This window comes from Paenisporosarcina sp. NPDC076907 (genome assembly GCF_050269735.1).
Lineage (GTDB): Bacteria > Bacillota > Bacilli > Bacillales_A > Planococcaceae > Paenisporosarcina.
Genome location: NZ_JBNNIX010000001.1, coordinates 1,370,478 through 1,428,148, shown reverse-complemented (window position 1 = coordinate 1,428,148; position 57,671 = coordinate 1,370,478). Strand labels below are relative to the sequence as shown.

The 57,671-nt window shown below is 40.2% G+C and carries 50 protein-coding genes (2 of these 50 cut by a window edge); 1 reads left to right on the top strand and 49 read right to left on the bottom strand.

What is annotated here, in order from left to right; translation table 11 throughout:
- From mutL to yfmF, 19 genes are all read right to left on the bottom strand, one after another.
- Positions 1-577: the start of a DNA mismatch repair endonuclease MutL gene (gene mutL / locus ACQKEV_RS06915; protein WP_427444695.1), read on the bottom strand. The gene continues 1,217 nt to the left of window position 1, outside the view; 577 of the gene's 1,794 nt are visible here — the first part of the coding sequence; it begins with the start codon at positions 575-577; its stop codon lies beyond the left edge, outside the window.
- 24 nt (positions 578-601) lie between these two features.
- Positions 602-3,178 (bottom strand): DNA mismatch repair protein MutS, encoded by a 2,577-nt coding sequence (gene mutS / locus ACQKEV_RS06910; RefSeq protein WP_427444692.1) that lies wholly within the window; start codon positions 3,176-3,178, stop codon positions 602-604.
- Positions 3,179-3,383: 205 nt separating this feature from the next.
- Complete coding sequence (gene cotE / locus ACQKEV_RS06905; RefSeq protein WP_427444690.1) at positions 3,384-3,926, bottom strand: outer spore coat protein CotE; 543 nt, start codon at positions 3,924-3,926, stop codon at positions 3,384-3,386.
- Between the two features lie 160 nt (positions 3,927-4,086).
- Complete coding sequence (locus tag ACQKEV_RS06900) at positions 4,087-4,521, bottom strand: RicAFT regulatory complex protein RicA family protein (protein ID WP_269924806.1); 435 nt, start codon at positions 4,519-4,521, stop codon at positions 4,087-4,089.
- Complete coding sequence (miaB, locus tag ACQKEV_RS06895; RefSeq protein ID WP_427444688.1) at positions 4,518-6,056, bottom strand: tRNA (N6-isopentenyl adenosine(37)-C2)-methylthiotransferase MiaB; 1,539 nt, start codon at positions 6,054-6,056, stop codon at positions 4,518-4,520. The genes ACQKEV_RS06900 and miaB overlap by 4 nt, the downstream gene beginning before the upstream one ends.
- 139 nt (positions 6,057-6,195) lie before the next feature.
- The gene (locus ACQKEV_RS06890; RefSeq protein ID WP_427444685.1) at positions 6,196-7,062 is read right to left on the bottom strand and encodes a 2-oxoacid:ferredoxin oxidoreductase subunit beta; all 867 of its coding nucleotides are present in this window, start codon (positions 7,060-7,062) and stop codon (positions 6,196-6,198) included.
- Positions 7,049-8,803, bottom strand: a complete 1,755-nt coding sequence (locus ACQKEV_RS06885) for a 2-oxoacid:acceptor oxidoreductase subunit alpha (protein WP_427444683.1) — start codon at positions 8,801-8,803, stop codon at positions 7,049-7,051. Before ACQKEV_RS06885 ends, ACQKEV_RS06890 begins: the two co-directional genes overlap by 14 nt.
- 232 nt (positions 8,804-9,035) lie before the next feature.
- Positions 9,036-9,308, bottom strand: coding sequence for a stage V sporulation protein S (locus ACQKEV_RS06880; protein ID WP_016427565.1), 273 nt, complete (start codon positions 9,306-9,308; stop codon positions 9,036-9,038).
- 87 nt (positions 9,309-9,395) lie between these two features.
- Entirely contained in the window at positions 9,396-10,193 is a 798-nt protein-coding gene (locus ACQKEV_RS06875; protein ID WP_427444680.1) for a TIGR00282 family metallophosphoesterase, read from the bottom strand.
- Positions 10,194-10,368: 175 nt separating this feature from the next.
- Positions 10,369-11,928 carry a ribonuclease Y gene (rny, locus tag ACQKEV_RS06870; RefSeq protein WP_424471009.1) on the bottom strand — a complete coding sequence of 520 codons (1,560 nt, stop codon included), beginning with the start codon at positions 11,926-11,928 and terminating at the stop codon, positions 10,369-10,371.
- Positions 11,929-12,126: 198 nt separating this feature from the next.
- Positions 12,127-13,185 carry a recombinase RecA gene (gene recA, locus ACQKEV_RS06865; RefSeq protein WP_427444677.1) on the bottom strand — a complete coding sequence of 353 codons (1,059 nt, stop codon included), beginning with the start codon at positions 13,183-13,185 and terminating at the stop codon, positions 12,127-12,129.
- A gap of 219 nt (positions 13,186-13,404) precedes the next feature.
- A complete protein-coding gene (locus tag ACQKEV_RS06860; RefSeq protein ID WP_427444675.1) occupies positions 13,405-14,655 on the bottom strand; it encodes a competence/damage-inducible protein A in 1,251 nt (416 codons plus the stop codon).
- A gap of 14 nt (positions 14,656-14,669) precedes the next feature.
- On the bottom strand, positions 14,670-15,248 hold the full coding sequence (gene pgsA, locus ACQKEV_RS06855; protein WP_427444673.1) for a CDP-diacylglycerol--glycerol-3-phosphate 3-phosphatidyltransferase: 579 nt from the start codon (positions 15,246-15,248) through the stop codon (positions 14,670-14,672).
- A 48-nt stretch (positions 15,249-15,296) separates the two neighbouring features.
- The gene (locus ACQKEV_RS06850; RefSeq protein ID WP_427444671.1) at positions 15,297-16,187 is read right to left on the bottom strand and encodes a helix-turn-helix domain-containing protein; all 891 of its coding nucleotides are present in this window, start codon (positions 16,185-16,187) and stop codon (positions 15,297-15,299) included.
- Between the two features lie 16 nt (positions 16,188-16,203).
- Positions 16,204-17,001: a DUF3388 domain-containing protein gene (locus tag ACQKEV_RS06845; RefSeq protein WP_427444669.1), complete on the bottom strand. Its 798-nt coding sequence runs from the start codon at positions 16,999-17,001 to the stop codon at positions 16,204-16,206.
- Positions 17,002-17,191: 190 nt separating this feature from the next.
- Positions 17,192-17,449: a DUF3243 domain-containing protein gene (locus ACQKEV_RS06840; protein WP_269924795.1), complete on the bottom strand. Its 258-nt coding sequence runs from the start codon at positions 17,447-17,449 to the stop codon at positions 17,192-17,194.
- Between the two features lie 43 nt (positions 17,450-17,492).
- Positions 17,493-18,221 carry an elongation factor P 5-aminopentanone reductase gene (gene ymfI / locus ACQKEV_RS06835; RefSeq protein WP_427444667.1) on the bottom strand — a complete coding sequence of 243 codons (729 nt, stop codon included), beginning with the start codon at positions 18,219-18,221 and terminating at the stop codon, positions 17,493-17,495.
- Positions 18,218-19,522: an EF-P 5-aminopentanol modification-associated protein YfmH gene (gene yfmH / locus ACQKEV_RS06830; RefSeq protein WP_427444664.1), complete on the bottom strand. Its 1,305-nt coding sequence runs from the start codon at positions 19,520-19,522 to the stop codon at positions 18,218-18,220. The genes ymfI and yfmH overlap by 4 nt, the downstream gene beginning before the upstream one ends.
- A complete protein-coding gene (gene yfmF, locus ACQKEV_RS06825; protein WP_427444662.1) occupies positions 19,503-20,795 on the bottom strand; it encodes an EF-P 5-aminopentanol modification-associated protein YfmF in 1,293 nt (430 codons plus the stop codon). Before yfmF ends, yfmH begins: the two co-directional genes overlap by 20 nt.
- Positions 20,796-21,057: 262 nt before the next feature.
- Here yfmF and ACQKEV_RS06820 point away from each other — a divergent pair, with 262 nt between their 5' ends.
- Entirely contained in the window at positions 21,058-21,507 is a 450-nt protein-coding gene (locus ACQKEV_RS06820) for a PH domain-containing protein (protein ID WP_427444659.1), read from the top strand.
- A 75-nt stretch (positions 21,508-21,582) separates the two neighbouring features.
- On the opposite strand, the gene ACQKEV_RS06815 is transcribed toward ACQKEV_RS06820, so the two are convergent.
- The 30 genes from ACQKEV_RS06815 to ACQKEV_RS06670 all read right to left on the bottom strand — a co-directional run.
- Positions 21,583-22,542, bottom strand: coding sequence for an ABC transporter permease (locus ACQKEV_RS06815; RefSeq protein ID WP_427444657.1), 960 nt, complete (start codon positions 22,540-22,542; stop codon positions 21,583-21,585).
- A gap of 1 nt (position 22,543) precedes the next feature.
- Complete coding sequence (locus ACQKEV_RS06810; protein WP_427444655.1) at positions 22,544-23,590, bottom strand: ABC transporter permease; 1,047 nt, start codon at positions 23,588-23,590, stop codon at positions 22,544-22,546.
- Positions 23,583-25,139: an ABC transporter ATP-binding protein gene (locus ACQKEV_RS06805; protein WP_427444856.1), complete on the bottom strand. Its 1,557-nt coding sequence runs from the start codon at positions 25,137-25,139 to the stop codon at positions 23,583-23,585. The genes ACQKEV_RS06810 and ACQKEV_RS06805 overlap by 8 nt, the downstream gene beginning before the upstream one ends.
- 151 nt (positions 25,140-25,290) lie before the next feature.
- The gene (locus tag ACQKEV_RS06800) at positions 25,291-26,358 is read right to left on the bottom strand and encodes a BMP family lipoprotein (protein ID WP_427444652.1); all 1,068 of its coding nucleotides are present in this window, start codon (positions 26,356-26,358) and stop codon (positions 25,291-25,293) included.
- Between the two features lie 49 nt (positions 26,359-26,407).
- Positions 26,408-27,136, bottom strand: coding sequence for a GntR family transcriptional regulator (locus ACQKEV_RS06795; RefSeq protein ID WP_269924787.1), 729 nt, complete (start codon positions 27,134-27,136; stop codon positions 26,408-26,410).
- Between the two features lie 165 nt (positions 27,137-27,301).
- Positions 27,302-29,551 carry a DNA translocase FtsK gene (locus tag ACQKEV_RS06790; protein ID WP_427444853.1) on the bottom strand — a complete coding sequence of 750 codons (2,250 nt, stop codon included), beginning with the start codon at positions 29,549-29,551 and terminating at the stop codon, positions 27,302-27,304.
- Between the two features lie 224 nt (positions 29,552-29,775).
- Complete coding sequence (locus ACQKEV_RS06785; RefSeq protein WP_427444650.1) at positions 29,776-31,443, bottom strand: ribonuclease J; 1,668 nt, start codon at positions 31,441-31,443, stop codon at positions 29,776-29,778.
- 111 nt (positions 31,444-31,554) lie between these two features.
- A complete protein-coding gene (gene dapA / locus ACQKEV_RS06780) occupies positions 31,555-32,448 on the bottom strand; it encodes a 4-hydroxy-tetrahydrodipicolinate synthase (protein WP_427444648.1) in 894 nt (297 codons plus the stop codon).
- Positions 32,449-32,462: 14 nt separating this feature from the next.
- A complete protein-coding gene (locus ACQKEV_RS06775) occupies positions 32,463-33,503 on the bottom strand; it encodes an aspartate-semialdehyde dehydrogenase (protein ID WP_427444646.1) in 1,041 nt (346 codons plus the stop codon).
- 78 nt (positions 33,504-33,581) lie between these two features.
- Positions 33,582-34,175, bottom strand: coding sequence for a dipicolinate synthase subunit B (locus ACQKEV_RS06770; protein ID WP_427444644.1), 594 nt, complete (start codon positions 34,173-34,175; stop codon positions 33,582-33,584).
- An 11-nt stretch (positions 34,176-34,186) separates the two neighbouring features.
- Complete coding sequence (locus ACQKEV_RS06765) at positions 34,187-34,945, bottom strand: hypothetical protein (RefSeq protein ID WP_427444642.1); 759 nt, start codon at positions 34,943-34,945, stop codon at positions 34,187-34,189.
- Positions 34,946-34,983: 38 nt separating this feature from the next.
- The gene (locus ACQKEV_RS06760; RefSeq protein ID WP_427444639.1) at positions 34,984-35,253 is read right to left on the bottom strand and encodes a YlmC/YmxH family sporulation protein; all 270 of its coding nucleotides are present in this window, start codon (positions 35,251-35,253) and stop codon (positions 34,984-34,986) included.
- Between the two features lie 758 nt (positions 35,254-36,011).
- Positions 36,012-37,247: a M16 family metallopeptidase gene (locus tag ACQKEV_RS06755; protein WP_427444637.1), complete on the bottom strand. Its 1,236-nt coding sequence runs from the start codon at positions 37,245-37,247 to the stop codon at positions 36,012-36,014.
- Positions 37,248-37,320: 73 nt separating this feature from the next.
- Positions 37,321-39,438, bottom strand: coding sequence for a polyribonucleotide nucleotidyltransferase (gene pnp / locus ACQKEV_RS06750; RefSeq protein WP_427444634.1), 2,118 nt, complete (start codon positions 39,436-39,438; stop codon positions 37,321-37,323).
- A gap of 186 nt (positions 39,439-39,624) precedes the next feature.
- Positions 39,625-39,894, bottom strand: coding sequence for a 30S ribosomal protein S15 (gene rpsO / locus ACQKEV_RS06745; RefSeq protein WP_016427593.1), 270 nt, complete (start codon positions 39,892-39,894; stop codon positions 39,625-39,627).
- Positions 39,895-40,034: 140 nt separating this feature from the next.
- On the bottom strand, positions 40,035-40,979 hold the full coding sequence (ribF, locus tag ACQKEV_RS06740) for a riboflavin biosynthesis protein RibF (protein ID WP_427444632.1): 945 nt from the start codon (positions 40,977-40,979) through the stop codon (positions 40,035-40,037).
- Positions 40,976-41,905 (bottom strand): tRNA pseudouridine(55) synthase TruB, encoded by a 930-nt coding sequence (gene truB / locus ACQKEV_RS06735; protein WP_427444629.1) that lies wholly within the window; start codon positions 41,903-41,905, stop codon positions 40,976-40,978. The genes ribF and truB overlap by 4 nt, the downstream gene beginning before the upstream one ends.
- 67 nt (positions 41,906-41,972) lie before the next feature.
- On the bottom strand, positions 41,973-42,329 hold the full coding sequence (rbfA, locus tag ACQKEV_RS06730) for a 30S ribosome-binding factor RbfA (RefSeq protein WP_427444627.1): 357 nt from the start codon (positions 42,327-42,329) through the stop codon (positions 41,973-41,975).
- 22 nt (positions 42,330-42,351) lie between these two features.
- Positions 42,352-42,630, bottom strand: a complete 279-nt coding sequence (locus tag ACQKEV_RS06725; RefSeq protein WP_423992059.1) for a DUF503 domain-containing protein — start codon at positions 42,628-42,630, stop codon at positions 42,352-42,354.
- Positions 42,627-45,143, bottom strand: a complete 2,517-nt coding sequence (gene infB, locus ACQKEV_RS06720; protein ID WP_427444623.1) for a translation initiation factor IF-2 — start codon at positions 45,141-45,143, stop codon at positions 42,627-42,629. Before infB ends, ACQKEV_RS06725 begins: the two co-directional genes overlap by 4 nt.
- A 4-nt stretch (positions 45,144-45,147) precedes the next feature.
- Entirely contained in the window at positions 45,148-45,468 is a 321-nt protein-coding gene (locus ACQKEV_RS06715; RefSeq protein WP_269924773.1) for a YlxQ family RNA-binding protein, read from the bottom strand.
- Complete coding sequence (gene rnpM, locus ACQKEV_RS06710) at positions 45,465-45,743, bottom strand: RNase P modulator RnpM (protein WP_269924772.1); 279 nt, start codon at positions 45,741-45,743, stop codon at positions 45,465-45,467. The genes ACQKEV_RS06715 and rnpM overlap by 4 nt, the downstream gene beginning before the upstream one ends.
- A 19-nt stretch (positions 45,744-45,762) precedes the next feature.
- Complete coding sequence (nusA, locus tag ACQKEV_RS06705; protein WP_427444620.1) at positions 45,763-46,908, bottom strand: transcription termination factor NusA; 1,146 nt, start codon at positions 46,906-46,908, stop codon at positions 45,763-45,765.
- A 23-nt stretch (positions 46,909-46,931) separates the two neighbouring features.
- Positions 46,932-47,414 (bottom strand): ribosome maturation factor RimP, encoded by a 483-nt coding sequence (gene rimP, locus ACQKEV_RS06700; RefSeq protein WP_269924770.1) that lies wholly within the window; start codon positions 47,412-47,414, stop codon positions 46,932-46,934.
- A gap of 134 nt (positions 47,415-47,548) precedes the next feature.
- Entirely contained in the window at positions 47,549-51,877 is a 4,329-nt protein-coding gene (locus ACQKEV_RS06695) for a PolC-type DNA polymerase III (protein WP_427444618.1), read from the bottom strand.
- A gap of 66 nt (positions 51,878-51,943) precedes the next feature.
- Complete coding sequence (locus ACQKEV_RS06690) at positions 51,944-53,656, bottom strand: proline--tRNA ligase (RefSeq protein WP_427444615.1); 1,713 nt, start codon at positions 53,654-53,656, stop codon at positions 51,944-51,946.
- A 37-nt stretch (positions 53,657-53,693) separates the two neighbouring features.
- A complete protein-coding gene (gene rseP, locus ACQKEV_RS06685; protein WP_427444613.1) occupies positions 53,694-54,953 on the bottom strand; it encodes an RIP metalloprotease RseP in 1,260 nt (419 codons plus the stop codon).
- A 44-nt stretch (positions 54,954-54,997) separates the two neighbouring features.
- The gene (gene dxr / locus ACQKEV_RS06680) at positions 54,998-56,146 is read right to left on the bottom strand and encodes a 1-deoxy-D-xylulose-5-phosphate reductoisomerase (protein ID WP_427444610.1); all 1,149 of its coding nucleotides are present in this window, start codon (positions 56,144-56,146) and stop codon (positions 54,998-55,000) included.
- Between the two features lie 15 nt (positions 56,147-56,161).
- Positions 56,162-56,956: a phosphatidate cytidylyltransferase gene (locus tag ACQKEV_RS06675; RefSeq protein ID WP_427444607.1), complete on the bottom strand. Its 795-nt coding sequence runs from the start codon at positions 56,954-56,956 to the stop codon at positions 56,162-56,164.
- Positions 56,953-57,671, bottom strand: partial view of an isoprenyl transferase gene (locus ACQKEV_RS06670; protein ID WP_427444604.1) — the 3' portion only. It continues 76 nt past the right edge of the window; the window shows 719 of its 795 coding nt (coding positions 77-795); its start codon lies off the right edge, out of view; the stop codon is at positions 56,953-56,955. The genes ACQKEV_RS06675 and ACQKEV_RS06670 overlap by 4 nt, the downstream gene beginning before the upstream one ends.

The following is a 57,671-nucleotide window of genomic DNA, read 5'->3' as shown; positions in this document are numbered from 1 at the left end:
GTTCCCCGTGAGTTAGTTTAAAAGCAATCGATGGGTAACAAAGTGCAAGACGGTTAAGTAAATCGATGATATGTCCAAGTTCTGTCTGAATCGTTTTCATGTATTTCAAACGAGCCGGTGTATTAAAAAACAACTGAGATACTTTAATATCCGTGCCCTTTCGAAGTGCGCCAGCTTGCTGTTTTTTTAGATGGCCACCTTCTATTTCAACGGTTGTCCCAGTGGATACACCATCAGAAGTCCATAAAGAAACCTTGGATACTGATGAAATACTTGCCAGTGCTTCGCCACGGAAACCGAGTGTCCGAATCCGAAACAAATCATGTTCATTTGAGATTTTACTGGTCGCATGTCTCGAGAATGAAAGGAGTGCATCTTCTTCGTCCATTCCGCTTCCATTATCGGTAATTTGAATGGTTTGCAAGCCCGCCTCTTCCAAATACACATCTATGGAAGTACTTCCGGCATCAATAGCATTTTCAACAAGCTCTTTTACGACGGAAGCAGGCCGTTCCACCACTTCTCCAGCTGCTATCTTATTCGATAAGGGTTCATCCATTAACCGTATTTGTCCCATGGAATCGGCTCCTTTCTAACTCAATTATTTGCCGACTTTTTGTTGCAATTCATATAAGAACTGAAGTGCCTTCATCGGTGTTGTACCGGAAATGTCCAATTCACGAATTGTTGTTAGGACATCCTCTTGCTGAGGTTCTCTAGCTGTTTTCTCCACCTGTTGTTTCGTTTCCTGGAAGAACGTCAATTGTTCATTCACAGAGGACTGTGGTTCTTTATCCTCTAAACCATTCCCTGTTTCAAGCTCCTGCAGAATGTCTCTTGCACGAGCAAGAATCGGTTCTGGCAATTGAGCGAGCTCTGCTACATGAATTCCATAACTCTTATCCGCTGGTCCATTCTTCACTTTGTGCAAAAAGACTACTTTTCCACTTTGTTCAACGGCTGACACATGGACATTCCGCAATTTATCCAATTGAGTTTCTAGATGGGTCAGCTCATGATAATGCGTTGAAAACAATGTGTTTGCTCGAATCTCATTGTGAATGTATTCCATCATTGCTTGAGCTAATGCCATGCCATCGTATGTAGACGTGCCACGACCAATTTCATCGAACAACAAAAGACTGCGTTCAGTAGCACGTGTGATGGCATATGTTGATTCAAGCATTTCGACCATGAATGTACTTTGGCCGGCTGCCAAATCATCCGCTGCTCCAATACGCGTGAATATTTGATCTGTAACGGGCAACTGTGCCTGTTCTGCCGGTACGTAACAACCCATTTGTCCCATAATGACCGTGATGGCAACTTGGCGCATATAAGTACTTTTACCGGACATATTCGGTCCAGTGATTAGTAACATATTCTCTTCAGAAGTCAGAGCACAATCGTTTGGCACATAATGCTGCTTGTTCATCATTTTTTCAACTACGGGATGCCGTCCGTTAACAATTGTTAATTCCAAGCCATCATGAAACGTTGGCTTGGTTAACCGATATTGATCGGAAACTTCGGCAAAACTTGAGAAGACATCCAACTCACTTACTTTTGCTGCCAGTTTTTGCACTTGCGGAATGTATTGTTTCACTTGTTCCCGAATATCGACGAATAGAGAATACTCTAATGCTAAACTTTCTTCTTCGGCTGTTAAGATCAACGATTCTTTTTCTTTCAGTTCATCCGTAATATAGCGTTCCGCATTTGCTAACGTTTGCTTTCTTTCGTACCTTGTCAAATCAGCCAAGTGAATATTGGATTTTGTAATTTCAATAAAGTATCCAAAGATTCGGTTGTAGCCGATTTTCAGTCCTTTGATGCCTGTCCGTTCACGTTCTTTTAACTCTAGAGCGGCAATCCAATCTTTTCCGTTCTTCTTCGCATAGCGGAGCTCATCCAGTCGCTCGTGAAACCCATCGCGGATGATATCTCCTTCTTTTACTGAAAGTGGCGGATGGTCAGCTATTGCTGTTTTTAACAAACTCAATAGCTCCCCACACTCGTCCAATTGATTGGCAGCTTTTATCAACGCAGGTTTGCCACTTTCAATCAATTGGTTTTTAATCATTGGAATCTGAAGGAGAGATTGTCTCAATTGACTTAAGTCACGACCACTTGCTGTACCAAAAGAAATTCGTCCGATTAAACGCTCCAGATCATATACTTCTTTTAAGCTTTCTCTTAAATCAGCACGAGTGAAGTATGCCTCCAGCATTTCTGTCACAATTTCAAGGCGTTCTTCGATTTTCATACGATTCGCCAAAGGCTGGTGCAACCACTGCTTTAATTTCCGTCCACCCATAGCTGTCATTGTTTCATCAAGCAACCAATACAATGAACCTTTTTGATCGCCACCACGAATGGATTGAACCAATTCCAAATTGCGTTTTGAATGAAAATCAATCGTCAAAAGTTCTTCTCGTTCCTGGAATTGGAATGCTTGAATATGTTCAAGCGAACGTTTTTGTGTTCGATGCAGATAGTTTACTAGACGTCTGCATACTGCACGTACTTCAGCTGGATTTTGTTCTGTAAATGATTCATCCACCTGTGTTTCCAGTTGAGTTTCCTCAATGGACAATAAAATGGAATGGACTTCGGCCAGGTCTGAAAGAAGCACAAATAATTGCTCGGGTACAACAAGTTCTCTTATGGATAACGTTTGCAATTCTTGTATTAAATTCTTTTCGGTGCCTGTCAAAATTGCACTTGTGCCCTCGCCTGTCGATAAATCCAAATACGCATACGCGTAGCGATTTTCATCCAGTTCTTCGGCAGAAGCGATAAAATGATTGCTTTTGCCATCCATATTTTTACCTTCAATAATTGTACCCGGAGTAATCAAACGAACCACTTCACGTTTAACAACTCCTTTTGATTGTTTCGGATCTTCAGTTTGTTCACAAATAGCGACTCGATGACCTTTTTGAATCAGAGTTTCTATGTAATTTTGGGCAGCGTGATGTGGCACACCACACATGGGAATTCGTTCTTTACTTCCCCCATCACGGCTCGTCAATGTGATTTCAAGAATTTGGGATGCATTGATAGCATCATCAAAAAACAATTCATAAAAATCGCCTAGTCGAAAAAATAAAAAGGCATCTGTATATTCGGATTTAACCTGTAAATATTGCTGGATCATAGGAGTATAGGTATTCATGTCAAAACCTCTTTCAAATACTAGCGATTCTATCATTATAACTTAACTTTGACAGGGGTTAAACAACCATGATCTTACAATGGCATGAGCATATACATAAGTATTGAACGAATCATCGACACTATGATTGAAGTGTAAGCATTTATAGCTCCCACCAAGCTCTTGGGTTTATATAACAAAAAAAAAGCCGGTTTAGCTGCCCGGCTTAAGAGAATGATGAGGACTCTTTCGCATCACCATATGAAGAAGTAGATGATGAAGATGAACTTTCGTCTTTCATTGACCATTCGTCCTCGTAATCGACTGGTTGCACTTGTATTAAGACTGTTGTTTCGCCGACAACTTCTGCATGCAATTCTCTTTCTACTGTAACTTGGAATTGTTCACCATCCGGTGTAATAATGGCTTCTGTGCAATTTGGTTGTTGAATGACACGTACATGGATATCTTCTACACCATGTGAATCATCTTCACGATAGTGAAGCTTGATGCGTTCTCTGTATGGAACAGTCTCCGAAAATACAGAGGTTTTGGAGTGATCGTGATGTGCATACCATACATTGATGTCATACTTCCCAGTCACTTCAACGAATTTCCCGTGTTTCTTCGCCTGGTGAGTGTGATTGATAACCCAGCACCCTAGAATACTAGAAGGGTTATTTGGTGGACGTAATGTTTCACTAGCTTCAGCTCTTTTTTTACCTTTCGCCACGACTGCTTTGGTTACAATTTGACGGACATGTTTCAAAGCCATCCTCCTTCGTTCGATTCCTTTTCATCATATGCAGGATGTGCCCATTAGGTGATAGGAAAAGTAAAAAGCGGAAAGTTAGCTGAACTATATGGCTGGAAAGATTAAAAAAGAAAAACTGTTCCTTCTTAATAAGAAGAAACAGTCGATATACATATTATTGGCAGCTGCCTGGTTTGCTGTTTTGTACTCTTGATCCGGTTTCTCCGCGGAGTAAATCGCCTTCTGTGGATTCAATTATTTGATTTGTCACATTGTTTGCAATTGTATTCGCTACTAATTGAAGTAAATCATTCACATCCCCTTGAGATTGCTTGAACTCTTGAACAATTGGAATGTCATCGATTTCTTCTTCGATTTTCTCGATTTTACCTTCAATTAAGGTTAACGCCTTTTCTTTTCCGTAGTGTTGGAAATTGACTGCTTGTTTTTGAAGGCTCTTTAAACTCGCAATTTTTTCACGAATTTTTTGGTTTTCATTAATTTGCGCTTCTGCACGCTTAAAGAAATCCACTTCTTCCGTTTGTGCAATCATATCTGCGATTTCTCTTGCTTTAGCAATGATTTCTTCTTTTGTATATTTCGTAGTCATAAGACACCCACTTCTTGGCCAGATAGAACTTCGATTAATTCGCCTTCTAGCGACCATGTTTTTGTATTTGTTATTTTCACGAGAACCAATTTGCCAATGATTTCAGGCGTACCGACGAAATTCACTAGCTTACTTGTTCTTGTATATCCAGCTAGAACTGCTGAGTTTTTCTTACTTTCACCTTCAACCAACACTTCAACAATCTTCCCATCGTAGGCATGCATTGCTTTGGCTGACAACTCGTTCACAAGATTGTTCAGTCGTTGTAATCGCTGCTTCTTCACGTCCATCGGAACATTGTCTTCCATTTTTGCAGCAGGTGTACCTTCCCGTGGTGAATATATATACGTATAAGCATGCTCGAATCCAACTTCTTTGTATAAAGACATGGTTTCTTCAAACTGCTCGTCCGTTTCGTTCGGAAAACCGACAATGATATCTGTCGTCAATGCCGCATCTGGAATGGCAACTTTAATTTTACGTACCAACTCCATATATTGTTCACGGTTATATTTACGGGCCATCAGTTTTAGCATACTGGAAGAACCTGATTGAACAGGTAAATGAATATGTTCTACCAAATTCCCACGTTTTGCCAGAACTTCAATCAAATGATCATCAAAATCTCGTGGATGGCTTGTGGTAAACCGAATACGAGGCATATTGATTTGGCGAAGGTCATTCATCAAATCACCCAGTCGATACGTAAGATCGTCAAAATCTTTCCCATACGCATTCACATTTTGCCCAAGTAAAGTAATTTCTTTATATCCTTGTGCAGCTAATTGTCTGATCTCCTGAATAATATCTTCAGGTCTGCGACTACGTTCTTTTCCACGTGTATATGGAACAATACAATACGTGCAGAACTTGTCGCATCCATACATAATATTGACCCACGCTTTAATTTCGCCACGTCGGACTTTCGGCAGACTTTCAATGACGTCACCTTCCTTTGACCACACTTCAATGACCATTTCTTTTGACAGATAGGCTTCATTCAAAATGTGCGGTAAACGATGGATATTGTGCGTACCAAAAATCATGTCGACTTGATTATAAGTTTTTAAGATTTTATTGACAACTGATTCCTCTTGAGACATGCAACCACAAACACCGATCAAGACATCTGGATTATCACGTTTAATCTTTTTGTAGTGACCAAGTTCGCCAAACACCTTATTCTCGGCATTTTCACGGATGGCACATGTGTTCAGCAAAATAACGTTTGCTTCTTGCACATTCTGAGTTGGCGTGTAACCCAGTTGCAGAAAAATACCTGCCATTACTTCTGTATCGTGTTCATTCATTTGACATCCGAAAGTCCGAATGAAAAACTTACGCCCTTGTCCCATTCCTAAAAATTCAGGATGAATTGCAAAATCTTTATGGTATGCAACTTCTTCTTTACCACGTTTCTTTGCTTCTTTTAATGATGGTGCTACATAGACAGATTGGAAATATTGACTGTAATCTTTCTCTGTTTTCTTTACTTCTTTTACTTGCGAATTATGTAAGCGTTGCTCTTCGTTCATCGTATAACTCCTTTCATCCTGTCCAGACGAAAACTTCATGCCTCTATTATACTGATACGCTTAGCGTTACTACAAGATGCTGACAACAATTGTCGGTGTTTCGACAAAAAACTGCCGATTTTTATCGGCAGTTCATTTCTTACATAAATTCTTTTACAAGTTCATCGAAATCTCTTTCGCTCATCATTAAATCTTCAGTAGATAGAGGTGTCTCCGCATACCCACTTACCATTTCTTGATAAGAAGGCTGTTCGTTATTTTGGTAGATGATGCCAGTCACCAAGCTTTCATGTTCCATTAACGTTGCCATGGCTTGTGGTCGATTGGTCGGATCGTATCCTTCAACTGTTGAAAGTTTAGTGATGCGTTCCTTAAACCAATCATACGTGTTGATTTTATTGTAAGTAACACATGGGCTGAAGACGTTGATGAATGAGAACCCTTTATGGTTAATTCCCGCTTCAATAATACTTGTCAACTCTTTTAAATCCGAAGAAAAACCCTGTGCTACAAATGTTGCACCTGATGTCAAAGCCATTTCCAGTGGTGCAAGAGAAGGCTCGATCGCACCTCCAGGCGTAGATTTCGTTTTGAAACCAGCTGCTGAACGCGGAGATGTTTGACCTTTTGTAAGGCCATAAATTTGATTGTCCATCACGATATATGTGATATCGATATTTCGGCGAATTGCATGAATGGTATGACCCATTCCAATCGCAAAACCATCTCCGTCTCCGCCAGAAGCAATGACGTTCAAATCACGATTGGCCATTTTTAGACCTTGCGCAATCGGAAGAGCACGACCATGAATTCCGTGAAATCCGTATGAATGAATATAACCAGAAATACGCCCCGAACAACCGATTCCGGAAATTACAGCTAAGTCTGTTGGTTCTATTCCTACATTGGCAGCAGCACGTTGAATGGCAGCCTGTACGGAAAAGTCGCCACAGCCTGGGCACCAGTTTGGTTTTACATTATTTCGAAAATCTTTAAATGTTACCATTCGTGAGCAACTCCTTTACTCGATTCGTTAATTCTCTTGGCAAGAAAGGTGTTCCATCGTATTTCAATACATTGACAATCTTGTCATGAGCACCGATATTCATTTTAAGAATGTTTGCCAGTTGTCCGGTTGCATTATTTTCAACAACCAATACTTTTTTTGCTGACGCAGCGAGTGGTGAAATATGCGCACTCGGGAATGGCTGTATTAAACGGATATGTGCATGGTTAGCACGAATACCATGTGCATTTAAATTAGCCTGGACTTCTTCCAGTACGCCACGAGTCGAATTGAAGCCCACTAATAAAACGTCTGCTTGTTCATGAGGCGCATACACATGAACAGGGTTTGGGAAATTAACATGCTCCATTTTCCGCATACGCTTGTCCATTTGAAGCTGACGATTTGAAGCTGATTCTGAAGGCTTACCAGTTTCATCATGTTCAACGCCTGTAACATGGTGAATTCCATTTTTCATTCCAGGAATGACACGTGGAGACACACCATCTTCAGTCACTTCGTAGCGTTTGAAGTACGATTTGTCCTCAACTACTGCTAATTCTTCTTCCAATTGCAGTCGGCCTCGGCGTAGTGCAACTTTGCTGTAATCAAATGGTTCAACTGTCTGTTTACCTAAAGATAACTGCAAATCGGATAAAATGATTACAGGCAGTTGCAATTCTTCAGCAATATTGAACGCTTCAATTGTATCGAAGAATGCTTCTTTTCCTGTACTTGGAGCTATTACGACTTTCGGAATCTCTCCGTGAGTACCGTAAATCATTTGCATCAGATCCGATTGTTCTTGTTTCGTCGGTAATCCAGTAGATGGACCGCCACGTTGTGTATCTACAATTACCAACGGTTGTTCAGTCATACCTGATAAACCGATGGCTTCCATCATTAAAGATAATCCAGGGCCTGCAGAAGCGGTAAATGAACGTACGCCGCCATAGTTGGCTCCGATTGCCATTGTAGCAGCAGCAATTTCATCTTCCGTTTGAATGACCGTACCACCAAATTTAGGAAGTTTCTTAATTAAGTATTCCATTATTTCCGAAGCTGGTGTGATTGGATAGGCAGCCATAAATCTAACACCTGCTGCAAGTGCACCCAAAGCGATCGCATCGTTTCCGATCATGAACAAACGACGTTTCCCGTCAGCAGGTTCAAGTTCCCATTCACCGATTCGATCACCAAGATGTTGCGCCATTACTTCATATCCTTGTTGGATGGCTTGCATATTTTTTTCGACAATCGCTTCACCTTTACGTCCGAAAATTTCATCGACTACGCTTTGGAAAACGGTCTTATCTAAATTCAGCAAAGCGGATGTCGCACCGATTGCCACCATGTTTTTCATTAATGACGTACCAAGTTCTGATGCAATTTCTGTAAACGGTACACTGTACATCGTTGCAACACAATCTTCTGGGTGCTCTGGATTGAATTTTGCATCAGCTAAAATGACGCTTGAAGCAGTCAATTCTTTGTAGTTTACATCAATTGTTTCCTGATCAAATGCAACTAAAATATCTAAATCATCCGGTATCGTGCGAACTTCTGTTGTTCGTACACAGATTTTATTATTTGTATGTCCACCTTTTATACGTGAAGAAAAGTGTCGATAGCCGTACAAGAAATACCCTAAGCGATTCATCGCCATTGAGAAAATTTCCCCCGTACTTTCGATTCCTTCTCCTTGTTGCCCACCGACTTTCCATGAAAGCTGATGTAACATTGCAAACAACTCCTTAACATATCAGGTAATATCCTCTATTTTCCTCCATAAGTTTATCATTTAATTGCTTCATTCACTATAAATTAACGGTAGTTTTTTTGAATTTCAGACCTTTGACTGAAAAGCTAAAAGATAATTACTTGTATAGAAGATGAACAAACATGAAAAAACCCAAGCTCAGAAGAGATTGGGTTTGATTTCTATTCGGTATGACGAGCGCATTCCGCTATTCTTATTGTGCTCTTGTGCGTTTTTCAACTAAAAGCTTAATAGCTGTCCGGTCTTCCCCGGAGATCACAATATCTGTAAATGCCGGAGAACAAATTAAATCGGTACCACTCGGCGCGACAAAGCCACGTGCAATTGCAACTGCTTTTACCGCTTGATTAAGTGCTCCAGCTCCAACTGCCTGCATTTCTGCGTACCCTTTTTCTCGGATAACTGCAACTAATGCACCTGCTACTGAGTTTGGATTAGATCTTGAAGATACTTTTAATGATTCCACTACGATTCCTCCTTGTCCTTGCTGACCGTTGGACGATTAAAATGTCCTTAAATCACTGTATGCAGGTTAAGAGAAAGATAGAAGAAGTTATCCTTTAAAAGGATAATCTTCATTAATATAAATACGTTCAAAACCAATGGCTTTTCCAGTTTGATTGTCCAACTCTACGAAAAAGGCGCTGAGAACGGATCGACCTGACTTGGGTACCTCAAAACGAGCAGGCATATTTGTTTGGAAGCGATACAATACGTCTTCTTTTTTCATCCCAAGTACGCCATCATACGGACCCGTCATCCCCACGTCGGTGATGTAGGCTGTACCATTTGGATAAATGCGTGCATCTGCCGTCTGGACATGTGTATGTGTGCCGACAACCGTAGAGACTTCTCCATCCAAGTGCCAGCCCATAGCAATTTTTTCACTCGTTGCTTCTGCGTGAAAATCCACAAAAATCAGTGGAGATATTCGTTTTGCTTCAGCAACAAGTTCCTTTGCTTTTTTGAATGGATCGTCATGCGGAGGTAAGAATGTCCGGCCATGCAAATTGATAATCGATAATGTATGACCATTTTTCGTAATGGTCGTCATCCCTTTACCTGGTGCTTCGTCCGAAAAATTTGCTGGACGAATTAAGTAATCGGTGTCGTCGATGAAATCAAAAATCTCTTTTTGATCCCATGTATGGTTCCCCATTGTCACAACGTCAACGCCCATAAAAAGTAAATCTTTAAAAATCTTTTGTGTGATTCCACGACCTGCAGCAGCGTTTTCACCATTTGCAATGATTACGTCTGGTTGATATTTTCGTTTAAGTCTTGGTAAATAATCTTCTACGGCATCTCGTCCGATCGATCCAACGATGTCACCAATAAATAATACTTTCATTTTCATTCCTTCTTTCTTCCATAAAGAAAAGCGTAAAGTGTCTCTTTAACCAGAGTTTTTGGTTCGAGTTAACGCTTATGACTAGATATAGCCTATCTTTAAAGCATGAGTATCCTAAATAAACTTATACGCTCTTAAAAAGTAAAAAAAGGCTTCAAATTGAAGCCCTTTTTACTTATTTCGCGTATTCAACGGCACGAGTTTCTCTGATGACCGTTACTTTAATATGTCCTGGATAATCCAATTCTTCTTCAATTCGTTTACGGATGTCACGCGCCAAACGATGAGCTGTTATATCATCAATTTGTTCTGGACGAACCATAATTCGAATTTCACGACCTGCCTGAATGGCAAATGATTTCTCTACACCATCGTAAGACTCTGAAATTTCTTCCAGTTTCTCAAGGCGACGAATGTAATTTTCTAACGTTTCACTACGTGCTCCAGGACGTGCAGCTGATAATGCATCGGCTGCCGCTACTAATACCGCAATAACAGATGTTGCTTCTGTATCCCCATGATGGGAAGCGATACTATTGATGACGACTGGATGTTCTTTATATTTCGTTGCAAGTTCCACACCAATTTCAACGTGGCTACCTTCCACTTCGTGGTCAATAGCTTTCCCGATATCATGTAGTAGACCTGCACGGCGTGCAAGAGTTACGTCTTCGCCAAGTTCAGCTGCCAACAAGCCAGCTAAAAACGCCACTTCTTTCGAATGTTTCAGGACGTTTTGACCATAACTCGTACGGTAACGCATACGACCCATGATTTTAATTAAATCAGGATGTAAATTATGAATCCCAACATCGAATGTCGTTTGTTCACCAATTTCACGAATTTGTTCATCAACTTCACGTCTCGATTTTTCAACCATTTCTTCAATACGTGCCGGGTGAATACGTCCATCCTGCACTAATTTTTCAAGTGCGAGACGAGCTGTTTCACGACGGATCGGATCGAAACCAGAAAGTATGACTGCTTCAGGCGTATCATCGATGATTAAATCGATTCCTGTCAATGTTTCGAGAGTTCGGATATTTCGTCCTTCTCGCCCAATGATGCGGCCTTTCATTTCATCGTTTGGTAAATTCACGACTGATACAGTCGTTTCTGCTACGTGGTCTGCTGCGAAACGTTGTAGAGCTAATGATAAGATTTCACGAGCTTTCTTATCCGACTCTTCCTTCGCACGCGTTTCAGATTCTTTCGTCATAACTGCGATGTCAGTCGCTAATTCATTTTCTACTTGTTGTAGAATGATGCCTTTCGCTTCTTCGCGTGTTAATGCAGAAATGCGTTCAAGTTCTGTTTGTTGCTTGGCAACTAATTCTGCCACTCTGCTTTCCATCTGTTCGATATGCTGTTGTCTCTCAGTCAGAGCGTCATCTTTACGCTCTAGACCCGCTTCCCTTTTGTTAAGAGCATCATCCTTACGGTCAAGGTTTTCTTCTCTTTGCAAGTACCGATTTTCCTGTTTTTGCAGTTCAGCTCGGCGTTCACGGATGTCAGATTCTGCTTCAGATCTCAATTTGTGAGTTTCATCTTTCGCTTCTAGTAATGCTTCTTTTTTAAGAGCTTCCGCTTCTCGCTTCGCTTCGTCCACGATAAGTACCGCAGACTGCTTCGCACCAGTCACTTTTGAATCATTCACATTTTTAATTAAAAAATAGCTAACAACGGCACCGACGATAAGACCAAGCAAAGCGGAGATGAGTACTGTTTCAATCATTTGAACACCTCCTCTTGCTATTTCGTTTTCATGTTCAGTCGGCTCATATATGGAATAATCCACAATACTGCCAAATGGTTTCATTTGAGAGATTATACAAGTTTAATTGTATAGATGTAAAAATACTCTGTCAAGGATTCACGAGCGTCCTTAAAGGAAATAGCCTGCCGATATTTACGGCAGGCTACTACTTAATTCTTATTTTTCATCTAGTAATAACTCAAACTCTTCATCTTCTTCTTCATCGTGAGCTGCAATCGTATAGGCTGTCGCCATCATGCCATATGCTGCACGGATTTTCTGAGCAATCTCATTACGTGTAGATGGGTTGTCTTTAAGGAATTGTTTTGCATTTTCACGACCTTGACCTAAACGATCATCATTGTAGGCATACCAAGAACCACTTTTGTTCACTATATCCATTTCAACGCCTAAATCAACGATTTCACCTTCACGTGAAATTCCTTGTCCATACATGACATCAACTTCAGCTGTACGGAATGGAGGTGCTACTTTGTTTTTAACAACTTTAATTTTTGTTTTGTTCCCCATGAAATCGTTACCTGATTTAATAGCTTCAGCACGACGTACTTCCAAACGCACGGAACTATAGAACTTAAGTGCACGACCACCCGGTGTTACTTCAGGGTTACCGAACATAACGCCGACTTTTTCACGAATTTGGTTAATAAAGATTGCAGTCGTTTTAGACTTGCTGATTGCACCAGACAATTTACGTAAAGCCTGTGACATCAATCGAGCTTGAAGACCCACGTGAGAGTCCCCCATATCGCCTTCAATCTCTGCTTTAGGTACAAGTGCAGCAACTGAGTCAATAACAACAATATCGACTGCACCGCTTCGTACAAGTGCTTCACAAATTTCTAGAGCTTGTTCACCTGTATCTGGTTGTGATAATAATAATTCATCTATATTTACACCTAAATTTTGAGCATAAACGGGATCAAGCGCATGTTCTGCATCAATAAATGCTGCTTGACCACCAGCTGCTTGTGCTTCTGCAATAGCATGAAGAGCAACCGTTGTTTTACCTGAACTTTCAGGTCCATAAATTTCAATGATACGCCCTCGTGGATAGCCACCTACACCAAGTGCTACATCAAGTGCAAGAGATCCACTGGAAGTAGTCAAGACTTCACGATCAGTTTTTTCGCCAAGTTTCATAATAGAACCTTTGCCGAATTGTTTTTCAATTTGTTTTAACGCCATGTCTAACGCTGCTTTACGATCGCTCAAGAATGGTTCCTCCTTTAATTTAAACGCTACTTTAACCTCTGTCTCTACTATACTTGGTTTATGAGAAATACACAAGAAAAAAGCGAACGTTTATTCGGTTTATTTTTTTATCTGTTGTTAATGACATAATCATCCGTTATCATATGTGGTTTTAATTACATAAACAATACTATAAAAAAGAAGCATCTTTATACTAAAGAATGCTCCTTTAAAAATCTATTATGTTGTTTGATTGTTTGATAACAGCTGAATCAAATAATGGAATGTGCGTTTCACTGCTCTCAGGCGATTGGTATTTCGCATATCACTCAATTGCAATTCATGCGTTACCACATCATCGTTCGGCATTATGATTGCAATCCATACAGTACCCGCCGGCTGGTTATCATGCGGTCCTGGCCCTGCTGCACCCGTCAAAGCAATTCCGATATCGGTCTTGAACATCGCTTTCACTCTGCTTGCCATTGCAGTGGCACATTCCGCACTTACAACCCCGTATTGATCAATAATTTCCTTGGAGACTCCAAGTTGATTAATTTTCGACTCTGCTGTGTAAGTAACAACCCCACCAACTAATGTTTGACTAACCCCCGGGATGGCTGCAAGCTCAGATTGAAATAGTCCAGCCGTCAAACTCTCAGCTGCCGCAATCGTCAATCCTTTGTCTATTAATAGCTTACTTGTACTGGAAGCAAGTGAGTCATCATTGTAACCATATAAATAATTTCCTACTCGAGAGAGTAATTCTTTTTCGGTTTGTTGGATTAAACTCCAAGCCTCTTCTTCAGAAGAAGTTTTGGCAGTAATCCGTAAAGTGACTTCACCATCAGATGCTAATGGAGCAATCGTCGGATTTGACTGAGCTTCTAATAAGTCCATGATTTGAGTCTCAAGTTCTGCCTCACCAATTCCATAAAAGCGAAGGACATGAGAGATAATCACTTCTCCTTGATTTAACCATCTTGCCAATACTGGTTTTGCTTCCAATTGAAACATTGGTTCCATCTCTTTTGGAGGTCCTGGAAGCAGTATATAAACATGCTTATCATTAGAATAAAACATCCCGGGAGCCATACCATGATGATTTGCTAGGACTTGGCAACCATCCAGTACAAGAGCTTGCTTCTTGTTGTTTTCAGTCATCGGTCGGTTCACCCGTTGAAAAAATGCTTCTATGGAAGTCAATGCAATCTGGTCCATTACAAGTTCCGTTCCAATATGTTTGGCAATCGTTTCCTTCGTCAAGTCATCTTTAGTCGGACCAAGGCCACCGGAAAAGACGATTAAATCCGCCCGAGATTCCGCAAGTTCAATTGCTTGTCGTAAACGATCCGAATTATCACCAACTACCGTATGGTAATAGACATTGACACCAAGTTCTGCTAATTGACTTGAAATGTAACGCGCATTTGTATTTGTAATCTGTCCGAGCAACAATTCTGATCCAACTGCAATAATTTCAGCATTCATGTTCATTCACGCCCCTATTTTGAATCAAGCAACACACGACGGTTGGCATAGAAATAATCCCAGCCTGACCAAACCGTAAAGAACAATGATACGTATAACATAATTGAAGCGAATGGAATAGAGAACATTTCAAAAATGATATTATGAAGGAGTAAAGCCGAAATTGCGACAATTTGTGTCCACATCTTGATTTTCCCCAGTTGCTTCGCAGCGACAACTTCTCCTTCGTCAGCCAATATTAAACGTAGTCCAGTTACAGCAAATTCACGACTAATTATTAATATAACAATCCAAGCGGGTGCAAATTCAAGTTCTACCAAAATAATCAATGCTGCAGATACTAATAATTTGTCAGCAAGTGGATCCAGAAACTTGCCCATATTGGTTACTAAGTTATGTTTACGTGCATAATACCCATCAATAAAGTCTGTTACAGATGCAAAAATAAAAATGATTGCACCAATTAAATGTTCCAGAGGTAAAGTTGCTCCTAAAAAAGTAACATCTCCCCAGCCAAAATCAACTAACATGAAAACAACAAATATAGGGATCATGATGATTCTTGAAACCGTAATTTGATTCGGTATATTCATTTCTGTCTCCTCTCGATTCAAAGAAAATAGCCATCTTGTTAGAGATGACTATTGCTGTTTTGAAAATTGAATCATCATATTTTGAGTAACTTTATCTGCTGGCGCCATTCCATACTCCACTTTTTCGTCATTAACAAACACATCAATTTGCGCAGCTGCACCAACTCGTATACGAGCTGATTCAAGATCACTTAAGTCTAGGTTAACCGTTTCACCCACGGATAATTCACGCCCAAGCATTTCTACTCCTGATGGATTTTTAACACCAACCCATGCTTTGCCACGTGCGACAATTTTGACTAAAAATGTTTCTGTTCCTGAGAGCGTATAATTTGTTGTTTCTCCATTAATTGCGCCCATCTCAATCTTTTGAGTTGTTTCAGGCTCGACAACAGTTTCTTCAGGCTCTTCTTCCACCGGTGTTTCTTCTTCTTCTTCTTCTGCTGCCTCTTCTTCGTTCACATCTGATGCAACCTTATCCTCAGGCTCTTCATATGATACTTCGTCCTCGACAGCCGATTCTGCAGGGTCATTGTTGTTCGCTAAATTTTGATAGAAAAACCAAAAAATCACGATTCCGATGATGATGAACAGTGCAACTAGAATCATCGGGAAAATTTCACTTATATTGTTTGTCGATTTACCAATCGGTCTGCGTCGTGTAGGTACAGACGTCATTGTTTGACGCACTTCCTCGCTCATCGAAGAAGGTACTTCTTGCTTATATGACTCTAGTAATTCATCTGAATTCAATCCGACTGCATCAGCATATTGCTTAATAAATGCGCGAACATAAAACGGACCGGGCATCATGCTGTAGTTGCCTTCTTCGATACCGGCCAGATAACGTTTTTGAATTTTTGTCATTTCCTGCAAGTCGTCTAAACTATATCCTTTTGCCGTTCTCGCCTCTTTAAGACGAGTTCCTAATTCAGTCAACTAAAACACCTGCCTGTTAAAAATTAAAACCTCCGAAGCCTTCTAAGTTACCTCTTTCAGACATCATCTGGTTTTTTTCCATCATTTCGTATGTTATTACTTCATCTGGTTCGTGTCGCAATTCAATAATGTAGTCAAAGTCTTCAATCGTGTAATCCGATTGCTGAATAAACATATCAGGATGTTCCACTACTTTAATCGACGGAAGCCGCATCATTTCACGCACCAATTGTAAATGTCGTTCATCTGTAGACTGTCTCGTCACAATTCCATCGAGGATAAAAATATTGTTATCACTGAATTCGTCTCCTGCCAATTGGCTACGAACGGTCTGCTTGATCATGGTCGAAGATAAAAACACCCATTTTTTATTCGCACTGACGCTAGCAGCAACAACTGATTCGGTTTTTCCTACTCGAGGCATTCCACGAATCCCAATTAATTTATGTCCTTCTTGCTTAAACAACTCTGCCATAAAATCGACAAGAAGACCTAATTCATCCCGCACGAAACGAAATGTTTTGCGATCATCCGCATCTCTTTGTATGTAACGACCGTGTCTGACTGCTAAAATGTCACGCAATTTCGGTTCGCGGAACTTCGTTACTTGAATCGTTTCCATCGTTGAGACAATCAATTCAAAACGTTCAATTTGCTCATCATTCTCTGCACGAAGTAACATCCCTCGTCTGCCCTGATCTACACCGTTGATAGTGACAATGTTAACACGCAGCATGCCGAGTAAAGAAGCAATGTCTCCAAGCAATCCTGGACGGTTTATTTGTATTTCATATTCAAAATACCATTCGCGCATAATGTAACGACCTTTCCGCCTATCATATTGAAGGAGCAAGTCTTTTTCTACAAAAAAACTCTTGATGCGACACCTTAACCAATCATTCTCATTAGATGACGCTTTCAAACTACTCTAGGTTCTATCATAGCTGATTTATGTACGTAAGAAAAGGAAAAAAGAAAAGAAGGAACAATGTCCTTCTTTTCTTTTACTGCACAGTTTTTTGTTGAACTAATTTGACGACCATGTTTGCCAAAGCATGTTGTTCATCTTCTGAAGCAACTGACCATAAATCCGACAAAACACGCTCTTGTTCATTCTTCGGATCCACATTTTTGGCTAAGTAATCGCCGATTTCATAAGCTGTTGATTGAATGGCTTTTTTAGACATTCCAGTAGCTTCGGCATTCATTACATTTGCACCAAGAAAGTGTGTCCATTTTTGCCAATTTTCAAGTAAGGCCATGTCCATTCCTCCTTTTCACAAACAGTATGTGCAAATAGAGAAATTATATGTACCAACCGCCATTCACACGGAGAACTTGCCCTGTAATATAGTCGGCATTTCCACTCGATAAAAATGACACCAGGTTCGCAACGTCTTGAGGTTTCCCAATAGTCTGAAGTGGAATTTCCTCTTCTAGAGCAGTTCTTTCCTCAGAATCGAATGAATCATTCATTTTTGTGTCGATAAAGCCTGGAGCGATAGCATTGACTCTAATCCTAGAAGGTCCTGACTCCTTAGCATAAGCTTTTACGAAAGCATGTTGAGCACCTTTGACAGCTGAATAAACAGTTTCTCCGGCCGCTCCTGTTTCACCCCATATCGATCCAATAAAAATGATATAGGATTGCTCATGACGTCTTAACTTAGGAGCAAGCTGACCGATGATTGACATCGGCGCTTGCACATGCGTTCGCCAAACCATTTCCATTTCATTTGGTGAAGTATCTTCCAGTAATTTATACAAAGCTTGACCGGATGCAAAGATAATTGTTTGAACTTCGAATAGTTGAGCAGAAATATGTTGAAAAGCATTACTGTCTGTAAGATTAGCTTGAACGACATGGAATTCTTGGTTTGGATAAAGTTTTTGCAAATGGGCAATTAAACGATTAACTGCCTGTTTGTTTTCATTAAAATGCAAATACAAACTCCAGCCGTGTTTTGACATATCGTGTGCTATTGCTTCCCCTATTTCACCTGATGCCCCAAAAATGCAGGCAAATTTACTCATGATACTGTTTGTTCTTTCTTGGGAAGAACAGAAAATACAGTTTGTTGTTCCTCACCTTCGATGGATTTGAAAGCTTTTTGCAAATCTTCAACAGTCATTTTTTCAAGAACTGGAACAGCATCGAATAAATCCATTTCATTAAAGGCATAACGAGTAAATTGGTTTGCTATAAACTCCACTGAGTTTAAGGCGCGAAGGAAATAGCCAATTTTTTTCTTACGAACACGATCCAAATCACTTTGACCAAAAGGCCATTTTTCTTCGACCTTTTTGAGTTCTTTTTTAATGGAATCAATTAATTCTTTTGGCATTGAAGTATCGGATCCAATTAAAGCAAATCCATAGCCTTTTTCCAATGTGAAATCAAAAGCATATGATTCATCAATCCAACCTTTTTCATAGGCTTCCACATAGAAGTCCGAGGAACGACCAAAGATTAATTCCAATGCTAATTGAATTGCCAGTTCATGTTTCATCATCTCTTCACCTTGAAGTGAAGTTTCTTTGGCTTTCAATCCTACATAAACTTTTGGTTTTTGAACGTCCATAAACAATTTGTTTTCATGTTTTGCAACTTCCAACGGTTCTTCCGGGAATTCACGTTGAATAGGCTGTGGTTCGGTAAATTCTTTCTTAGATTGATTTTCTCTAATATAATTCATCATTTCTTCTGGATTCACTGCGCCAACAACAAACAATAACATGTTTGATGGATGGTAGAATGTCTCATAACAAGTATACAAATGTTCAGCCGTGATTTTATCAATCGATTCGATTGTTCCTGCGATGTCGATTTTCACGGGATGGTCTTTATACATATTTTCAATAGCTCCGAAATACAAACGCCAATCGGGTTGATCATCATACATAGTGATTTCCTGTCCGATAATCCCTTTTTCTTTTTCTACCGTTGCTTGTGTGAAGTAAGGCTCCTGAACGAAATTCAAAAGTGTTTCTGTGTTCTCATACAAGTGATCTGTTGAGGAGAATAAATAGGCCGTACGAGTAAAAGAAGTAAATGCATTCGCAGAAGCACCATATCCACTAAACTTTTGGAAAACGTCGCCGTCTTCTTTCTCAAACATTTTATGTTCCAGGAAATGTGCAATTCCATCTGGTACTGTGACCGATTCAGAATCACCCAATGGCACAAACGTACGATCAATTGCCCCATACTTAGTCGTAAAAGTAACAAATGTTTTGGAAAAGCCTTTTTTAGGCAAGATGTACACTTCTAAGCCATTATCCATCTTTTCATGGAACATCTTTTCATCCAATTGTTTAAAGTGAAGCTCCTTCATGAGAAAGCTCCTCCTTTCCAGACAAGAAATAAACAAGTTCTTTATTTATTGATTTCGCCATTTCTTGAATATCTTCTTTTGTGACTGATGCCCATTTCTCGACCCATGAGTCCACCGAGAATTTCTCATCAAGGTCTTTGTATTGGTCGTAAATCTCGATTTGTCCTCTAGCAGAATCAAGCGCTTCTTTTAATTGATTCTTCAGCATGGCAACGGTTTGGTCGATTTCATTTTTTGAAATCTCCCCTTTTTTCATTGCTTCCAACTGTTCATCAATCAATCGAACTGCTTTTTCTTGTTTACTCGCATCAATTCCTGCCAAAACAAATAATAAGCCATATGCTGAAGAGAACGAACTTGACACATAATAAGCCATGCTTTCTTTTTCACGCACATTCAGGAATAATTTCGCATGAGGATAACCACCAAAAATGCCGTTCGTAATTTGCATTTTAGGGAAGTCAGGATGTGTGAACGTAATCGGCGTATTGAACCCAATATGCAATTTCCCTTGCTTCATTTCTTGTTGCTCGCTGACGTTCTTTTTCTGTGTGGTTGGATGTTCAATATTCTCATGAATATTCTTTTGTTTTTTCGAACGTGCTTTGAAAGGAAATGCTTCTTTTAACTTGGCTGTCATTTCTTCAACGTCCACGTCACCGACCACATAAATATCCAATTCATCTTCTTCCAGCATTTTTTTGTATGCATTAAATAGCGATTCCTGGGTAATCGCATTTACATCTTTGATGGTTCCGTTTGCACCAATAGAAGCTGGGTGATTTGGTCGCATTAATTCAACCAGTCGCTGTTGAGCATATCTGGTTTTATCATCATAGATTGACTCAATTCGTTGAATGACTGTATCTTTTTCACGTTTTACAATCGATTCTTTGAACGTTCCCTGCTCCAGATTTGGACGGAAAAGAACCGTTTGCATAAGATTAATTACTTGGTCCAACACTCCGCCAGTAGACAAATATTGATCATTGACAGACTCAGCAAGCAAAGTGACGGAATGATCACTGCCTTTTTTACTTGAGTCCAAATACATAATCGTCCCGTAAAGTTCATCTAAATGGCTGCGGAAAGCTGAATTGGATGGAAAAAGCTCATTACTATGCATCAACACATTAGAAAGTACAGAACGCTCTGAAGCAGATTGATTAGTCAATAATTGTTTGAATTTAAAAGAAAAATTTACAGTTTTAAATTGATCTGTCGGCCTAATATGTAGATGGATGCCTGGTTGTAACTCGATTGTTTGAAACATCGAAATCCCTCCTATTTCATTAATATGCCATACCATATCTTTCACTATACATGGTGCTGGTAAATGATTGCAAATAGCTCGTTAAAAAATATAAGTCTTACGTCCCATAAATACCTCTTGCTAGGGATTCAAATATCTGTTGTCAATTAATTCCTGAATCTTAATCACCCGTGAACAAAAGAATTGTTCTTTGTAAAAATTATAAATCAAGTGAAACTTTCCTATTAGATATTCGTAGTTAAATATTAGGAGGTGTTATTTTTTGGAGTTTCGTTCAATAATAGATAAATTTTTCGTTGGAATCATATCAATCACAGTATTTATTATACTTGGCGTATTTTTGATTCCTCTGCTTTTAGATTATGATAGAACGAGTATTGATACCATAACTGTACTTTCCTTATGTGTGTTATCAATTGGGGTACTATTGTGGTCTGCTTTTTCTATTAAATACGTCCTATTCAATGACCATTTATTTGTAAAAGGTGGACTATTTAAAAGTCGAATCCCATATGAAGATATAACAAGGATTTCACCCACAACAGAAATCTTTACAGGTTACCGCTTGTTATCATCAAAACAAGGTATTGAATTATTTTATAAATCAGCAACTTTAGGAAGTGTGAAGATTTCACCTAAAGACATTGACCTTTTCATTTTCGAATTAGAAAAACGTGCGTCAAATGTACAAATTGATAAAATAACTCAGTAAATTACCATTAACTAAATGTGTAAACAAAAAATGAAAGGACCAGGCAAAAAATGCCCGGTCCTTTTAAGATCGATTTTATCGTTTCCCTTTTATATAAGGTGTTCCTATAGCCTTTGGTGCATTTGCTTTACCAATGAATCCTGCTAAGGCAAGGATTGTTAAGACATAAGGTAAAATCAGTAAGAAAACACTTGGAATTTCGCTGATTATCGGCAATGATCCACCGACAATACTTAACGCTTGAGCAAACCCAAAGAACAGAGCTGCCCCCATCGCACCCAGGGGATGCCACTTACCAAAGATCATTGCAGCAAGTGCCATAAATCCTTGTCCATTGATTGTTGAATGACTGAAGTCCAATGAAATCGACTGTGAATAAATCGCGCCACCGATACCGGCTAAACCACCTGAAATCATGACAGCAATATAACGCATACGTGTTACATTTATTCCCATTGTATCAGCGGCCATTGGATGTTCACCTACAGCACGAAGACGCAGACCGAATGGAGTGTAATACAGGACAACCCATGCTAGAATAGCAATCCCAATTGCTAAAACAGAAGTCCAATAGACGTTCTGGAAAAACATCGGGCCTAAAATTGGAATATCTTTTAAGAACGGAATATCGTCACGCAAGAATCGCTCTTGAACAAAGTCTGTTTGGCCTTTTCCGTAAATCATTTTTACTAGGAACAAACAAAGCGCCACTGCCAATAAGTTAATCGCTACACCAGAAACGACTTGATCCGCACGGAAGGATACAGAAGCCACTGCATGCAGTAATGAAAATAATGCAGCGACAACCATAGCAGCAAGAAGAGCCATCCACTCTGTACCTTGTCCAAATATATGAACGAAAGATAAGTTAAATAGAATACCGATGAAAGCACCCATGACCATGAGTCCTTCCAATCCAATGTTTACTACACCAGAACGCTCAGAGAAAACCCCACCGATAGCGGTTAAAATTAGAGGCGCTGCATAAGCAATGGCTGCAGGGATTAGAAAATATAATACTTCCAAGAAACTCATGTTACTTCGCCTCCTTTTTCTTGCTGAAGCGTTCAACAAATAATCGAATGATGTAGCCTGAAGCTACGAAGAAAATGATAATCGCAATGACAATAGATACGATTTCAGTAGGAATACCCGCTTCATTTGGCATATTTAAAGCTCCATATTTTAATGAGCCAAATAATGCTGCCCCGAAAATAACGCCAAGTGGCGTGTTAGCACCAAGAAGTGCAACCGCAATCCCATCAAAACCAATACCTGTAAAACCGCCTTTAACCGAAGCATATTCAAACGTACCCAATGCTTCCATCGCTCCACCTAAACCAGCAAAGGCGCCAGATATGACCATTGCTAGAATGATATTTTTATTGACGTTCATTCCCGCATATTCTGAAGCATTTTGGTTTAAACCAACTGCTTTCAATTCAAATCCGCGAGTTGTTTTCTCTAAAATTAACCACATTACTAAAACCATGGCAAGTGCAATTAGAATTCCGTAATGTAGACGTGAGAAATCTGTCATGTTTTCAAGGAATTCTGAACGAAGTGACGCCGTTGGGTGAATTGCCCCCGTATTGTCTCCTCCATCTGAAAACGTTTTCACTAATGCGTTTGTTGTGTGAAGAGCTATATAGTTCATCATGATTGTGACAATTACTTCATGGACTTTAAAGCGAGCTTTGAGAAGTCCAGGAATGAAGCCCCATAATGCTCCCGCTCCAGCTGCAGCAATTAACGCAAGTGGCAAGTGAATGTATTTTGGAAAATCAAAGGCAACTCCTACATACGCCGCTGCAAACCAGCCAACGATTAATTGTCCTTCAACACCAATGTTAAAAAGTCCTGTACGGAATGCAAATGCAACCGCTAAACCAGCAAGAATGTATGGTGTAATTTGTCGGACGGTTTCACCCATCGTATAAACATCACCAAAAATTCCGTTCCATAATGCAGCATAACCAGCCACCGGATCGTATCCACTGACTAACATAACAACTGCCCCAACAAGTAATCCCAAAATAACGGAAATGACAGGGACAAGAATATTTACTAATCGATTAGACATGAGCGCTGCCCTCCCCTTCCACTTGATTTGTCATAGCGCCTTTTTTGGTTTGACCCGCCATTAACAATCCAAGTTCTTGTTCGTTGGTTTGAAGAGGATCTAAAGTATCCACGATTTGACCGTCATAGATTACTGCGATACGGTCAGAAACGTTCATGACTTCATCTAATTCAAATGAAATTAATAAGACCGCTTTTCCTTTGTCTCGTTGTTCAATCAAACGTTGGTGAATAAATTCAATTGCACCTACATCCAATCCACGAGTAGGCAGAGCTGCAATCAGCAAATCTGGATCCCGATCAATTTCACGGCCAATAATTGCTTTTTGTTGATTACCACCTGATAATGCACGGGCTGGTTCATGATCACCTTGCGTACGAACATCGTATTTCTGAATGATTTCGTTGGCTTTTTTCGAAATGGTTGAATAATTCATAAAGCCATTTTTTGAAATAGGGCCAGTATAGTATGTTTGCAATGCAATGTTATGACCAATAGGGAAGTCTAGTACAAGACCATGCTTATGACGATCTTGAGGAATGTGACCTACACCTGATTCTGTAATCTTACGTGGGCGTTTGCCCGTAATATCTTGACCATTCATAAAGACTTGACCACTTTTCACTTTTCGTAACCCCGTGATGGCTTCAATCAATTCTGACTGCCCATTTCCATCAATACCGGCAATTCCGACAATTTCACCTCTACGGACATTTAAGTTAAGACCTCTTACTTTTTCAATTCCACGGTAATCAGTCACCACTAAATCTTTCACGTCGAGAACATCTGTCGTTGGGTTAGCGGCTCCTTTGACTGTTTTAAATTCTACTTGACGACCGACCATTAAAGAAGCAAGTTCATTTGGATTCGTCTCGGCAGTTACAACCGTACCGATACCTTGTCCTTTACGAATTACCGTCACGCGATCGGAAACATCCATAATCTCTTTTAATTTGTGCGTAATTAAGATGATCGATTTTCCTTCTTCAATTAAGCGACGCATAATTTGAATTAATTCCGTAATCTCTTGAGGAGTTAAGGAAGCAGTTGGCTCATCAAAAATTAAAATTTCAGCACCACGATACAATGTTTTCAAAATTTCAACACGTTGTTGCATCCCTACTGAAATGTCTTCTATTTTTGCATAAGGGTCTACGTCTAATCCATAAAGTTCAGATAGCTCTTGTACTTTTTTTGCAGCCGTTTTCACCGAAATCATTCCGGCTGAAGTTGGCTCACTACCTAAAATAATATTTTCTGTAACAGAAAAATCTTCAACTAACATAAAATGTTGGTGAACCATCCCGATTCCAAGATTATTCGCAACATTTGGATCCGTAATCTTTACTTCCTGACCACGAACACGGATTTCTCCACCCTCTGGCTGGTAAAGACCAAAGAGTACGTTCATCAACGTCGATTTCCCTGCACCGTTCTCACCGAGAAGGGCATGAATTTCGCCTTGTTTAAGTTGAAGGGTAATGTTGTCGTTAGCAACGAAATTTCCGAACTCTTTGCGGATATTCAGCATTTCAATAACATGTTCCAATCTATTCACTCCCTTAGGCACTTTTTAAATGTAAATTAACACAGGAAAGGCTTTATCTATAAAACCTTTCATCTATTAACTTATTAAGGGCAATAAAAACATCATAAAGACCGGATTTCCGGTCCTTATGATGACTTATTAAAGTGTTTAATTACTCTACAGTTTCAGGAACTGTTACTTCGCCATCAGCGATTTTCTTAGCATATTCATCGATTTGAGCCATAACATCTTCAGGAATTGCTCCACGAGAATCCGCTAAGCCAACGCCGTCTTCAGCTAAACCGTAAACAGTAGTTTCGCCACCTGGGAATTTATCTTCTGCAGCCAATTTAGAAATGTTTTGTACAGCAACATCAACGCGTTTTAACATAGAAGTTAAAGTTACGTTCGAATCGCCAACAGCACCTTCGTCATATTGGTCAGAGTCAACACCAATTACCCAAACGTAAGCATCTGGATCTTTAGTTTTCAATTCTTTAGCTTCTGCGAATACACCATTACCAGTACCACCAGCAGCGTGGAAAATAATATCTACGCCTGAAGAGTACATACGGTTAGCAGTTGTTTTACCAAGTTCAGCTTTGTCAAATGCACCTGTGTACTGTACATCAACTTGGATGCTTGGATCTACAGCTTTAACGCCTTCAAGGAATCCAGCTTCAAAACGCTCGATTACAGGAATTTCCATACCGCCAACAAAACCGATTTTTTTCGATTTAGTCATTAATGCAGCAGCAACACCTGCAAGGTAAGAACCTTCTTGCTCTTTAAATAATACTGAAGCAACATTTGGTTGATCTACAACTGCGTCAATAATAGCAAGATGATTATCAGGTTTTTGAGTTGCAATTTCTGTTACAGCAGCTTCCATCAAGAATCCGATACCGAATACTAAATCAAAGTCACGACGAATTAAGTTATTTAAGTTTGTGTTGTAGTCAGCGTCAGAAGCTGATTGTAAGTAATCAAACCCACCATCGCCTTTTGTAAGACCATTATCTTTTCCAAATGCTTGTAAACCTTCCCAAGCTGATTGGTTGAATGATTTGTCATCTACTCCACCAACGTCAGTTACCATTCCTACTGAGAAATCAATTGCATCCTTTTCTCCAGCAGAACCGTTACCTTCATTCTTATCCTTGTCAGTACCACATGCTCCTAGAATTGTACTAGCAGCTAAAACCATCGATAAAGCTAAACCAAATTTACGCTTTGTCAACTTGAGACCCCCCAAAATGTTTTTTCATATTAGCAGGAAGTTTGGTGTTTTACACCCGTTTACGCACTACATGGAAACTGAATTTGTCAGCTCTAAAATAGTTTTTTGAATATAACACTACTTGATCGTCTTCATTATAATGTAGTTGTTTCAGAACTAGTAACGCCGTTTCAGGTTCACACTCTAAAATCGGTGATGCCACTTCGTGGTAGCCGGTTGGATCGATAAAAGCAACTGCATATGAAACACGGATTTGACCGGATTCTTCAATTGCGGTAAATATCGAACCTTCTTGCCTACTCAAAAAATCTGAGGGCAAATATTTTGTAGGAACTTTGTCCACACAATATACAACCGGTTCACCATTAGCTGTTCTTACACGTTCAATCATAATGATAGACTCGTCTTCTTCGCAATGAAAGCGTTTTATATCCTCTTCAGACGGATGCGATTCCGAAGAACTTAAATAAATAGTCCCCGGTTCCATACCCGCCTTACGAATCATGGAAGATACACTTGCTAAATGTTCAATCCCCGAAGTGAATACAGGTTTTGGGTTCACAAATGTGCCAACACCATGTCGTCTGACGATGACATTTTCTTCTTCCAACAGTCTAAGTGCTTCACGGAGTGTAGCACGACTGACTCCAAGTGATTTGGCGAGTTCAAATTCTGAAGGAAGTTTTTCCTTCTCTTGAAACACGCCTTTTGCAATATCGTCCTTGAGACGATCGATCACTTGAAGATACAAATGACGATGATCTGTTTTTATTGTCATACATATCACCACCAACAGCAGAGATCAGACATCTGATGTAAAACTTTCCTACTAATCAGACATACTATACCACTTATATTTGTTTAAATAAATAGATTTTTGGGTATTTATTAAAAGTTTCGTAAAATTTTTAATTTATTTGTAATGCTTTTGTCATATTAAAGCTTAATTATGATCATCATGCTTTGCTTGAAGCACTTGACGTGGCTTGCTTCCTTCATATGCTCCGACTACCCCACGCATTTCCATTTGATCAATAATTCGTGCAGCTCTGGAATAGCCGATACGGAACCTTCTTTGCAATAAAGAAACCGAGGCAGTTTGCATATCGGTCACCAATTGTACGGCTTCATCATATAAATCGTCCGTTTGTTCATCAACCGGCACTTCTTCAATTTCTGTTGGAATCATTTCTTCTTGATATTGTGCTTTTTGCTGAGCGATTGCAAAATCAACTACTTTTTCTACTTCTTGGTCCGATAAGAATGCTCCTTGCACACGAACAGGTTTCGATGCGCCTGCTGCTAAAAATAACATGTCTCCTCGGCCTAATAGTTTCTCCGCTCCACCCATATCTAAAATCGTACGTGAATCGATGGAAGAAGATACAGCGAACGCAATACGGGATGGGATATTCGCTTTAATAACCCCTGTAATAACGTCGACACTTGGACGTTGGGTGGCAATAATTAAGTGAATTCCGGCAGCACGAGCCATTTGGGCAAGTCGTGTAATTGAATCTTCGACGTCATTGGACGCTACCATCATTAAATCAGCCAATTCGTCTACAATCACGACAATATAAGGCAATTGTGGATGCTTTTCCTCATTCTCTTCATTCCACTTACGAATGTGATCGTTATAGCCTTCAATATTACGAGTCCCTGTATGTGAAAACAGATCATAACGACGTTCCATTTCCGACACGACTTTTTTAAGTGCCTGAGACGCTTTTCGTGGATCTGTTACGACAGGTGCTAATAAATGAGGGATTCCATTATAAACATTCAATTCCACCATTTTAGGGTCAATCATCATCATTTTCACTTCATGTGGTTTCGCACGCATAATGATACTGACAATAATGCCGTTTATACAGACACTTTTCCCGCTTCCCGTTGAACCGGCAACGAGTAAATGGGGCATCTTGTTTAACTCCGCGAGAACTGCTTGACCAGTAATATCACGGCCAAGACCGATCATCAATTTCGCATCTGGTTTATTGTTTTCTTTGGCTTCCAGCACTTCTCGTAAACTTACGATAGCTACTTCCTGATTTGGGACTTCAATTCCGATTGCGGATTTCCCAGGGATCGGGGCTTCAATTCGAATATCTCGAGCTGCCAGGGCCAATGCCAGGTCATCACTGAGACTGACAATTTTACTTACTTTCACTCCCGTATCAGGCAATACTTCATATTTAGTGACTGCAGGACCGAGATGCACTTGTGTCACACGCGCTTTAACTCCAAAGCTACTGAATGTTTGCTCAAGTTTTTTTGCATTGGCTTGAATGATTGAATATTCACCACTTTGATCACTATGTGGTGGCGCATTCAATAAAGACGCTGCAGGCAGTTGATAATCTTTGTTTTCCATTACAGCTTCAGAAACTGCATCAAAAACTTTTTCATTCAATTCTTCGTTTAATTCAATTTCCGGCACCGGTGTTATATCAACGACTTTCTCTGCCCGTTCCGTAAATGCAGAAATAATTGGAGATGAATGAATAGGTTCCGCTTCAGGTTCACGGAGAGTGGTTGCAACTTCCAGGTCTTGAGCGGCTGGAGGCAGACTCTCAGCATTTTTGCGTTTGTCACTTCGCCGTTGAACTCTCGGGGTACTAGCTTTTGTCTTTTTCTTTTGTTCTCTCGAGACTAGCCATCTATCTCTCCATAGAGGTGCTTGGGTAGCTAAAAAAGGGACAAGTGCTTTTCCCGATAACAGAATAAACCCGATCATGACTAACAGCCATGCCGCAATAGTCGCTCCCCCTGAATCAAATAAAACATGGAATGAGGCGAAAAGAAATGCGCCCATCATCCCCCCGCCTAACGATTGATCACGGTTAACAATTCCTTCACTATCAATCAATATTCGCCATGTTTCACGAAGTACAGAATCACTTATCAGTGCGCCGCCTTGAAACAATTGTTCAAACAGAGCTAAATGGCTGAATAATGTCAGGCTGGCTAAAATACTTAATAGTCCCAGTACAATTCGATTATTCATACCTGGAACTGCTCGTTTGATCATCATCATCAAAGCAATCACAATACACAATAATGGTACTGCAAAATGCCAATTTCCAAAGAAAAAGCGGGCAATAGAAGACAGACTGAATCCAACAGCGCCTAATTCAAAAAAGGTGATGATGCCGAGTCCAATTAATAATAAGCCCGCAATTTCATACATGAGTGGATGTATCGGTGTCGGCTTTTTCTTTTTCACAACTTTTTTCTTTCTTCTTGTCACTTCGTTCACCTACTTTGGTCAGTTAATTAGTGAAAAGCGAATGTATGTAGATTACTATTTCAATATTTCTCCTCTGAGATGCTTGAATTCGCTATCATCTTTTGTGAAAGAAAAAGGATTTCCTGCCGCTCCATATGGCGAGGAAATCCTTCCGCTTTTACACCTTAATATTCCATAATAATCGGGATGATCATCGGACGTCTTTTCGTTTTTTGGTATAAGTATGAATTTAAGGTATCACGAATTTCTTGTTTAATGTTTGTCCATTCAAACGTTTCTTTGCTGACGTATTTCTCAACAATTTTCTTTACAAGCTCAGCTGACTCATCCATAAGTTGTTCAGACTCACGTACATAGACAAATCCACGGGATAAGATTTCTGGACCAGATGCGATTTTCTTTTGTGCACGGTTCAAGGTAACAACTACGATAAAAATACCATCTTGTGAAAGTAGTTTTCGATCACGCAATACAATATTTCCTACGTCACCCACACCAATTCCATCTATCAACACGTTACCAGCTTGTACTCGGCCGCTCATACGCATTTTACCGCCTTTATATTCGACGATATCTCCTTTATCCGCAATAAAGATTTGGGACTTGGCCAATCCAGTAGCCTGGGCAAGTTTGGAGTGCGCCATCAACATGCGGTATTCCCCTTGAATTGGGATAAAGAATTTAGGTTTCATTAAGTTAAGCATCATTTTCAAATCTTCTTGACTACCATGTCCAGAAACATGCACTTTTTTGCTGGCAGTTAACACTCTTGCACCAGTTTTCGCTAAGTGATTCATTGTTTTGAACATAGCAACTTCCATACCAGGTGATGGAGTGAACGTAATTAATACCGTGTCAGTATCTTTGATTTTCACATCTTTATGATGTTTTCTAACCATTTTTTCAAGAGCCTCTAGAGGTTCCCCTTGGTTACCTGAAACGATAATGACCACTTCATCATCAGCATAATTCCCAATTTCTTTGATTGAAATTAACGTCTCTTCATCAATTTTCAAATATTCAAGTCGTTTACCAACATCAAAGACGTTTTCTAAAGTTTTACCCACTACCGCTACTTTGCGTTTTGACTCAATCGCTGTGTCAAACACTTGTTGGATACGAATAAAGTTAGAAGAATACAAGGAAACGAGAATACGACCTTTTGCTCCGTGGAATGTTTCCGAAAGTTGTTCTTCAATCACTGATTCTGAAGTTGTATAACCAGGTCTTTCCGCTTCAGTTGAATCAGACATCAAAATGAAGACGCCTTCTTCACCAAGTCCCGCCATTTTAGCGATATCTGGACGATAGCTTCCTTTTGCAGATTGGTCGAATTTAAATTCGCCAGTATGCACAATTGCACCTTCAGATGTATGGAATACAATCCCTAAAGAATCGGGAATACTATGTGTTGTATGGAAAAACGTGACATGAGTCGATTTGAAGTTCATACGACTTTTATTTGTCACTTCAAAGAATTTTACTGGTTGTGCAGCCGGCAGTTCTTTCAAATGCTCTTTAGCTAAAGCAATCGTCAAACGAGAACCGTAAACTGGAGCGTGAATCTTATTTAACAAATAAGAAATGGATCCGATTGCATCTTCGTGTCCGTGTGTTAAAAAGATCCCTTTTATTCGTGCTTTATTTTCTTCTAAGTACGTCACATCAGGAATAACAATATCAATTCCAAGCATTTCATCTTCAGGGAACATAAGTCCACTGTCTACTACAAAGATTTCTTCATCAATTTCTACTACATACATTGCTTTTCCGATTTCCCCAACTCCACCGAGGGGGATAATACGGATGGTTTCATTTATTGTTTTAGTCACTTGCTTTCCTCCTAAAAATTACCCGATCAACATCCACTAGTAATCATTATACGGGACGTATGACAACAGTACAAACAAAAAAAGGTCAGTTGAACACTGACCTTTCAAAATTTATTTAAAACTTTTTCTTTTTCCTTCATATTTCGCCCATGCTTGATCGAAATCTTGCTTCTCTTCGTCTGTCATATCAACAAGTGGCAGGCGAACAGACCCCACTTCTAAACCGAGTTTAGACAATGCATATTTCACCGGCACCGGATTCGGTTTTACAAAAAGTGCACGAATGAGTGGCAACATCGCATGGTGAATTTCCGCTGCATCAGTGTGTCTGCCTTCTTCAAAGGCACGAATTAACTTTTGCATATCATCGCCAACAATATGTGAAGCCACAGACACGACTCCGGCTCCTCCAATTGAAAGAAGTGGCAAAGTCAATCCGTCATCACCGCTGTATACTGCAAAATCAGCCTGACATTCGGAAATAATATCGGACATTTGCTCCAAATTACCCCCAGCTTCTTTGATTGCTTGAATGTTAGGGATCATACTTAATTTTAGAACCGTTTCAGGTAGCATGTTCACTACTGAACGACCTGGGATATTATAAAGAAGTACAGGCAATTTCGTTTCATTTGCAATTGTTTTGAAATGTTCATACATTCCACGCTGGTCAGGCTTGTTGTAATACGGAGTTACGAGCATAATCCCGTCTACTCCAGCCTGTTCTGCAAGTTTAGTCAATTCAATCGATGCTTTCGTGCTGTTACTACCGGTGCCAGCGTATACCGGAATTCGATTATTGACAGATTCTACAGTAAATCGAATCAAATCAGCTTTTTCCTGATTCGTCAGTGTTGGGGATTCCCCGGTAGTTCCACAGACTACAATTGAATCAGTTCCAGTTGCGATTAAATGTTCGATAAGTTTTGCGACCATTTCAAAATGTATAGAGCCATCTGGCAAGAATGGTGTGACCATCGCAGTAGATACGCGACCGATATTCATTAGAATCTCCCCTTTTAAATAATTCCGTCTTCAATCATTGCTTCTGCTATTTGTATCGAGTTCAAAGCTGCACCTTTTAATAAATTATCTGCAACAATCCACATATGGAAACCTTTATCATTTGATAGGTCTTTTCTTATGCGGCCAACGAATACTGCATCTTGTCCTTCAGCGTATAGAGGCATAGGATATTGTTGTTTTGCGGGGTTATCAAGGACTTCAATCCCTTTTGCTGCTTCTAAAATCGAACGAAGTTCCGTAACACTTACACCTTCTTTATCCACTTCAATGAAAACTGATTCCGAATGGCCGGAAACTACCGGCAATCTTACACACGTCGCTGCAACCGAAAGATCCGGAGTGTGCATGATTTTCTTCGTTTCGTTAATCATTTTCATTTCTTCCAGCGTAAAGCCATTATCATCAAACATATCAATTTGCGGTATGGCATTGAATGCGATCGGATAATGTGTCTCCGCACTCTTAACTGGCAATACTTGAGCAACTGCATTTTTCGTGTCACCAAAAGTGGCACTTTGTGCTTCCAACTCATTTATGGCAACAGCGCCAGCGCCTGAAACAGCTTGATAGGTGGATACGATTACTTTATTCAATCCAAACGCTTCTTTAATTGGCTGCAATGCACAAACCATTTGAATCGTTGAACAGTTTGGATTGGCGATGATGCCGTTGTGCAATTTAAGATCTTGACGGTTTACTTCTGGCACAACAAGTGGAATGTCTTTATCCATTCTAAATGCACTTGTGTTGTCAATTACGACAGCCCCACGTTTCGCCGCTTCTGGCGCAAGGACTTTAGAAACTGATCCTCCTGCGCTGAATAATGCAATATCTACACCTTCGAATGCCTCAGGAGTTGCTTCTTCAATAAGATAAGATTGCCCTTTAAACTCAATGTTTTTCCCTGCTGAACGTTTGGAAGCTAGAAATTTTATATGATGAATAGGAAAATTTCGTTTTTCGAGCTGTTCCATCATTTTTTCTCCGACTGCACCGGTTGCACCGACAACAGCTACGGTATAGCTTTTTGCCATGACACTCACTCCCTCTAGCCAACTAATTGGTCATAATGACGGTATTGTATCATAATCTTGCGTGATTGTGCATGAAAATTAATCCGATTGACCGTGTTGGATTAATAGGGGTTGAAGTTGTTGATGTTCAAGAGCTTTGACAATCGTTGGTAAAATCAAGTTAAAATCGGAGATGAGGGAGTTTGGTTTTTTCAGTGGATCATCTTGACCGAAAGGAATGAAGTAAATGTGTTTTGAGTTTAATAACCTCATGACGTTTACCCCATTTAAACCGAGTGCATCATTGGTAGAGATGCCAAGAACGACTGGTCGACCGATCCGCATGGTTGCTTTGGCGGCCATCAGTACAGGTGAATCCGTTATAGCATTTGCTAAGCGACTGATTGAATTGCCCGTTATTGGCGCAATAACCATGCAATCAAGTGGTGCTTTCGGTCCCAGTGGTTCTGCATCGGCTATTGTAGAAATTACTTTTGCTCCAGCCGCTTCCTCTATTTTTCTTACCCATTCATCCCCAGTTCCAAAGCGAGTGGCAGCCACTAGCACGGAATGTGAAACGACAGGTACAACCACTGCACCCTGGTCTCTCAAGAAATTGATTTTCGGAACCACTTCTTCATACGTACAATGTGATGCTGTTATACCGAAACCTATTCGTTTACCTGTTAACACACCGTTCCTCCTCATAAATCTTTTGCTGATTCTGTTAAACACTGAAATAAGATTTTAGAAGCGTCTTCTTTCAGAAATTGCCCCGGCAAAGACGTATAGAGTCGATAGCATTCAGAATAATCTCCTTCCAACTCTAAGCAACCTGGGGCGGAAGCAATATCATAAAACCGTTTGCTCGTTTTTAACAACGACTGATAATCATCTGTTAACCATTTTGCAGGAATTGTATTGATGAATATTGCTTGATTACACGAAATTCCTGTTTCTAATTTTTTCACCTCATACCCCATTGCTTGAGCTTCAGCTAACTGGACTGGTGAGCGTACCACTATTAACGGATAGGCATCCATTCGTTTTAGCTGCGTCGCTAGCAACTTTGCTACACGGCCGAAGCCTGAAATCATAAATCGTTTGCCTGCAACGGTTTCGTGCTCTTCTAGATAATAGGCAGCGATAAACCCTTCTGCCGTTAACTTTGCATTCAACCAAATAAATTGCTCATTTTCAAGGTAAGCTTCAGTATTCAGTTCACTCGCTTCAAAAAAGCGTGTCCACTCTGGAGATAATTTTCCGATGAAGCATTTTTTGACACTTTGAAAAAATTCCATTCCAATTGAATCGGTTACAATTTCGAGTGGCTGAATTGGAAAGACCATGATTTCTGGTTGAAAAGCCAGCAAGTCTCGTTCCACTTGATAACTCCATGCTTTGGTTGGAATGTATAACACTTGCTCATCGATGTTTTTCAACAGCGCAGCAAGTTTTTCCATGCGAGGATCAGTCCCAATGACACACCACTTTCGGCTGGTCATATGGATTGTTCCGCATGTAAGTGAGACGTCTTTGTAAAGAGTATTCGATGTTCACCGATAAGGACAATATCTTCCCAAGCAATGTAAACATTTTGATGAGTTGACTTCGATTTAAATGGTCGACTACCCTGCTCTTTTAGTATGAGAAATCCAATGATTTTTCCACTTGTTGGTTCAAAGAGTAATTCAGTATCAGCAAGTATTCCAAACCGTTTACCATCTTCTACTTGAATTAATTCTTTCACCGCCAATTCTGATAGCAACATATGACTCCTCCTCCATGTTCATCTCCTTAAATATATGCAAAGAAAGAATCACATGTTCATGGAAAAGTGTATTGCGCCGATTTAGCTCGACACCAAAAAGCCTTTTGTCCAGTCATCAACGTTTTTCGTCCAGTTACCTTGATTTTTCGTCCAGTTAGAATCATTTTATGTCCAGTCACATGCCCTTTTTGTCCATTCAGCTCCCATTTCTGTCCAATCGCTAGAAAATCATCTTTTTAGAGCTTCGAATTCTCCTTCTAATTTGAACAAAAAAAGACAATCACAATGGATTGTCTTTCAGACTTGAGAGAACCAAAATAATGAGTTAATATACTGCATACTCTTGAAAAAGTGCAAATGCACGAAATGTTGATTTCCGTTGCGGCGGACGCGTTTCGCGGGCATGGCTTTAGTCTCCTCGTCACTTCGTGACTCCGGGGCCTTCAGCTCATGCTGTTCCCGCTGAAGTCGCCGCCTCCACTCCCATCAACAGAACGCGCTCTGTCAGCGTTTCTCTTCAAACTATTTAAGTAGGAAAGTGGTCGGCTATTTCTGAAGACTCCTGCGGAAAAACGGAACAAGCTAGACCCCACAGGCTCAGTTGTCAGAGACAACTGAGCCGAGGAGGCTGGCGTTTCGTCCGCGGAAAGCGAAAGAAATAGCCGACCACCTTCTTTTTTGATCGAGTGCAAAATAATAGTAACGAATCTTTATACTGTTATTAATCAATATTCTATTGTCATAAGTCTAAAAGACAATCACAAAGGATTGTCTTTAGGTGTGATGATCGAGATGGCAGGTTTAATGGTGAATAGATCCGTTACAAGTTTTTGCACTTGGTGAATATTCACTTCATCAATCGATTGCAATACTTCGTCATACGTTTTATGTTCATTGAAAACTAATTCGTTTTTCCCATTGCGGTTCATACGAGCATTCGTGCTCTCTAAACCAAGCATTAAATTTCCTTTTAATTGCTCTTTCGCATTGTTCACTTCTGTCTCGGTAACCCCTTCGTCGACCACTTTTTGAATGGTTTCATAAATGGTTTCCTGGAGTTTCTGCAATTGATTGCTGGAAGTGCCTCCATAAATAGCAATCGATCCCGAATCTTCGTAAGAAGAATGATATGAGTAAATGGAGTAGGCCAATGCTTTTTCTTCACGGACTTCTTGGAACAACCGGGAAGACATATTTCCACCCAGAATATTATTCAATACCACGAGATCATAAATATGTTTATCTTTCACGCTAAGACCTGGATAACCAAGACAAATATGTCCTTGCTCCGTTTCCCGTGATTTACGTGATTCACCAGGTTTGAACACAGGCACTTCAAACGGAGAACGTACAGAGTTAGTAGAACTTGAACTGAATTGACCGAATAAAGAATCGGTGTAATCGATAAAGTCTTCTGGAATATTCCCAGCTATCGAAATCACGATATGTTCTGGTCGATAATGATGATCCATAAATTGATGAATCGAATCTTTACTGAATGTTGCGAGTGATTCCTTTGTTCCTAAAATGGATGCACCAAGCGGTTGGTTCGGATACATCACATTCCACAATTGTTCATGGACATCATCATCTGGTGTATCTTCAACCATCAATATTTCTTCTAGTACGACTTGGCGTTCTTTTTCCAACTCCACTTCATCAAACTGGGAATGGAAAAACATATCCGCCAACACTGAAATGGCATGCTTTGCATGGTGATCCAATACTTTTGCGTAATAGCAAGTTTGTTCCTTCGATGTAAATGCATTGACATGCCCACCAATGCGATCGAATTCTTCTGCTATTTGACGCGCTGAACGTGTAGCAGTTCCTTTGAAAAGCATATGTTCAATAAAATGAGTTAAACCGTTTTCTTCAGGTGTTTCATGTCTTGATCCAACATTGACCCAAACACCAACAGCAACTGAACGTACGTGTGGGATGTGCTCATAGACAATTCGCACACCATTTTGACTTGTTCTTTTTTGTAACACAGTAAAAGCCCCCAAACTTTCGAGAAAAAAGGTTGCCATGCATTGATTGGCAACCTTTTTTCTTACTTTATGATTATGCTTGCTCTTTTTCTGCCGCTTCTTTTTCTTCTTTTACGACAATTTTACGAGACAAATTCACGCGACCTTGGTTATCGATTTCAATAACTTTAACGATCATTTCATCGCCAAGTTTTAATACATCTTCAACCGCTTTCGTACGCTCTTCCTGGATTTCAGAAATATGAAGAAGTCCATCTTTACCTGGGAAGATTTCAAGGAAAGCTCCGAATTTTTCAATGCGTTTCACTTTAGCCATATAGTATTCACCAACAGCCGCTTCGCGCACAATATTTTCGATGATTTCTTTCGCACGTGCATTCATTTCTTCGTCAATAGAAGAAATGTAAATCGTACCATCTTGCTCTGTATCGATTTTCACGCCGGTTTCATCAATGATTTTGTTAATCTGTTTACCACCCGGTCCAATAACGTCACGGATTTTATCTGGATTGATTTTAACCATGATAATTTTCGGAGCATATTTAGACAATTTCGTGCGTGGTTCAGAAATCGTAGCCATCATGCTATCTAAAATATGCATACGGCCAATTTTTGCCTGTGTCAACGCCTCTTCTAAAATGCTGCGTGACAAGCCATCAATTTTAATATCCATTTGTAGTGCCGTAACACCTTTAGCAGTACCTGCTACTTTAAAGTCCATATCGCCTAAGTGATCTTCCATTCCTTGAATATCCGAAAGAACAGAATAATGCTCACCACGTTTGATAAGACCCATTGCAATACCAGCTACTGGTGCTTTAATTGGAACACCGGCATCCATCATGGCAAGAGTTGATGCACAAATACTTGCTTGAGAAGTAGAACCATTCGATTCCAATACTTCAGAAACTAAACGAATAGTGTATGGGAAATCTTTTTCATCAGGAATAACGGCAACAAGTGCACGTTCACCTAAAGCACCATGACCGATTTCGCGGCGACCTGGTCCACGGATAGGCCCAGTTTCCCCAACACTGAATTGTGGGAAATTATAATGATGCATGAAACGTTTAGATTCTTCAATTCCCAGACCATCAATGATTTGAACATCGCCTAAAGCACCTAAAGTAGCAATGCTCAGTGCTTGAGTTTGTCCACGAGTAAACAACCCAGACCCATGCGTACGTGGTAAGACACCTGTTTCAGATGATAACGGGCGAATCTCATCTAGTTTACGGCCATCTGGACGGACTTTATCTTCAGTTATTAATCGGCGAACTTCTTCTTTCACCATTTTATCTAAAATTTGGCGAACTTGTTTAAGTGTTGCTTCATCTGCTTCACGTTCAACATATGTCGCGATAACTTCTTCCTTAACTTCGCTAATCGCTAATTCACGTGCATGTTTTTCATACACTTGAATTGCATTGTTTAATTTAGTTTCACAAACGGCTTTGATTTCAGCAGAAATTTCAGCATCAAGCTCATACAGTTTGATGTCTGTTTTTGGTTTACCCATTGCCGCGACAACTTCTTCTTGGAAAGCGATTAATTCTTTGATATTATCGTGACCGAACATAATTGCTTCTAACATCACTTCTTCAGTTACTTCAAGTGCTCCTGCCTCAACCATGTTAATTGCATCTTTTGTCCCGGCAACGATTAAATCAATTGTGCTTAATGCCAATTGCGCTTGAGTCGGGTTAATGATGAATTGACCATCAATTAATCCTACTTGTACGCCAGCAATCGGGCCATCGAAAGGAATATCAGAAACGGATAGCGCTAAAGATGATCCTAACATTGCAGCCATTTCAGTTGTGCAATCTTGGTCTACAGACATAACGATTGAAATAACTTGTACTTCATTACGGAATCCATCAGGGAATAATGGACGGATTGGACGGTCAATTAAACGACTCGTCAATACGGCATTTTCAGATGGACGACCTTCACGTTTAATGAAGCCACCAGGAATTTTACCTGCTGCATATAGGCGTTCTTCATAGTTACATGTAAGTGGGAAGAAGTCTAATGGCTTCGGGTGTTTCGAAGCCGTTGCTGTTGAAAGGACTGTGGAATCTCCGTAACGGACCATAACGGCACCGTTTGCTTGTTTTGCATATTTGCCTACTTCTACTTGCAATGGACGACCTGCCCATTCGAAATTAAAAACTTGTTTTTCTGTCATTGAATGAACTCCTCTCGAACTGAAAATCCTATTAAATTTAGTTGTATGTATCATTAGTAGTGTATCAAAAAAGCGTTTATCATGCGATAAAATATAAATTAGTCATTGAGAGTGGATTTCTTATACAGAAGACTTTTTGAACATAAAGAAAAAGCGGGACGAATCCCGCTTTCACTAAAATGCATCTTATCGACGTAAACCAAGTTTAGCGATCAAGTCACGGTAACGTGATACTTCGTTTTCACGTAAGTATTTTAACAAGTTACGACGACGTCCTACCATTTTGAATAGGCCACGACGTGAGTGGTGATCTTTCTTGTGTGTACGTAAATGTTCGTTCAAATTGTTAATCTCTTCTGTTAACACAGCGATTTGAATGTCTGCAGAACCAGTGTCGCTTTCATGAGTACGATACTCAGCGATAAGTTCATTTTTACGTTCTTGTGTAATTGCCATCCGGTTCACCTCCAATACTCTCATAATATCCCCAATTACCGAGCAAGCGTTGGTGAATCGCATTGCCAAGCAACGGTTAAGCATATCTCTATGCACTTAAAAATAGTAGCACAGTTCAGTTGGATATGCAACTGTTACTTCTATTCTTGAAAAAACGCAATGGCCGTTTGTTTATCTTTTTCAATTTGTTGTTTCAAGGAATCAATGCCATCAAATTTGCGTTCATCTCGGATATGATGATACCAATCCACTGACACTTCTTCCCCGTAAATGTTTTTATCAAAATTAAACAAATGGACTTCAATTGTTAGTTTTTTTTCATCCGGATTTTTGAATGTGGGTTTATACCCAACGTTGCAAACACCGTCCACCCATTCATCTTGAATAAGCATTCGTACGGCATAAACACCTGTTGCAGGAATGTATGATCCTTCTTTTGCCTGGATATTTGCGGTTGGGAAACCGATAGTACGACCCCTTTTATCCCCATGAACAACTACACCAGGGATTTGGAAAGGTCTCCCAAGCAACTCATGAACTTTCTCCATATCACCTTCAGTTAGTGCTTGGCGAATCCGTGTGGAACTGATCTTTTCATATTCGTCCGTTTTCTTTTCAACAACTGATACGTTGAAATCGTCATTGGCTAATTGACGCATCACGTTCATATTACCTTTGCCGAATGCACCAAACGTAAAATCAAAACCGGCAGTAACATGTTTTACATGCAATTGACGTATGAACGTTTCTACGAATTTTTCAGGTGTCAGTTGAGCGAAATCCGATGTAAACCGAACTACAAAAGTCGTGTCGACACCCATTGATTCAAGCAATTCCATTTTCTGATCCAATGGCGTGATATAAAACACTTTCTCATTACGCTTCCCAAGGACGATTGAAGGGTGTGGATCAAACGTCATGACCGCTAATTTCAATCCCTTTTCAGTCGCTATTTGCTTTGCATGTCTGATTACTTCCCTATGACCTAAATGAACACCATCAAAAAATCCAATCGCTAAAGAAAAAGGGCCGGATATTACTGAATCATTGATGTGATGTGGATAAGATAAGTGCACAATATTCATTCCGAATCTCCTCCTTCTAATCGATTAAACATTTTTTCGGGTTTCATCTTGCCTTCTTTTGTTGGATGGTTAATATAAACAGCAACAGCCTGTTCATCCATAGTAAATACAACTCGTTCATGATCCTTTAGTGCATCAATGGCATCCAATACCTGACCATTCTGGACGGATTTCACCAAGAAAGGTGGTACTTCAAACTTTCGCATATCTTGAAGCGCATAATCCAATCCATACAATTTATCAGTTAATAAATCACTTTCGACCAGTTCCTGTACTTCACTCAGTGTAAGACAATCTTTTGCCGTGAATGTACCAGAGGCAGTGCGGACCAGTTTTGACATATGTGCAGGAAATCCTAATTTTTCACCAATTTGGACGGCAAGCGTTCTTATATACGTTCCTTTGCTGCAGGATACACGAACATTGAATGATATAAGTTCTCCAGAAAAACTATCCTCTTTACTAAGAAGTGTTAGTTCATAAATATTCACTTGTCTGGTAGGTCTTTCAACGGACTGTCCTGCTCTTGCGTATTCATAAAGTTTTTTTCCATTTACTTTTACAGCCGAATACATTGGTGGTGTTTGATTAATCGTACCGGTTAGAGAAAATAGCGCATCAAGGATTTCTTGTCTTGTAAAATGCTTAATGGATGCATCCGTTTCCACCACTTCACCATCTGCGTCTTCAGTGGTAGTGGATGTACCGATTGTTACTTCTGCTTCGTATATTTTTCCTGCGTTTGTAAGATACTCCGCTACTTTGGTTGATTCCCCTAAACAAATGGGTAAGACTCCTTCCACACTTGGATCGAGAGTTCCTGTATGGCCGATGCGTTTCATTTTTAAAATTTTTCGCAACTTAAAGACGCAATCATGTGATGTCATCCCTTGTTCTTTCCATAGCGGAAGAATGCCATTTTGCATTCGGTCCCACTCCTTTTAAATATGTAATTTAGAAAAAGCCTGCTTTTAAAAAGCAGACTTCTTTTTGTTACTCAGTTTCTTCAGTTGTATCGTTAATTTGTCTTAGTAAAGTGTCAATTTTATTACCGTAAGCTGATGATTCATCAAATTCAAACATAAGCTCAGGTGTCTTACGCAATCGAATTCTTTGGCCAATTTCTGTACGGATAAATCCTTTAGCTTTAGCTAAACCTTTTAACGTGTCTTGACGTTTTCTATCATCACCTAGAACAGTAATATAGACCGTCGCTTGTTGTAAATCACCCGTAACTTCAACATCTGTTACAGTGACAAACCCAATGCGGGGATCTTTAAGTCTACGTGCAATAATTTCGCCTAGTTCTTTTTTCATTTGTTCTGCTACTCGATTTGAGCGATTCGCCATGATGGCTTCACCTCTGTTCTATCTATAAATGTTCACGGATGGTTTCCGTTCGTTCCCATTCTGGATTTGATTCCAGGTAGTGAATGGCGTGGGTCAGCTCACGGTCGCTTGCATCAATTGAAGATGCAACACAAACAATCGCAATGCGAGTCCTTTGCCATAAATCCTGGTGGTCAATCTCAGAAATCGATACATTAAACTTTTGCTTCGTTCGAGTAAGCATGCGCTGCAGAACAGCGCGCTTCTCTTTTAACGAATGCGACGTCGGAATGATAAATTCGCATTCCGCGTAGGCAATCATTTACGTTTAATTTCTTCCATTACGAATGCTTCAATAATGTCGCCTTCTCTAACATCATTGTAGTTTTTCACAGTGATCCCACATTCATACCCACGAGCAACTTCTTTTACATCATCTTTGAAACGTTTTAGTGATTCTAACTCGCCCTCAAAGACAACAATGCTGTCACGGATAACACGTACGCCACTATCTCGGCTGATTTTACCTTCTGTTATATAACTTCCGGCAATCGTACCAATTTTCGTAACTTTGAACGTTTCGCGTACTTCAGCTTGACCGATAATTTTTTCTTGGAATTCAGGATCAAGTAAGCCAGTCATTGCCGCTTCAATTTCCTCAATTACTTTATAAATTACGCGGTGCAGACGAATGTCTACGCCTTCAGCTTCAGCAGCACGTTTTGCATTTGTATCAGGTCGAACGTTGAAACCAATAACAATTGCATTGGAAGCTGCAGCAAGTGAAATATCTGATTCATTAATTGCACCGGCACCAGTATGAATGATGCGTACATTTACGCCTTCAACGTCTAGCTTCATCAAAGATGCTGCCATTGCTTCAACAGAACCTTGTACATCCGCTTTAACAATCAGGTTAAGTTCTTTCATTTCGCCTTGCTTCATTTGATCAAACAGGTTATCAAGCGTCACTCGTGTTTTTTCAGAGCGTTGAGCTTGAAGTGCCGTAGAAGCTCGTGATTCTCCAACTTGACGGGCTGTTTTCTCATCTTCGAATACGACAAAACGATCTCCAGCTTGAGGTACATCATTCAATCCTGTAATTTCAACAGGTGTACTTGGACCTGCTTCTTTTACACGACGACCTAAATCGTTGACCATTGCACGAACACGACCATAAGTATGACCCACTACAATTGGATCTCCAACTTTAAGCGTTCCATCTTGTACTAGAAGTGTAGCAACTGAACCACGACCTTTATCAAGTTGAGCTTCAATTACTGTTCCGATTGCACGGCGCTTAGAATCAGCTTTAAGTTCAGCTACTTCTGAAACCAATAGAACCATTTCAAGCAAGTTGTCAATCCCATCGCCTTTTAATGCTGAGATTGGTGCGAAAATCGTATCGCCGCCCCATTCTTCAGAAACTAGACCATGCTCAGTCAATTCTTGCATTACTCGTTCAGGGTTAGCAGACGGTTTATCCATTTTATTCACAGCAACAATAATTGGCACTTCTGCCGCTTTGGCATGATTGATTGCTTCAATTGTTTGAGGCATTACACCATCATCTGCTGCAACAACTAAAATCGTAATATCCGTTACTCTCGCACCACGCGCACGCATTGTTGTGAAAGCTGCGTGACCAGGAGTATCCAGGAACGTAATTTTCTTGCCGTTTTCAACAACTTGGTAAGCACCAATATGTTGTGTAATCCCGCCAGCTTCACCAGCAGTTACTTTTGTATTACGAATTGAATCTAGAAGTGTTGTTTTACCATGGTCAACGTGTCCCATGATTGTTACAACTGGTGGACGTTCTTTTTGAACACCTTGTTCTTCTGTTTCGCCTTCGAAATAGCCTTCTAAATCCGAAATATCAACGCGGATTTCTTCTTCTACTTCAACACCATAATCGGTACAGATTAATTCGATTGCATCTTTATCTAATTCTTGGTTGATTGTTGCCATCACACCAAGCAAGAATAATTTCTTGATGATTTCTGAAGGCTCTCTGCCTAATTTTTTTGCCAGTTCTGCCACTGTCAATGATTCATAGAAAGTGATTTTTTCCGGCAATTCTTTTTCTTTTCTTGGTACTGGAGGAGCTACTGGTTGACGATTTTGTTTCCCTTTGTTTCTTCCAGCGCGATTACCAGTTCCCGGACGGTGATTCCCACCGCCACCTGGACGTCCACCAAACCCTGAACCAGCAGGACGGTTTTGTCCAAAGACTTTCTTTTCTTTCGATTGAGCACCTTGTTCTTGCTTACGGCTGTCTCCTGTAGCTGCTGCTGCAGGTTTTTGCTTGTCACGAGAAGGTGTATTTGTCATACCACGACTTTGACCTGAAGATGGTTTAGCAGCAGGTGTACTTGGCTTATTCCCTTGATAACCACTGCCAGCAGGACGATCCCCTTGTGAACGGTTGCCTTGAGAACCGCTACCTTGTGGGCGATTCCCTTGATATCCACTACCTTGTGGTCGGCTGCCTTGTGTACCAGACCCTTGTGGACGATTTCCTTGAGGACGGTCACTTTGTGGACGGTTGCCTTGAGAACCAGAACCCTGTGGGCGATTTCCTTGATAACCAGAACTTTGTGGACGGCTGTTTTGAGAACCAGAACCCTGTGGACGATTGTTGCTTTGTGTTGCAGTTTTTTGAGCAGGAGCAGACGATTTCTTGTAGACAGAGTCCAACTTAGAAACAGCGTCTCCTTCTAATGTCGACATATGATTCGTCACTTGTACATTCAACTTACTTAATTGCTCAATAACTTCTTTACTTGTTTTATTTATTTGCTTCGCATATTCATGGACGCGTAATTTGGTCATTTGGTCACCCCCGGTTAAATTCGTTGAGTAGTCCGGACAGTTTTTTTGCAAAACCGTCGTCAGTTATTGCGAGTACCACACGGGCCTCTTTTCCTGTAGCATGTCCAAGATCAGAGCGATCTCCGAAAACATGTAACTCAACGTTGTAAGTGTTGCATTTGTCTTGAATTTTTTTCATCGTATTCTCAGATGCATCTGATGAGATAATTACTAGTTTCGCACGGTTCGCACGAATATCTTTGACTACCAGTTCCTCACCAGATATCAACATTCTTGCACGCACGGCCAAACCGATTAGTTGTAAAATCCGTTGCTGTGTATTCATGTAATTTGCTCTCTTTCAATCACAGTCAACAATTCTTCAAAAATGCTTTCTGGTATTTTTGCTTCTAATTGGCTGTCTAGCACTTTGCGTTTTTTTGCGATTTCAACTGCTTGCTTGGTTTTGGAGACATAAGCTCCGCGACCAGACTTTTTACCAGTTAAATCTACCGAAACTTCGCCTTCTTTTGAGCGAACAACACGAATCATTTCTTTTTTAGGAAACATTTCGCCAGTAGCAACGCATTTTCGTAAAGGTATTTTCTTTTGATTGGACATCAAAATTCACCCTCTTTGTTTATTCTTCGTCATCTTTGTATAAATCAAAGTTGTCTTCGATATTTTCTTCGTATTCTTCATCTTCGATGTCATAGTTTTCTGAAGCATGAGCAGATGGGTAAATACCTAGTTCGCGAGCGTCTGTTTCACTCTTGATATCGATTTTCCATCCAGTCAATTTAGCAGCTAAACGAGCATTTTGCCCACGTTTACCAATTGCCAAAGATAATTGATAGTCAGGAACTACCACTGTCGTAGATTTCTCTTCTTCATGGACTTGAACATCTAATACTTTTGATGGGCTCAGAGCGTTGGCAACGAAAACCACTGGATCTTCAGACCATTCAACAATATCAATTTTTTCACCATTCAGCTCATTGACGATTGTTTGAACGCGGGAACCTTTAGCTCCTACACAAGAACCAACTGGATCTACATCGTCATTGTGCGCAACAACTGATATTTTTGATCGATCGCCAGCTTCACGAGCAATTGATTTAATTTCAACGATGCCGTCATAAATTTCAGGTACTTCCATTTCAAACAGACGACGAAGCAATCCTGGGTGTGTACGTGATACGAATACTTGCGGTCCGCGAGTTGTGCGTTCTACTTTCGTGATATACACTTTAATGCGCTCATGTGGACGGTATGTTTCCGTTTGAATTTGTTCATTCACCGGTAATACCGCTTCAACTTTACCAAGTCCTACATAAATATTACGAGCATCCAGACGCTCAACAACACCATTTACGATATCTTCTTCGCGATCAACATACTCTTCATAAATCAATCCACGTTCTGCTTCACGAACACGTTGTGTAACTACTTGTTTAGCAGTCTGTGCCGCGATACGGCCGAAGTTTCTAGGTGTTACTTCTTGTTCCACAATATCTCCCAGTTCAAACGCAGGATTTACTTGTTTTGCGTCTTCTAATGAAATATGTAGACGATCATCCAACACTTCTTCCATTACATCCTTACGTGAGTAAACCTTCATCGAACCATTATCCAGGTTCAAATCAACACGTACGTTTTGTGCTTGATTAAAATTGCGTTTATACGCTGTAACAAGCGCCGCTTCAATCGCTTCAATTAGTACATCTCGTGAAATTCCTTTTTGTTTTTCAAGAGCTATTAAAGCATCCAGCAACTCATTTGCCATTATTTTTCACTCCTACATTCACATTATGCAGAGAAATTAATCGCTAACCGCGCGAATGCAATTTTCTCTTTTGCAAGTTGAACTTTTATTTTTCTCGTTTTAATTCGAACATCCATTTCTAAGCCATTTTCATTATAAGCAGTCAAAAAACCTTCAAATTCTTTTTCTTTCAGGCCGTTCACCAGCTCGTATGTTTTCACATGAATGAATTGACCAACTGCACGTTCGAAGTCACTTTCTTTTTTCAATGGACGTTCAGCCCCAGGTGAAGAAACTTCTAAAAAGTAGTTTTGCTCAATTGGATCTTTTGCATCCAACACTTCACTTATACGTTCACTTACAAGCGCACAATGTTCGATGTCAATGCCACCTTGAGGAGTATCTACATAAATACGTAAAAACCAATTACGTCCTTCTTTTACAAACTCCGTATCAACGAGCTCCAAATTCAACTCTTCAACAATGGGCGTCACAAGCTTTTCTACTTCGGTTAATATTTTGCTCATATATGCCTCCCGCTGCAACTTATTTTCGACATAACAAACAGAAAAGAGCGGGAAATCCCACTCTTTTGCCGTAAATCTATCAACAACTTGTTATACAAATGATACCATACCAATGCTCTCAGTGCAAATCAGGCCTAGAACAGTGACAATTGGTTAGCATCCGGCATGCCTTCCAAACAACCAAGTTGATCCATATATTCAAGCAAGGTTTTTGAAACACGACCGCGCTGTCCTAAATCTTCTTTAGACAAGAACTCGCCATTTTTACGTGCTTCCACAATCGTTTTAGCAACGTTTGTACCAAGTCCTGGAATCGCATTGAAAGGAGGAATCAATCCTTTTCCATCAATAATGAATTCAGCTGCTTTTGATTGATAAAGATCCACTTTCTTGAAATGATAACCGCGTTCACACATCTCCAAAGCAATTTCCAGAACTGTGAGCAAGCTTTTTTCCTTAGGGGCGGCATCCAATCCTTTCGCGCTTATTTCATCTACCTTCGCGCGAATCGATGCAGAGCCTTTCGTCATGGCATGCAAATCAAAGTCTGCTGCACGTACTGTGAAATACGCTGCATAGTAAAGAATAGGGAAATGAACTTTGAAATAAGCGATCCGAACGGCCATCAATACATAAGCGGCTGCATGGGCTTTCGGGAACATGTATTTGATTTTTTTACATGCCTCGATATACCAGCCTGGCACACCATTTGATTTCATGTCTTCTTCAAATTCCGGGGTTAAGCCTTTCCCTTTACGCACAGATTCCATAATTTTAAATGCCAGTGATGGTTCGAGACCCTGGTAAATTAAATACACCATGATATCATCCCGGCACCCAATAACATCAGAAAGCTGACAGGTTCCATTTTGAATAAGTTCCTGAGCATTTCCTAACCATACGTCCGTACCATGTGACAGTCCAGATATCTGAACAAGTTCAGAAAACGTCGATGGTTTCGTTTCTTCTAACATTTGACGCACGAAACGTGTACCAAACTCAGGAATTCCGAGTGTACCGGTCTTACAACCAATCTGTTGCTGCGTTACTCCCAGTGATTCAGTACCACTGAAAATCTTCATCACTTCAGGGTCATCTGTCGGAATCGTCTTTGGATCAATCCCTGACAAGTCCTGTAGCATACGGATGGCTGTCGGATCATCGTGTCCGAGTATATCCAGTTTCAATAAGTTATCATGGATCGAATGGAAGTCAAAGTGAGTTGTTTTCCATTCGGAGTCCTGTGCATCTGCAGGGAATTGAATCGGTGAAAAATCGAAAATATCCATATAATCCGGAACAACAATGATTCCACCTGGATGTTGACCTGTCGACCTCTTCACTCCCGTACACCCTTGAACAAGACGGTCAATTTCAGCTCCACGGATCGTCAAATTATGGTCATTCGCATAACCTCGGACGTATCCATAAGCTGTCTTCTCTGCAACTGTTCCGATAGTACCAGCACGATATACATTGTCTTCACCAAATAGCACTTTCGTGTAGTTATGGGCAACTGGCTGGTATTCACCACTGAAATTCAAATCGATATCGGGTACTTTATCTCCTTTGAATCCTAGGAACGTTTCGAATGGAATATCTTGTCCATCTTTTTTGTATGGCGTTTCACAGTGCGGACACACTTTGTTCGGCAAATCATAGCCTGAACTGACGGAACCATCATCAAAGAATTCAGCGTGTTGACAAGATGGACATATATAATGTGGCGGCAATGGATTCACTTCCGTAATTTCCATCAAAGTGGCCACAAGCGAGGATCCTACCGAACCACGAGAACCTACTAAATATCCATCATCCAAAGATTTCTTAACCAACTTGTGGGAAATTAAATAAATGACGGCAAATCCGTGTCCGATAATGGAAGTAAGTTCTTTTTCTATGCGGGCTTCTACAATTTCCGGAAGTGTATCACCGTAAATTTGTCTTGCCATCGCATAGCTCAATTCCCGAACTTCTTCATCGGACCCTTCGATCTTAGGTGTATATAAATCATCTTTAATCGGTTTGATTTCTTCAATTCTCTCCGAAATCTTATGACTGTTTTCCACAACAATTTGTTTAGCTGTTTCTTCCCCGAGGAAAGAAAACGCATCTAACATTTCATTTGTCGTGCGGAAATGCACCTTCGGTAATTTATGTCGATTCAGTGGATTGGCTCCGCCTTGTCCACCGATTAAAATCTGTCTGAAAATCGCATCATTCTCATTCACATAATGAACATTTCCGGTCGCTACTACAGGTCGACCTATTTTTTTGCCGAGTTTGATCATTTTACGAATGATATCTTCCAAATTCCATTCATCTCGAACCAATTCAAGTTCGATTAAATGTGAATAGACTTCTTTTGGATGAACCTCTAGGTAATCATAGAATTTCGCGATATCTTCGACTTCTTCTGGAGATTTTTGCATTAAGCCTTCAAATACTTCACCCTTGTCGCACCCAGAACCGATCAGTAACCCTTTCCGGTGTTTAACAAGGACAGAGCGTGGAATACGTGGTACTCGGAAAAAGGTATTCATATGGGAATACGAGACCAATTTAAACAAGTTTTTTAAACCGTCTTCATCTGTCGCCAGAAGCGTGCAATGAGATGGACGTGCTCTCTTATACGATTCTGCATTCCCTGTTTGATGATTGAATTCATCGTGGTAGTGAATTCCTTTTTGTTCAGCTTCTTTGAGTAAATTCAAAAGCAAGTAACCCGTTGCTTCCGTATCATAAATAGCCCGGTGATGTTGAGTAAGTTCGATATTGAATTTTTTGGCCATCGTGTTTAATCGATGGTTTTTCATTTCCGGATGAAGGAAGCGGGATAATTCCAGCGTATCGATGACAGGATGAACGGTTTTTTCCAGACCGATTTTCTTATAGCCAACGTACAGGAACCCCATATCGAACGATGCATTATGCGCAACCATGATGCTGTCGCCGATCCAATCGTGGAAGCGCTTGATGACGTCCTCAATATCCGGTGCATCACGAACCATATCATCGGTAATGCCTGTCAATTCGATGGTAGTCGCCGACAATGGATGATGTGGATTGGCAAAACTTTCGAATTTATCGAAGACCTGACCATCCTTAATTTTCACTGCAGCAAGCTCGATGATGGTATCGTAAACCGCAGATAAACCTGTCGTCTCCACATCGAATACAACATAAGTGGCGTCTGCTAATGCTCGATGTTCCTCTTCATAAGCAATGTTCACACCGTCGTTGACCATGTAAATTTCCAATCCATAAATGATTTTAATGCCATGTTTTTTTCCAGCTGCATACGCATCCGGGAAAGATTGAACGACTGCATGATCCGTAATTGCTACTGCCGGGTGTCCCCATTTGGCCGCTTGTCCTACTAAGGCATCTACTGAAGAAACAGCGTCCATTTGACTCATAGGTGTGTGTAAATGAAGTTCGATTCTTTTTTCGTCTTCCGGAGCCGTATCTTTTCTGGAATCTACTTTGATTTCCATAATATCCTGCGCCATGATAATTAAGTCACGGACGAATGTATCGTTTTGTACAGAACCACGGACTTTTAACCAAGTCCCTTTTTTCAACAGCCCCATAAGCTCTGCATCTTCTTTGTCGCGAGAGAACATTTTGACAAGAATGGAATCAGTATAATCCGTTACTTTGACAGTCAATAAAGAACGACCGCTTCGAAGTTCTTTCACTTCGACATCAAACACGAATCCTTCAATTGTGATGCGTCTTTCTTCATCCTGTATTTGTTTGATTTCCATTATCGGCTCATCCGCTTTAATCGGAATCCCCAATTGGAATGGTCCACTCAAAGTAGCACCTGGATTCGATGCACGATCTTTATCACGTTTCTGCATATCGGCTAAAGCTTTCTTACCAAGCTCTTCTTCTTCTATTCTTCGTTGTTCCATAAATGCTTGTTGAGCTGCTGCGAGTTCTGCTTCCTGCTCGACTAATTTAAAATCAATCGGTAAAACCGGGAAACCGTAGGAAGCATAGACATCTGCAATTTTAGGAGCATATTTACTTTTCAAAGTGCGGAATTCTATTTCCTGAGCACAGGTAAAGTGGACAGTCTGACCATTAAAAGATGGAATTTGTGTATGCAAACGATTTCTTAATGGCGGCGACATATCATCTATTTCCTGTAATACAAATGGCCAATATGAAGCGATTAACTCAGCTTCAACCTGTGGATTTTCACAAGTCAGTGATAACTTGATATCCGCAATGCCAGCAAATTTCTCACGTAAACGCATGTGGAATAGTTGAAACATGTTATAAGGCAACAGTTTCTGTACTTCTATCGTAAAACGCCATACACGCTCTTTTTTATGTACTGTCATACGACTTAAAGAAGCCGATTCAAAATGAGTCATGTATTCATCGGCGGTAAGTTCCAATTGTTGTAATAATAGTTGTAATCTTTGTTTGGCATCAAGATCTTTACTCATGCTCTCTGCCTCCTTTCTTTCATAAGAAAAAGAAAGGAAGACCCGATTTCAAGGTCTTCCTTTTGATTAATCGTTTAATGACGAAAAGAAAGATTGAAGATGGTCCATTACCTCTTCTTTTTTCCATTCAAATGTTTCGCCGGTATTACGTATTTTCACTTCAACTAGACCTTCTGATGCTTTTTTACCGACCGTTATTCGAATTGGCAACCCAATCAAATCGGAATCGGCAAACTTCACACCTGCACGTTCAGGACGGTCATCATATAACACATCATAGCGATATGCTTTCATCAATTTATATAATTCATCAGAAAGAGCAACTTGCGCTTCGTCTTTTGTATTTACTGGCACTAAATGAACATTATATGGTGCGATTGCACTTGGCCAGATAAATCCTTTTTCGTCTTGGAATTGTTCAGCAACAGCTGCCATTACACGTGAAACCCCAATACCATAACAACCCATGATATAAGGCTGAGAACGGCCATTATCATCCAGGAAAGTTCCGTTCATTGGCTCAGAATAAGTAGTTCCAAGTTTAAAGACATGTCCCACTTCAATCCCTTTTGCAAAAACAATCGTTCCTTTTCCATCTGGAGAAGGATCACCTTCCATGATAAAGCGCAAATCTTCATATTGGTCTACTGCAAAGTCGCGTCCCGGATTCACATTTGTTAAATGATATCCAGCAACATTAGCCCCACATACACCATTACGGATTGCCGCTACAGCATGGTCTGCGATAACTTTCACACCAACAGGAATTTTCACAGGACCTAGAGAGCCAACTTCACACTGTAGTAAGTTTTGGACTTCTTCTTCAGTTGCAAATTCAACGACTTTTGCCTGTAATGCATTTTTCACCTTAATGTCATTAATTTCATGGTCTCCGCGAGCCAGAACTAAAACTAAATCTTCATCCACGTTAAAGACGAGTGTCTTTATACATTTTTGTACATCGACATTTAAGAAACTTGCCACTTGCTCAATTGTTTTCTGGTCTGGAGTCGCTACTTTCTCGACATCTTTCAAATCTTCTGTTGATGATTCATAAGAAACGTTTACTTCAGCCATTTCAATATTCGCAGCAAAGTCTGACGCGTCAGAATAAGCAATTGTGTCTTCTCCGATTTCAGAAAGGACCATAAATTCATGCGTATCTTTCCCACCGATGGCACCTGAATCCGCAATAACTGCACGGAAATTCAATCCTAAACGAGAGAAGATATTGGAATAGGCTTGAACCATATCATCATATGTTTGATCTAAACTTTCGCGTGTCGCATGGAAAGAGTAGGCATCTTTCATAAGGAATTCACGTCCGCGAAGCAAACCAAAACGAGGTCGTTTTTCGTCACGGAATTTCGTTTGAATTTGATAAAGTGTTAAAGGCAATTTTTTATATGACTTGATTTCATCACGAAGCAATGAAGTAATGACTTCTTCATGAGTAGCCCCTAAAGCGAAATCACGATTATGTCGATCTTTTAGACGCATTAATTCTGGACCATATGAATACCAACGGCCAGTTTCTTGCCAAAGTTCGGCTTGCTGCATCGCAGGCATAAGCACTTCAACACCATTAATCGCATCCATTTCTTCTCGTACAATACTCTCGACTTTTTGAAGAACACGTTTTCCAAGAGGTAAGAACGAATAAATGCCACTAGTATTTTGACGAATAAACCCTGCACGAAGGAGCAGCTGATGCGACTTAACATCGGCATCAGCTGGAGTTTCACGAAGTGTAGGGATGAATGTAAGACTTTGTTTCATAAGTTAAAAGCTCCTCATACCATCCGTAGATTAAATTTTAAAAGAAAAATCTTTGTATATCATTCCAAGTTACAACTACCATGAGTACCATCAATAGCATGATTCCGACAAAATGAACCATTCCTTCTTTTTGACGGTCCACAGGTTTCCCTCGAATCGCTTCAAACAGGAAGAACAACAATCGTCCACCATCCAAAGCGGGAAGCGGCAGTAAATTCATGATTCCTAAGTTAATGCTTAGAATAGCTGCCCAGTTCATTAAATTGAATACACCATATTGAGCCATTTCTTCAGTAGCTTTATAAATACCTACCGGCCCAGATAGTGCATCAATTGTAAACTGGCCAGTTACCAGCATACCCAGGAGTTCAAAAATCTTCACAATCCAAGAGATCGTTTGTTCTGCCCCGAAACCTACTGCTTTCAGAGGATTTTTTTCAACTGGACTTTCATAGAGTACACCGATTTGTCCATACTCTTTGCCATCCTGTTCAACGGCTTTTGGAGTAATTGTTGAATTAATTGTTTCACCATCGCGTACATATTCAAACGTTAATTCTTCGCCTGCACTCGCTTGTACTTTAGTAGCGAGATCTTGCCATTTATCAATGGGCTGACCATTAATTTTAGTAACTAAATCTCCATCCTGCATACCTGCTGCAAGCGCAGGACTATCATCAGAGACTCCCGATATAATAGGTTCGTATGTCGGAACACCTTGTAGCAGTCCGATTGCCAAGAAGATAAAGAAAGATAAAATAAAGTTGAATAAAGGCCCTGCAAAGATGGCCATAGCACGTTTACCAAGTGATTTTGAACCAAACTGACGGTCGTATGGCGCGATTAATGTTTCTTTGCCATTTTCCACAATTACAGCATCACGGGAAACGTTATAACGTACTAATCTTTCTTCTTCATCGTAGCCTTCTATCCAAAGTCCTTTTTCCAGATCAGAACGTTCGGTTTCTAAAAACAACATGTCTTGTTGTTGTTTGTTTTGATTTAAAACGATTTTTTTGACTTCTTCTTTTGAGTTCAGAATCAGTCCGACACGGAATCCAGGTTGTAACTCAACCGAATCCATATCTTCTCCAGCCATTCGAACATATCCTCCAAGAGGAAGTAGCCTTAGCGTATAAAGAGTTTCACCTTTAGTGATGCCAAGTATTTTCGGACCAAAGCCGATTGCAAACTCACGTACCATGATTCCTGCACGTTTTGCAAAAATAAAATGCCCCAGTTCATGAAAAAATACAAGTGAACCGAATATCAGGATAAAAGCAATGGTTGTCTCCATAAATTCCCACCTTTTTACAGCAATCCGCTGTCATCAATCTTTCTTCATTTTACCATGTTTCGAACAGCTTTTCTCGTAATTGCATCCACATGCAAAATCGTTTCCAAATCCGGTGAACTGATAAGCGAATGTTTGTCCATGACACGTTCAATGTATTCTTCTATCTGGAGGAAACGAATCTCTCCATTTAAAAACAAGGCAACAGCAGCTTCATTTGCTGCATTCAGAACTGTGGTCATCGTTCCACCTGCACGACCAGCATCGTAGGCAAGTTTTAAGGCATGGAAACGTTCAAAATTCATTACTTCAAAATGCAGTTTGCCTATTTCAACTAGATTTAATCGTTTGGCATTGTTTCTTGGCAGCCTGTCCGGATAAGAGAGTGCATATTGAATCGGCACACGCATATCAGGTGTTCCTAATTGAGCCATGACACTTGTATCATGGAATTCCACCATTGAATGAATGATACTTTCCCTGTGCAACACAACTTCAATATCATCATACGGCATGTCGAAAAGAACTTGCGCTTCAATCACTTCTAATCCTTTGTTCATCATGGTTGCGGAATCAATTGTAATTTTCGCACCCATTGACCAGTTTGGGTGGTTCAATGCATCCTGAATCGTTACGTTCTCCAATTCTTCACGAGTACGATCGCGGAAGCTGCCGCCCGATGCAGTTAAAACCAACTTCCTTACTTGGCTTCTTTTTTCACCATTCATCGATTGGAAAAGCGCAGAATGTTCGCTATCAACCGGTAATATAGGCGCTTTATATTTTTGTGCCGCTGCCATCACCAGATGTCCAGCAGTGACGAGTGTTTCTTTATTTGCCAAAGCAATTGTCTTTTGTTGTTTAATTGCCTCTAAGGTTGCTTCCAGTCCAACACTTCCAAGCACAGCATTCACCAGGATCGAAGCGTCTGGATGAGTCGCAACATCAACCAACCCTTTGCTACCATATGCAAGTTCAATGCCTGGAAATTCCTTTTTAAGTGAAATTGCATCAACTTCTTCTTGAACTGATACAAGTGTAGGCTTGAACTCACGAATGATTTCTTTCGTTTTTTCAAGATTGCGTCCAGCAGAAAAAGCCACTAGTTTAAATTGCTGTGGATGTTCTCTTATGATGTCAATCGTTTGAATCCCGATAGAGCCTGTTGCTCCCAATAAACTAATAAGCTTTGTCATAAACGTCAAATCCCCTTAACCGGTAAAATGCAAAAAGTGTAACAATGGTAACACAAATAATAAACTATCAAATCTGTCTAATACTCCGCCATGTCCAGGCAATAAATTACCTGAATCTTTAACGTTGTAATGACGTTTAAGAGCTGATTCGACTAAATCACCCATTTGACCGAAAATGGATGCAAGTATTGTCACAAAGATTAGCATCGTATACGAAGAACTGATTGGATAAATCCATTGAAAAAGTACAGCAAAAATAATAGCCGTTACGATTCCTCCGACAAATCCTTCAATGGTCTTATTAGGAGAAATATCAGGCCATAATTTCTTTTTACCAAATTTTTTCCCTGTAAAATAAGCTCCTGAATCGGTGGTCCAAATTACCAACAGTGCAAAAATGACATATTCAATGCCAGCCATTCTCGTCTCAATAAAATAGAAGAACCCAATCCCGATATAGAGAACGCCCATAATCGAGAAAGCGGCATCTTCGAATGTGTAGCGATTTTTTACAACAACGGTGTATATAAGTAATAAAAGTACAGCAATAAGTGCTAAATCTATTTTGGTATATCCCGTTGTTTCCATCAATGGGATGGACCATTTATTGGGTAATAAAAAAATAAACAAGGCCATTAGCGTAATCGCTCCGTGAACGGAAAAAAGCGAATGTCCCTTCATGCGCAATATCTCAAATAAGCCAACTGCTGCCATTGCATATACCAGCAATGTGAAAGGAAGGCCACCAAGCCATACAATTGGAATAAATAAAGCGGCTCCAATTACTGCCGTAATGATGCGTTGTTTCAATTTGATTCTTCTCCCTTCAATCCCCCGTAACGGCGATTTCGGTTTTGGTAACTTTCTACTGCATCAAGCAAGCAGTTTTCATCAAAATCCGGCCAAAGTGTTTCTGTAAACCAAAACTCTGTGTAAGCCAATTGCCAAAGCATGAAGTTACTTAAACGGACTTCCCCGCTTGTACGAATGAGCAAATCTGGTTCTGGGAGTTCACACGTCATTAAATGCTGAGAAATCAAGTCTTCTGTCACTTCACTAGAACTTATTGAACCTTCCTCCACGAGTTGTGCGATTTTTTGCATTGCTTGCGCAATCTCTGCACGGCTACCATAATTTAAAGCAAAATTTAAAATTAATCCCGTATTATTTTTTGTAGCTTCCATTGCTTTTCGAACTGCTTCCTGTGTATGTCGAGGTAATGTATCATTTTCACCCATCATGACGACACGCACATTTTGTTCAATCAGCTCAGGCAGATAGGTACCTAAAAACTCTTCAGGTAAACGCATAATAAAATCAACTTCAAGTTTTGGACGTTTCCAGTTTTCAGTTGAAAAGGCATACACGGTTAAAGCCCCTACGCCTAAATCATTGGCAAGACGAGTAATTTTACGAACCGTTTTCATGCCTTCATGATGGCCGGCCACTCGAGGGAGAGCTCTTTTCTTAGCCCATCTACCATTGCCATCCATAATAATCGCAATGTGTTCAGGGATTTGATCTT

Bases quoted from the DNA above. Each gene is read 5' to 3' on its own strand.
- mutS (WP_427444692.1), bottom strand. From the start codon at position 3,178: ATGAATACCTATACTCCTATGATCCAGCAATATTTACAGGTTAAATCC.
- ACQKEV_RS06900 (WP_269924806.1), bottom strand. From the start codon at position 4,521: ATGACTACGAAATATACAAAAGAAGAAATCATTGCTAAAGCAAGAGAA.
- miaB (WP_427444688.1), bottom strand. From the start codon at position 6,056: ATGAACGAAGAGCAACGCTTACATAATTCGCAAGTAAAAGAAGTAAAG.
- ACQKEV_RS06890 (WP_427444685.1), bottom strand. From the start codon at position 7,062: ATGGTAACATTTAAAGATTTTCGAAATAATGTAAAACCAAACTGGTGC.
- ACQKEV_RS06885 (WP_427444683.1), bottom strand. From the start codon at position 8,803: ATGTTACATCAGCTTTCATGGAAAGTCGGTGGGCAACAAGGAGAAGGA.
- ACQKEV_RS06875 (WP_427444680.1), bottom strand. From the start codon at position 10,193: ATGAAAGTATTATTTATTGGTGACATCGTTGGATCGATCGGACGAGAT.
- rny (WP_424471009.1), bottom strand. From the start codon at position 11,928: ATGATTGAAACAGTACTCATCTCCGCTTTGCTTGGTCTTATCGTCGGT.
- ACQKEV_RS06860 (WP_427444675.1), bottom strand. From the start codon at position 14,655: ATGAATGCTGAAATTATTGCAGTTGGATCAGAATTGTTGCTCGGACAG.
- pgsA (WP_427444673.1), bottom strand. From the start codon at position 15,248: ATGAATATACCGAATCAAATTACGGTTTCAAGAATCATCATGATCCCT.
- ACQKEV_RS06845 (WP_427444669.1), bottom strand. From the start codon at position 17,001: ATGCGCGAATGGTATTTTGAATATGAAATACAAATAAACCGTCCAGGA.
- ACQKEV_RS06840 (WP_269924795.1), bottom strand. From the start codon at position 17,449: ATGGCCTTACTTGAAAATTGGCAAAAATGGACACACTTTCTTGGTGCA.
- ymfI (WP_427444667.1), bottom strand. From the start codon at position 18,221: ATGAGTAAATTTGCCTGCATTTTTGGGGCATCAGGTGAAATAGGGGAA.
- yfmH (WP_427444664.1), bottom strand. From the start codon at position 19,522: ATGAAGGAGCTTCACTTTAAACAATTGGATGAAAAGATGTTCCATGAA.
- yfmF (WP_427444662.1), bottom strand. From the start codon at position 20,795: ATGTTTCAAACAATCGAGTTACAACCAGGCATCCATCTACATATTAGG.
- ACQKEV_RS06815 (WP_427444657.1), bottom strand. From the start codon at position 22,542: ATGAGTTTCTTGGAAGTATTATATTTTCTAATCCCTGCAGCCATTGCT.
- ACQKEV_RS06810 (WP_427444655.1), bottom strand. From the start codon at position 23,590: ATGTCTAATCGATTAGTAAATATTCTTGTCCCTGTCATTTCCGTTATT.
- ACQKEV_RS06795 (WP_269924787.1), bottom strand. From the start codon at position 27,136: ATGACAATAAAAACAGATCATCGTCATTTGTATCTTCAAGTGATCGAT.
- ACQKEV_RS06790 (WP_427444853.1), bottom strand. From the start codon at position 29,551: ATGTATGAAATTGCGGGCTTATTATTAATTGGACTCGGCATCATCACC.
- dapA (WP_427444648.1), bottom strand. From the start codon at position 32,448: ATGAATATCGGTCGCGTATCTACTGCGATGGTCACACCATTCTTGCCA.
- ACQKEV_RS06775 (WP_427444646.1), bottom strand. From the start codon at position 33,503: ATGGCAAAAAGCTATACCGTAGCTGTTGTCGGTGCAACCGGTGCAGTC.
- ACQKEV_RS06765 (WP_427444642.1), bottom strand. From the start codon at position 34,945: ATGGAAAAACTTGCTGCGCTGTTGAAAAACATCGATGAGCAAGTGTTA.
- ACQKEV_RS06760 (WP_427444639.1), bottom strand. From the start codon at position 35,253: ATGTTGCTATCAGAATTGGCGGTGAAAGAATTAATTCAAGTAGAAGAT.
- pnp (WP_427444634.1), bottom strand. From the start codon at position 39,438: ATGACAGAAAAACAAGTTTTTAATTTCGAATGGGCAGGTCGTCCATTG.
- rpsO (WP_016427593.1), bottom strand. From the start codon at position 39,894: ATGGCAATTACACAAGAACGTAAAAATGAACTTATCGCTGAGTATCGT.
- ribF (WP_427444632.1), bottom strand. From the start codon at position 40,979: ATGAATATTGTGCACTTATCTTATCCACATCACATCAATGATTCAGTA.
- truB (WP_427444629.1), bottom strand. From the start codon at position 41,905: ATGCAAAATGGCATTCTTCCGCTATGGAAAGAACAAGGGATGACATCA.
- rbfA (WP_427444627.1), bottom strand. From the start codon at position 42,329: ATGGCGAATCGCTCAAATCGAGTAGCAGAACAAATGAAAAAAGAACTA.
- ACQKEV_RS06725 (WP_423992059.1), bottom strand. From the start codon at position 42,630: ATGATTGCCTACGCGGAATGCGAATTTATCATTCCGACGTCGCATTCG.
- infB (WP_427444623.1), bottom strand. From the start codon at position 45,143: ATGACCAAATTACGCGTCCATGAATATGCGAAGCAAATAAATAAAACA.
- ACQKEV_RS06715 (WP_269924773.1), bottom strand. From the start codon at position 45,468: ATGAATACACAGCAACGGATTTTACAACTAATCGGTTTGGCCGTGCGT.
- rnpM (WP_269924772.1), bottom strand. From the start codon at position 45,743: ATGTCCAATCAAAAGAAAATACCTTTACGAAAATGCGTTGCTACTGGC.
- nusA (WP_427444620.1), bottom strand. From the start codon at position 46,908: ATGGCAAATGAGTTGCTGGATGCTTTAATAGCTCTTGAAAAACAAAAA.
- rimP (WP_269924770.1), bottom strand. From the start codon at position 47,414: ATGAGCAAAATATTAACCGAAGTAGAAAAGCTTGTGACGCCCATTGTT.
- ACQKEV_RS06695 (WP_427444618.1), bottom strand. From the start codon at position 51,877: ATGAGTAAAGATCTTGATGCCAAACAAAGATTACAACTATTATTACAA.
- ACQKEV_RS06690 (WP_427444615.1), bottom strand. From the start codon at position 53,656: ATGAAACAAAGTCTTACATTCATCCCTACACTTCGTGAAACTCCAGCT.
- rseP (WP_427444613.1), bottom strand. From the start codon at position 54,953: ATGGAGACAACCATTGCTTTTATCCTGATATTCGGTTCACTTGTATTT.
- dxr (WP_427444610.1), bottom strand. From the start codon at position 56,146: ATGACAAAGCTTATTAGTTTATTGGGAGCAACAGGCTCTATCGGGATT.